The organism is Streptomyces sp. NPDC046915, from assembly GCF_040644935.1.
Lineage (GTDB): Bacteria > Actinomycetota > Actinomycetes > Streptomycetales > Streptomycetaceae > Streptomyces.
In genome coordinates this window covers 55,754-111,253 of sequence record NZ_JBEYXB010000011.1, presented here as the reverse complement: position 1 = coordinate 111,253, position 55,500 = coordinate 55,754, and the positions used below count along the sequence as shown (strand labels likewise).

General features: G+C 72.0%; 56 protein-coding genes, 1 pseudogene and 1 riboswitch (2 of these 58 only partly in view). Of the genes and pseudogenes, 28 read left to right on the top strand and 29 right to left on the bottom strand.

Annotation, left to right across the window (positions count from 1 at the left end; genetic code table 11):
• Positions 1-1,909, top strand: partial view of an ABC transporter permease subunit gene (locus ABZ915_RS27585; protein ID WP_361808622.1) — the 3' portion only. Its footprint begins 44 nt before the window's first position; only the last 1,909 of its 1,953 coding nucleotides appear in the window; its start codon lies beyond the left edge, outside the window; its stop codon occupies positions 1,907-1,909.
• Position 1,910: 1 nt separating this feature from the next.
• On the top strand, positions 1,911-2,873 hold the full coding sequence (locus ABZ915_RS27580) for an ABC transporter substrate-binding protein (protein WP_361808619.1): 963 nt from the start codon (positions 1,911-1,913) through the stop codon (positions 2,871-2,873).
• Positions 2,874-2,917: 44 nt separating this feature from the next.
• On the opposite strand, the gene ABZ915_RS27575 is transcribed toward ABZ915_RS27580, so the two are convergent.
• The 4 genes from ABZ915_RS27575 to ABZ915_RS27560 are packed head-to-tail and all read right to left on the bottom strand — an operon-like array spanning position 2,918 to position 4,345.
• Positions 2,918-3,151, bottom strand: a complete 234-nt coding sequence (locus tag ABZ915_RS27575; protein ID WP_361808616.1) for a type II toxin-antitoxin system PemK/MazF family toxin — start codon at positions 3,149-3,151, stop codon at positions 2,918-2,920.
• A gap of 17 nt (positions 3,152-3,168) precedes the next feature.
• Positions 3,169-3,369 carry a hypothetical protein gene (locus tag ABZ915_RS27570; RefSeq protein ID WP_361808613.1) on the bottom strand — a complete coding sequence of 67 codons (201 nt, stop codon included), beginning with the start codon at positions 3,367-3,369 and terminating at the stop codon, positions 3,169-3,171.
• A 38-nt stretch (positions 3,370-3,407) separates the two neighbouring features.
• Positions 3,408-3,851, bottom strand: coding sequence for a carboxymuconolactone decarboxylase family protein (locus ABZ915_RS27565; protein WP_361808610.1), 444 nt, complete (start codon positions 3,849-3,851; stop codon positions 3,408-3,410).
• Positions 3,848-4,345: a carboxymuconolactone decarboxylase family protein gene (locus ABZ915_RS27560; protein ID WP_361808607.1), complete on the bottom strand. Its 498-nt coding sequence runs from the start codon at positions 4,343-4,345 to the stop codon at positions 3,848-3,850. The genes ABZ915_RS27565 and ABZ915_RS27560 overlap by 4 nt, the downstream gene beginning before the upstream one ends.
• Before the next feature lie 47 nt (positions 4,346-4,392).
• Here ABZ915_RS27560 and ABZ915_RS27555 point away from each other — a divergent pair, with 47 nt between their 5' ends.
• Positions 4,393-5,784, top strand: coding sequence for a PLP-dependent aminotransferase family protein (locus tag ABZ915_RS27555; protein WP_361808604.1), 1,392 nt, complete (start codon positions 4,393-4,395; stop codon positions 5,782-5,784).
• A 59-nt stretch (positions 5,785-5,843) separates the two neighbouring features.
• A complete protein-coding gene (locus ABZ915_RS27550) occupies positions 5,844-6,329 on the top strand; it encodes a carboxymuconolactone decarboxylase family protein (RefSeq protein ID WP_361808602.1) in 486 nt (161 codons plus the stop codon).
• Positions 6,330-6,383: 54 nt separating this feature from the next.
• Here ABZ915_RS27550 and ABZ915_RS27545 read toward each other — a convergent pair whose 3' ends face one another.
• The 7 genes from ABZ915_RS27545 to ABZ915_RS27515 form a co-directional block, all read right to left on the bottom strand.
• Positions 6,384-7,178: an aminotransferase class IV gene (locus tag ABZ915_RS27545; RefSeq protein WP_361808599.1), complete on the bottom strand. Its 795-nt coding sequence runs from the start codon at positions 7,176-7,178 to the stop codon at positions 6,384-6,386.
• A 13-nt stretch (positions 7,179-7,191) separates the two neighbouring features.
• Positions 7,192-8,367, bottom strand: coding sequence for an FAD-dependent monooxygenase (locus tag ABZ915_RS27540; protein WP_361808596.1), 1,176 nt, complete (start codon positions 8,365-8,367; stop codon positions 7,192-7,194).
• A complete protein-coding gene (locus ABZ915_RS27535; RefSeq protein WP_361808593.1) occupies positions 8,364-9,932 on the bottom strand; it encodes an AMP-binding protein in 1,569 nt (522 codons plus the stop codon). Before ABZ915_RS27535 ends, ABZ915_RS27540 begins: the two co-directional genes overlap by 4 nt.
• A gap of 23 nt (positions 9,933-9,955) precedes the next feature.
• A complete protein-coding gene (locus ABZ915_RS27530; RefSeq protein ID WP_361808590.1) occupies positions 9,956-11,521 on the bottom strand; it encodes an AMP-binding protein in 1,566 nt (521 codons plus the stop codon).
• Positions 11,522-11,648: 127 nt separating this feature from the next.
• Positions 11,649-13,970, bottom strand: coding sequence for an aminodeoxychorismate synthase component I (gene pabB, locus ABZ915_RS27525; protein ID WP_361808587.1), 2,322 nt, complete (start codon positions 13,968-13,970; stop codon positions 11,649-11,651).
• A 30-nt stretch (positions 13,971-14,000) separates the two neighbouring features.
• Positions 14,001-14,597: a hypothetical protein gene (locus ABZ915_RS27520; RefSeq protein ID WP_361808585.1), complete on the bottom strand. Its 597-nt coding sequence runs from the start codon at positions 14,595-14,597 to the stop codon at positions 14,001-14,003.
• A 144-nt stretch (positions 14,598-14,741) separates the two neighbouring features.
• Positions 14,742-15,566 (bottom strand): DMT family transporter, encoded by an 825-nt coding sequence (locus ABZ915_RS27515; protein ID WP_361809091.1) that lies wholly within the window; start codon positions 15,564-15,566, stop codon positions 14,742-14,744.
• A 164-nt stretch (positions 15,567-15,730) separates the two neighbouring features.
• Here ABZ915_RS27515 and ABZ915_RS27510 point away from each other — a divergent pair, with 164 nt between their 5' ends.
• From ABZ915_RS27510 to ABZ915_RS27485, 6 genes and pseudogenes are all read left to right on the top strand, one after another.
• Positions 15,731-16,090 carry a hypothetical protein gene (locus tag ABZ915_RS27510; RefSeq protein WP_361808582.1) on the top strand — a complete coding sequence of 120 codons (360 nt, stop codon included), beginning with the start codon at positions 15,731-15,733 and terminating at the stop codon, positions 16,088-16,090.
• A 20-nt stretch (positions 16,091-16,110) separates the two neighbouring features.
• Positions 16,111-17,304: a glutathionylspermidine synthase family protein gene (locus ABZ915_RS27505; protein ID WP_361808579.1), complete on the top strand. Its 1,194-nt coding sequence runs from the start codon at positions 16,111-16,113 to the stop codon at positions 17,302-17,304.
• 79 nt (positions 17,305-17,383) lie between these two features.
• Positions 17,384-17,557 (top strand): annotated as a pseudogene (locus ABZ915_RS27500) (alpha/beta hydrolase); the annotation flags it as partial.
• A gap of 127 nt (positions 17,558-17,684) precedes the next feature.
• Positions 17,685-17,774: riboswitch (ZMP/ZTP riboswitch) on the top strand.
• 41 nt (positions 17,775-17,815) lie between these two features.
• Positions 17,816-19,261 (top strand): glycine hydroxymethyltransferase, encoded by a 1,446-nt coding sequence (locus ABZ915_RS27495; protein WP_361808576.1) that lies wholly within the window; start codon positions 17,816-17,818, stop codon positions 19,259-19,261.
• Positions 19,262-19,337: 76 nt separating this feature from the next.
• On the top strand, positions 19,338-20,351 hold the full coding sequence (trpS, locus tag ABZ915_RS27490) for a tryptophan--tRNA ligase (protein WP_361808573.1): 1,014 nt from the start codon (positions 19,338-19,340) through the stop codon (positions 20,349-20,351).
• Between the two features lie 173 nt (positions 20,352-20,524).
• Positions 20,525-21,112: a 2'-5' RNA ligase family protein gene (locus ABZ915_RS27485; protein WP_361808570.1), complete on the top strand. Its 588-nt coding sequence runs from the start codon at positions 20,525-20,527 to the stop codon at positions 21,110-21,112.
• Positions 21,113-21,133: 21 nt separating this feature from the next.
• Here the strand turns inward: ABZ915_RS27485 and ABZ915_RS27480 are convergent, their stop codons facing one another.
• On the bottom strand, positions 21,134-21,889 hold the full coding sequence (locus ABZ915_RS27480; protein WP_361808567.1) for a decaprenylphospho-beta-D-erythro-pentofuranosid-2-ulose 2-reductase: 756 nt from the start codon (positions 21,887-21,889) through the stop codon (positions 21,134-21,136).
• Between the two features lie 10 nt (positions 21,890-21,899).
• Positions 21,900-23,255: an FAD-binding oxidoreductase gene (locus ABZ915_RS27475; protein ID WP_361808564.1), complete on the bottom strand. Its 1,356-nt coding sequence runs from the start codon at positions 23,253-23,255 to the stop codon at positions 21,900-21,902.
• 133 nt (positions 23,256-23,388) lie between these two features.
• On the opposite strand from ABZ915_RS27475, the gene ABZ915_RS27470 reads away from it, so the two are divergent.
• The 3 genes from ABZ915_RS27470 (at position 23,389) to ABZ915_RS27460 (ending at position 25,932) form a co-directional block, all read left to right on the top strand.
• The gene (locus ABZ915_RS27470; protein WP_361808561.1) at positions 23,389-23,937 is read left to right on the top strand and encodes a phosphatase PAP2 family protein; all 549 of its coding nucleotides are present in this window, start codon (positions 23,389-23,391) and stop codon (positions 23,935-23,937) included.
• 10 nt (positions 23,938-23,947) lie between these two features.
• Positions 23,948-24,880, top strand: a complete 933-nt coding sequence (locus ABZ915_RS27465) for a decaprenyl-phosphate phosphoribosyltransferase (protein ID WP_361809088.1) — start codon at positions 23,948-23,950, stop codon at positions 24,878-24,880.
• Between the two features lie 143 nt (positions 24,881-25,023).
• Positions 25,024-25,932: a YihY/virulence factor BrkB family protein gene (locus ABZ915_RS27460; protein ID WP_361808558.1), complete on the top strand. Its 909-nt coding sequence runs from the start codon at positions 25,024-25,026 to the stop codon at positions 25,930-25,932.
• On the opposite strand, the gene ABZ915_RS27455 is transcribed toward ABZ915_RS27460, so the two are convergent.
• Entirely contained in the window at positions 25,880-27,112 is a 1,233-nt protein-coding gene (locus tag ABZ915_RS27455) for a D-alanyl-D-alanine carboxypeptidase (RefSeq protein ID WP_361808555.1), read from the bottom strand. The two genes, ABZ915_RS27460 and ABZ915_RS27455, sit on opposite strands and share 53 nt — an antisense overlap.
• Before the next feature lie 49 nt (positions 27,113-27,161).
• On the opposite strand from ABZ915_RS27455, the gene ABZ915_RS27450 reads away from it, so the two are divergent.
• From ABZ915_RS27450 to ABZ915_RS27440, 3 genes are all read left to right on the top strand, one after another.
• Positions 27,162-27,401, top strand: coding sequence for an SCO4848 family membrane protein (locus ABZ915_RS27450; RefSeq protein ID WP_132856212.1), 240 nt, complete (start codon positions 27,162-27,164; stop codon positions 27,399-27,401).
• A gap of 43 nt (positions 27,402-27,444) precedes the next feature.
• Positions 27,445-28,722, top strand: a complete 1,278-nt coding sequence (locus ABZ915_RS27445; protein ID WP_361808552.1) for a metallophosphoesterase — start codon at positions 27,445-27,447, stop codon at positions 28,720-28,722.
• A 183-nt stretch (positions 28,723-28,905) separates the two neighbouring features.
• Positions 28,906-30,462, top strand: a complete 1,557-nt coding sequence (locus ABZ915_RS27440; protein ID WP_361808549.1) for an ABC transporter substrate-binding protein — start codon at positions 28,906-28,908, stop codon at positions 30,460-30,462.
• Positions 30,463-30,472: 10 nt separating this feature from the next.
• Here the strand turns inward: ABZ915_RS27440 and ABZ915_RS27435 are convergent, their stop codons facing one another.
• Positions 30,473-31,951 carry a HAMP domain-containing sensor histidine kinase gene (locus tag ABZ915_RS27435; RefSeq protein WP_361808546.1) on the bottom strand — a complete coding sequence of 493 codons (1,479 nt, stop codon included), beginning with the start codon at positions 31,949-31,951 and terminating at the stop codon, positions 30,473-30,475.
• Entirely contained in the window at positions 31,948-32,634 is a 687-nt protein-coding gene (locus ABZ915_RS27430; protein ID WP_361808544.1) for a response regulator transcription factor, read from the bottom strand. The genes ABZ915_RS27435 and ABZ915_RS27430 overlap by 4 nt, the downstream gene beginning before the upstream one ends.
• Positions 32,635-32,799: 165 nt before the next feature.
• On the opposite strand from ABZ915_RS27430, the gene ABZ915_RS27425 reads away from it, so the two are divergent.
• Positions 32,800-35,232 (top strand): MMPL family transporter, encoded by a 2,433-nt coding sequence (locus ABZ915_RS27425; protein WP_361808541.1) that lies wholly within the window; start codon positions 32,800-32,802, stop codon positions 35,230-35,232.
• Here the strand turns inward: ABZ915_RS27425 and ABZ915_RS27420 are convergent.
• From ABZ915_RS27420 to ABZ915_RS27375, 10 genes are all read right to left on the bottom strand, one after another.
• Positions 35,229-35,852: a Uma2 family endonuclease gene (locus ABZ915_RS27420; protein ID WP_361808538.1), complete on the bottom strand. Its 624-nt coding sequence runs from the start codon at positions 35,850-35,852 to the stop codon at positions 35,229-35,231. The two genes, ABZ915_RS27425 and ABZ915_RS27420, sit on opposite strands and share 4 nt — an antisense overlap.
• A 90-nt stretch (positions 35,853-35,942) precedes the next feature.
• Positions 35,943-36,665 (bottom strand): TetR family transcriptional regulator, encoded by a 723-nt coding sequence (locus ABZ915_RS27415; protein ID WP_361808535.1) that lies wholly within the window; start codon positions 36,663-36,665, stop codon positions 35,943-35,945.
• Between the two features lie 10 nt (positions 36,666-36,675).
• Positions 36,676-37,170 carry a DCC1-like thiol-disulfide oxidoreductase family protein gene (locus tag ABZ915_RS27410; protein WP_361808532.1) on the bottom strand — a complete coding sequence of 165 codons (495 nt, stop codon included), beginning with the start codon at positions 37,168-37,170 and terminating at the stop codon, positions 36,676-36,678.
• Complete coding sequence (locus tag ABZ915_RS27405; RefSeq protein ID WP_361808529.1) at positions 37,167-37,574, bottom strand: hypothetical protein; 408 nt, start codon at positions 37,572-37,574, stop codon at positions 37,167-37,169. Before ABZ915_RS27405 ends, ABZ915_RS27410 begins: the two co-directional genes overlap by 4 nt.
• A 115-nt stretch (positions 37,575-37,689) precedes the next feature.
• Complete coding sequence (locus ABZ915_RS27400) at positions 37,690-38,100, bottom strand: VOC family protein (protein ID WP_361808526.1); 411 nt, start codon at positions 38,098-38,100, stop codon at positions 37,690-37,692.
• A 160-nt stretch (positions 38,101-38,260) separates the two neighbouring features.
• The gene (locus ABZ915_RS27395; protein ID WP_361808523.1) at positions 38,261-39,022 is read right to left on the bottom strand and encodes a succinate dehydrogenase iron-sulfur subunit; all 762 of its coding nucleotides are present in this window, start codon (positions 39,020-39,022) and stop codon (positions 38,261-38,263) included.
• On the bottom strand, positions 39,022-40,776 hold the full coding sequence (gene sdhA / locus ABZ915_RS27390; RefSeq protein ID WP_361808521.1) for a succinate dehydrogenase flavoprotein subunit: 1,755 nt from the start codon (positions 40,774-40,776) through the stop codon (positions 39,022-39,024). The genes ABZ915_RS27395 and sdhA overlap by 1 nt, the downstream gene beginning before the upstream one ends.
• A 19-nt stretch (positions 40,777-40,795) precedes the next feature.
• On the bottom strand, positions 40,796-41,278 hold the full coding sequence (locus ABZ915_RS27385) for a succinate dehydrogenase hydrophobic membrane anchor subunit (RefSeq protein WP_361808518.1): 483 nt from the start codon (positions 41,276-41,278) through the stop codon (positions 40,796-40,798).
• A 6-nt stretch (positions 41,279-41,284) separates the two neighbouring features.
• Complete coding sequence (gene sdhC, locus ABZ915_RS27380) at positions 41,285-41,665, bottom strand: succinate dehydrogenase, cytochrome b556 subunit (RefSeq protein ID WP_043406142.1); 381 nt, start codon at positions 41,663-41,665, stop codon at positions 41,285-41,287.
• A gap of 168 nt (positions 41,666-41,833) precedes the next feature.
• On the bottom strand, positions 41,834-42,361 hold the full coding sequence (locus ABZ915_RS27375) for a 2-oxo-4-hydroxy-4-carboxy-5-ureidoimidazoline decarboxylase (RefSeq protein WP_361808515.1): 528 nt from the start codon (positions 42,359-42,361) through the stop codon (positions 41,834-41,836).
• 203 nt (positions 42,362-42,564) lie between these two features.
• On the opposite strand from ABZ915_RS27375, the gene ABZ915_RS27370 reads away from it, so the two are divergent.
• From ABZ915_RS27370 to ABZ915_RS27360, 3 genes are all read left to right on the top strand, one after another.
• Entirely contained in the window at positions 42,565-44,208 is a 1,644-nt protein-coding gene (locus ABZ915_RS27370) for a glycoside hydrolase family 20 protein (protein WP_361808512.1), read from the top strand.
• A gap of 117 nt (positions 44,209-44,325) precedes the next feature.
• Positions 44,326-45,102: a DUF4328 domain-containing protein gene (locus ABZ915_RS27365; RefSeq protein ID WP_361808509.1), complete on the top strand. Its 777-nt coding sequence runs from the start codon at positions 44,326-44,328 to the stop codon at positions 45,100-45,102.
• Between the two features lie 76 nt (positions 45,103-45,178).
• Positions 45,179-45,733 (top strand): hypothetical protein, encoded by a 555-nt coding sequence (locus tag ABZ915_RS27360; protein WP_361808506.1) that lies wholly within the window; start codon positions 45,179-45,181, stop codon positions 45,731-45,733.
• A 33-nt stretch (positions 45,734-45,766) separates the two neighbouring features.
• On the opposite strand, the gene ABZ915_RS27355 is transcribed toward ABZ915_RS27360, so the two are convergent.
• Positions 45,767-46,255, bottom strand: coding sequence for a DUF1877 family protein (locus ABZ915_RS27355; RefSeq protein ID WP_361808503.1), 489 nt, complete (start codon positions 46,253-46,255; stop codon positions 45,767-45,769).
• A 189-nt stretch (positions 46,256-46,444) separates the two neighbouring features.
• Between ABZ915_RS27355 and ABZ915_RS27350 the strand changes: the two genes are divergently transcribed.
• The 5 genes from ABZ915_RS27350 to ABZ915_RS27330 all read left to right on the top strand — a co-directional run bounded on the left by ABZ915_RS27350 (position 46,445) and on the right by ABZ915_RS27330 (position 50,339).
• On the top strand, positions 46,445-46,846 hold the full coding sequence (locus ABZ915_RS27350; protein WP_361808501.1) for a hypothetical protein: 402 nt from the start codon (positions 46,445-46,447) through the stop codon (positions 46,844-46,846).
• A gap of 122 nt (positions 46,847-46,968) precedes the next feature.
• A complete protein-coding gene (locus ABZ915_RS27345; protein ID WP_361809085.1) occupies positions 46,969-47,571 on the top strand; it encodes an RNA polymerase sigma factor in 603 nt (200 codons plus the stop codon).
• Positions 47,568-48,305 (top strand): hypothetical protein, encoded by a 738-nt coding sequence (locus tag ABZ915_RS27340; protein ID WP_361808498.1) that lies wholly within the window; start codon positions 47,568-47,570, stop codon positions 48,303-48,305. Before ABZ915_RS27345 ends, ABZ915_RS27340 begins: the two co-directional genes overlap by 4 nt.
• 298 nt (positions 48,306-48,603) lie before the next feature.
• Positions 48,604-49,266, top strand: coding sequence for an RNA polymerase sigma factor (locus tag ABZ915_RS27335; RefSeq protein ID WP_361808495.1), 663 nt, complete (start codon positions 48,604-48,606; stop codon positions 49,264-49,266).
• Positions 49,266-50,339, top strand: coding sequence for a hypothetical protein (locus tag ABZ915_RS27330; RefSeq protein ID WP_361808492.1), 1,074 nt, complete (start codon positions 49,266-49,268; stop codon positions 50,337-50,339). Before ABZ915_RS27335 ends, ABZ915_RS27330 begins: the two co-directional genes overlap by 1 nt.
• 227 nt (positions 50,340-50,566) lie before the next feature.
• Here ABZ915_RS27330 and ABZ915_RS27325 read toward each other — a convergent pair whose 3' ends face one another.
• Positions 50,567-51,388, bottom strand: coding sequence for a L,D-transpeptidase family protein (locus ABZ915_RS27325; protein ID WP_361808489.1), 822 nt, complete (start codon positions 51,386-51,388; stop codon positions 50,567-50,569).
• A gap of 82 nt (positions 51,389-51,470) precedes the next feature.
• On the opposite strand from ABZ915_RS27325, the gene ABZ915_RS27320 reads away from it, so the two are divergent.
• Together ABZ915_RS27320 and ABZ915_RS27315 are read left to right on the top strand one after the other, a co-directional pair.
• Positions 51,471-53,051, top strand: a complete 1,581-nt coding sequence (locus tag ABZ915_RS27320) for a methylmalonyl-CoA mutase family protein (protein WP_361809082.1) — start codon at positions 51,471-51,473, stop codon at positions 53,049-53,051.
• A gap of 93 nt (positions 53,052-53,144) precedes the next feature.
• Positions 53,145-53,720, top strand: coding sequence for a Uma2 family endonuclease (locus tag ABZ915_RS27315; protein WP_361808486.1), 576 nt, complete (start codon positions 53,145-53,147; stop codon positions 53,718-53,720).
• An 18-nt stretch (positions 53,721-53,738) separates the two neighbouring features.
• Here ABZ915_RS27315 and ABZ915_RS27310 read toward each other — a convergent pair whose 3' ends face one another.
• Positions 53,739-55,112, bottom strand: coding sequence for an FAD-dependent monooxygenase (locus tag ABZ915_RS27310; protein WP_361808483.1), 1,374 nt, complete (start codon positions 55,110-55,112; stop codon positions 53,739-53,741).
• Positions 55,113-55,183: 71 nt separating this feature from the next.
• On the opposite strand from ABZ915_RS27310, the gene ABZ915_RS27305 reads away from it, so the two are divergent.
• Positions 55,184-55,500: the beginning of a TetR/AcrR family transcriptional regulator C-terminal domain-containing protein gene (locus ABZ915_RS27305; protein ID WP_361808481.1), read on the top strand. The gene runs 334 nt beyond the window's last position; 317 of the gene's 651 nt are visible here — the first part of the coding sequence; the start codon lies at positions 55,184-55,186; its stop codon lies beyond the right edge, outside the window.

The window sequence follows — 55,500 nt, the reverse complement described above, 5'->3', positions numbered from 1 at the left end:
TCCCCTCAAACACCGCGCGGCCCAGAAACTCCTCCTGCTCGCCCTCGCCGCCGCGGTCCTCGTGCCCCTCGCCGCCGTCCGCTGGCCGAGCGCCGCATGGCCCCACACGCTGACCGTCGACCTGGCCAAGCCGCTCTCCAGTGCCAGCGACTGGATCATCAACAACCGGGACAGCCACCCGCTGTTCCTGTACTTCTTCGGCTACATCAGCAACGCGGTCGTGCTCTCCGTACGCGCCGTGTACCTCGCCCTGCTCGCCGCGGGCTGGGCCGGCGTCACCGCGTTCGGCGCGCTCGTCGCCTGGCGGGCCGCCGGGCTCCGGCTCGCGCTGGGCACGGCCGCCGCGTTCCTCGCCTGCGGGGTGCTCGGCATGTGGGTGCCGACCATGCAGACCCTCGCGCTGATGGTGATCGCCGTACTGGTCTCCGTGGGCGTCGGCTTCCTGCTCGGCCTGGGCGCCGGGCTCTCCGACCGCCTGGACCGCGCCCTGCGCCCGGTCCTGGACACCATGCAGGTGCTCCCCGCCTTCGCCTACCTGCTCCCGGTCGTCCTGGTCTTCGGCATCGGCGTCCCGGCGGCGGTCCTCGCCACCGTCGTCTACGCCGCCCCGCCCATGGCCCGCCTCACCGCGCTCGGCCTGCGCGGCGCCGACCCCGAGGTGCTGGAGGCGGTGGACTCGCTCGGCGCGACGGCCCGGCAGCGCCTGCTGACCGCGCGCATCCCGCTCGCCCGCAAGGAACTCCTCCTCGGCCTCAACCAGACGATCATGATGGCGCTGTCCATGGCGGTCATCGCCTCGGTCATCGGCGCCGGCGGCCTCGGTGACCGCGTCTACCAGGCGCTGGCCTCCGTCGACGTGGGCGCGGCCCTGGCAGCGGGCATCCCGATCGTGCTGCTCGCCGTGGTCCTGGACCGGGTCACCTGCGCGGCCGGGGACGGCACGGCGGGGGGCGGCACCTCCCGCTCCCGGTCCATGGGGTGGCTGTACGCGGCCGTCGGCACCGTCGGTGTCGCCGTGGCCGCCCGCCTCCTGGGCCGTGTCGACTGGCCCGACGCCTGGACCCTGAACATCGCCGAACCCGTCAACCGGGCCGTCGACTGGATGACCGCGCACCTGTACACCGGCGTTCCGGTCGTCGGCGGCACCGCGGACTGGGCCGGGCACTTCACCATCTGGGTCCTCGACCCGCTGCGCTCCGGTCTCCAGTGGCTGCCCTGGTGGTCGGTGCTGCTGATCGTGGCCGCGCTGGCCTGGGTGATCGGCACCTGGCGCACCGCGCTGACCGCCGTGCTCGCGATGGCCGCGATCGGTGTGCTCGGCGTGTGGGAGCCCTCCCTGGACACCCTCTCGCAGGTCCTCGCGGCCGTCGCCGTCACCCTCGTCCTGGGCTTCGCCACCGGTATCGCCGCCGCCCGCAGCGACCGCTTCGAACGGGCGCTGCGCCCGGTCCTGGACGTCTTCCAGACGATGCCGCAGTTCGTGTACCTGATCCCGGTCGTCGCCCTGTTCGGCGTCGGCCGCGCCCCCGCCGTCGCCGCGGCCGTGGTCTACGCCCTCCCGGCCGTCGTCCGGATCACCGCGCAGGGCCTGCGCCAGGTCGACCCGGCCGCGCTGGAGTCGGCCCGCTCGCTCGGCGCCACCGGCCGCCAGCAGCTGTGGCAGGTGCAGCTTCCGCTCGCCCGCCGGTCGCTGCTGCTGGCCCTCAACCAGGGCGTGGTCCTGGTCCTGGCCGTGGTCATCATCGGCGGCCTGGTCGGCGGCGGTGCCCTCGGCTACAACGTGGCCTTCGGCCTCGCCCAGGGCGACCTCGCGACCGGTCTGGTGGCCGGCGCGGCGATCGTCTGCCTCGGCCTGGTCCTGGACCGGGTGACCCAGCCCGTCGAACGCCGCGCGACGAAGGGAGCGTGACATGAGCCTCAACCGCAAGGCGGCCCTGATCGCCTCGGGCGCGGCGGCCCTGTCGCTGGTCACCGGGTGCGGTGCCGCCGACATGACCAAGCAGGCCTCGCCGTTCGCCAACGCGCAGGGGTCGAAGACGGTCACCCTGTCCGTGCAGTCCTGGGTCGGCGCCCAGTCCAACGTGGCCGTCGCCCAGTACCTGCTGGAGCACAAGCTCGGCTACCGCGTGGACACCGTCCAGGTCGACGAGGTCCCCGCCTGGGACGCGCTCAGCCAGGGCCGGGTCGACGCCATCCTGGAGGACTGGGGCCACCCCGACCAGGAGAAGCGGTACGTCGACGACAAGAAGACGATCGCGCGCGGCGGCGGCCTCGGGGTGACCGGGCACATCGGCTGGTTCATCCCCACCTACCTCGCCAAGCAGCACCCGGACATCACCAACTGGAAGAACCTCAACAAGTACTCCTCCCTCTTCCGCACCCCGGAGAGCGGCGGCAAGGGCCAGCTCATGGACGGCTCACCGTCGTACGTCACCAACGACAAGGCGCTGGTGGACAACCTCAAGCTGGACTACCAGGTCGTCTTCGCCGGCTCCGAGGCCGCCCAGATCACCCAGATGCGGCAGTTCGCCAAGGAGAAGAAGCCCTTCCTGACGTACTGGTACTCACCCCAGTGGCTGTTCAAGAAGGTCCCGATGACCGAGGTGAAGCTCCCGCCGTACAAGGAGGGCTGCGACGCGGACGCGGCGAAGGTCGCCTGCGCCTACCCGCACACCCCGCTCCAGAAGTACCTCAACGCCGACTTCGCCAAGTCCGGCGGCAAGGCGGCCGCCTTCCTGAAGAAGTTCAACTGGACCACCGAGGACCAGAACCAGGTCTCCCTCCTGATCGCCGACCAGAAGCTGACCCCGGACCAGGCGGCGGAGAAGTGGGTGAACAGCCACCCGTCCACGTGGAAGGCGTGGCTGTCCTGACGGCCGGTGCGGCCGCCGGGCGCTCCTCGTGAGCGCCCGGCGGATCAGAGTCCGAGGTAGCGACTGAGCGCGTGCTCCACTTCGGCCATTTCGTCGCGGTCGAGATAGTGGACGGGGTCGCCGTGGATGTAGCTGACGTCGACCGTGCGGATCTGATCGATGAGCAGCCGCGTCCGCGTGCCGGCGATCTCCAGCTCCGGACGGAACACCGTGGGCTGCGCCCCCGTGGACGTCGGGATGATGGTCGCGACGTTCCACGGCATCGAGGACGGGCTCATGACCAGGCCGTACGGCCTCACCAAACACCTGCTTCTCCAGAGAGGTCCTCGTCCGCGAGCCGCTTTGCTGCTGTACGGGCTTCGGCCGGCCACACCTCGCGTTCCAGCAGTCGCAGCGCGCGCCGGATCACATCACTCGGGCTGTCGCCGCTTTGCATGGCGGCCCGGATGATCCGCTCGTCCTCTTCGGTGGGCCTGAATTCGATCGTGCTCGCCATGCGTCCAGGCTAGAGCGTCGTCGAGTATCCGACCTTCCTCAGGGCCGGTGACCCCCCGGCGCGACGCGGCGGCTGACCATCAGGCGGTTCCAGCTGTTGATGGCGGTGATCAAGGCGATGAGGTGGGCGAGTCCGGGCTCGTCGAACTGCTTGGCGGCCCGCTCGTACACGTCGTCCGGGACGAAGCCGTCCGTCAGTACGGTCACCGCCTCGGTCAGGGCCAGCGCCGCCCGCTCCCGCTCGCTGTAGAGGGACTCGGTCTCCTCCCAGGCGTTCAGCAGTTGGATGCGGTCCTCCGACTCCCCGTTGCCCCGGGCCACTTGGAGGTGCATGTCGAGGCAGAACGCGCAGTGGTTGAGCTGGGAGGCGCGGATCATGACCAGTTCGGCGAGGACCGGGTCGCCGAGCCCCTTCTTCGCGGCCGCGCTGAGCGCCGACATGGCCGTGCCGGCCTCGCGGTCCAGCAACCGTGTACGGCTCACTGGTGCTGCCCCGGCTGGTAGTGGCCCGGGGTCATCCGGGTGCTCACGCCGAACCGGTTCCACGCGTTGATCACCGTGATCGCGGCGATCAGCTGCGCCAGCTCGGCCTCCTCGAACCGCTTGGCGGCCCGCTCGTACACCTCGTCCGGCACGAACCCGTCCGTCAGTACGGTGATCGCCTCGGTCAGCTCGATCGCCGCGAGCTCCTTCTCCGTGTAGAAGTGCCGCGACTCCTCCCATGCGCTGAGCTGCACGATCCGCTCGACGCTCTCGCCGGCCGCGAGGGCGTCCTTGGTGTGCATGTCGATGCAGAAGGCGCAGTGGTTGATCTGCGAGGCGCGGATCTTCACCAGCTCGTACAGCTTGGGGTCCAGGCCCTTCTTGGCGGCCGTGTCCAGCCGGACCATCGCCTTGTAGACCTCGGGGGCGTGCTGGGCCCAGCGGAGGCGGGGCGGGTGTTCAGGGGCGTACTCGTTGGCTTGCCGTGTGCTCATGCTCTCGACCCTAGAAGCGAGGCAGCCCAGGAGTATGGTCCATTTCCATGGCGGAAAACTGGGCCACTTTGGGTATCGACCTGCACCTGGAACCGGCCCGCTCGGGCGGCCTGCGCCGGGGCCTGACCGACGCCCTGCGGGACGCCGTCCGCACCGGCCGCCTCGCCCCCGGCACCCGGCTGCCGTCCTCCCGCACCCTCGCCGCCGACCTGGGCATCGCCCGCAACACGGTCGCCGACGCCTACGCCGACCTGGTCGCCGAGGGCTGGCTCACCGCCCGGCAGGGCTCGGGCACCCGGGTCGCCGACCGGGCGGTGGTCCCGCCGGCCGGCACCGCGCCCCGCCGCCACGAACCCCACCGGCCGGCCTACAACCTCGTCCCCGGCACCCCCGACCTCGCCTCCTTCCCCCGCGCCGAGTGGCTCAAGGCCGCCCGCCGCGCCCTGACCGCCGCCCCCAGCCACGCCCTCGACTACGGCGACCCGAGGGGCCGCCCCGAACTGCGTACCGCCCTCGCCGCCTACCTCTCCCGCGCCCGGGGCGTACGCGCCGACCCGGACGCCATCGTCGTCTGCGCCGGGTTCTCGCACGGCCTGCGGATCCTCGCCAGGGTGCTGCGGGCGCGCGGCGTGCGGACGGTGGCGGTGGAGGCGTACGGCCTCGACATCCACTGGAGGCTGCTGGCCGACACGGGACTGGCCACGCGCCCGCTGCCGTACGACGAACTCGGCACCGACCCCCACGGACTGGGCTCCGCCGAGGCCGTACTGCTCACCCCCGCCCACCAGTTCCCGATGGGCGTGGCACTGCACCGCGACCGGCGCGCGGCCGTCGTGGACTGGGCCCGGCGCACCGGCGGACTGGTCCTGGAGGACGACTACGACGGGGAGTTCCGCTACGACCGCCAGCCGGTCGGCGCCCTCCAGGGACTCGACCCCGACCACGTCGTCCACCTGGGCACCGCCAGCAAGTCCCTCGCCCCCGGGCTCCGGCTGGCCTGGATGGTGCTGCCGTCGGCGCTGGCGGCGGAGGTCACGGCCGCCAAGGGCGAGGTCGACACCTGCGGGGTGATGGACCAGCTGACCCTCGCCGAGTTCCTCACCTCCGGCGCCTACGACCGCCACGTCCGCTCCTCCCGCCTGCGCTACCGGCGGCGCCGGGACGCCCTGGTGGCCGAACTCGCCGCCAGGGCCCCCGCGGTCCGCGCCACCGGCATCGCGGCCGGCCTGCACGTGGTGCTGCGGCTCCCGCCGGGCACCGAACAGGCGACGCTGCGCGCGGCGGCCTGGCACGGTGTCGCGGTGCACGGCCTGAGCCGCTACCGGCATCCGGAGTCGGCCACCGAGGCGCCGGACGCGCTCGTCGTGGGGTACGGGACACCCCCGGACCACGCGTGGTCCGGGGCGCTGGACGCGCTGTGCGCGGCGCTGCCCGAATAATCGGGCGTGTTTTCCGGTCCGGAATTCATTTCGGCGGATAGAGGTACTACAGTCTCCCCATGAGCACTAGCGATTCCATATCCCGCGTGGCCCTGAAGAAAATCACCCCCGACGTGTCCGCCGCCATGGGCGCACTGCACGGCGCCGCCGTTTCCGCCGCCCAGGAAGCGAAGGTGGAACCGGAAATCCTGGAACTGATCCGGATTCGCGCCTCCCAGATCAACGGCTGCGCCTTCTGCCTCGACATGCACACCAAGGACGCCCGCGCCCAGGGCGAGACCGAGCAGCGGATCTACGCCCTGAACGCCTGGCGGGAGACGCCCTTCTTCACCGAACGCGAGCGTGCCGCACTGGCGTTGACCGAGGCCGTGACCCTGGTGCACGACGGCCGTGTGCCGGACGCGGTCTACGCCGAGGCCGCCGGGGTCTTCGACGAGAACCAGATCGCGGCACTGATCTGGGCGGCCACCGTCATCAACGCCTACAACCGGATCGCGATCGCGACCCGGATGGTGCCGGGGGGTTATCAGCCGGCGCAGAAATAAACGCGAAGTACGGGCATCGGCATCAATCGCCGATGCCCGTATTTTTTATTTCGCCTATTTCTCCGGCAGCGGCTCCAAGATGCCGTCCAGCCATTCCCGCCATTCCGGCGCGCGCACCGGAACGGCCGCCCGTACCGGTCCGCCCGTCCAGCCCGTCACCGGCCGGATGCCGTGCAGCGCGTTGACCAGCCACACCTCACGGCCGTCCAGGTCCGCCACCGTCCGCTCGCGGTGGGCGACACGGACGCCGAGGCGCAGGGCCCGTTCCTGGACGAGGCCCACGGTCACCCCGGGCAGCACGGGCAGCCGCGGCTCGGGCAGGCACAGGGTGTCGCCCTCCCACCACAGCACGCTCGCGGTGGCCGCCTCCAGCACCACACCGGACGGCGTCACCAGCACCGCTTCCTCGGCACCCTCGCCGGTCGCCCGCCGCCGCACCCGGGCCAGGACGTCCAGGTCCGGGCCCTTGCGGCGGGGGAGGGCCCGCGGATCGGACTGCCCCGCCGCCCACACCCGTATCTCGCTGCCGAGCGGCGGGGCGTGCCGCAGCAGCAGCCGCAACTCACCGGAGTCCGCCGCGAGTTCCACCCGGGGAAACCACTCACCCGTGCGCGGCAGCGCGGCCGTCATGTCCTGCCAGAACTCCAGGAGCCGGCGCAGCGGCGGCCCGTCGCACTCGCCGCAGGCCCGCAGGAAACGCTCCCGGTGCCGGCCGAGGCCGCGCACCCGGCCGTCGCGCACCAGCCAGGAGTCCGCGACGAGCAGCCGCCCGCCGTCCGCCGGACCGGCCGTCAGCCCACCACGGGGCGTCCACGTCAACAGACCTTCCATGGTCGCCGGTTGTGTCACGGCGCTCGCCTCCTCAGTACTTGCCGGCGGTCGCCGGTGCCCCGTGCCGTGGACCGTACGGAGCGTGCTCCAGCCACGACCCGCACCACGGCAGCACCGGCGCGAGGGTCGCCGCGGCACGCTGCTTGACCCGTACGATCCGCCGCTGCGGCCGCAGATGGTCCAGCGCGGCCCCGGCGGCGGCACTGTTGAACAGGCCCGCGGCCCGCCGCACCTCGTCGAAACCGGCCACCGCGTCCGCGGTCCCGGCAGCGACCGCCTCGGCCGCCGCCGCCGCGTCGGCGATCCCGCTGTTCATGCCGCGCGCCCCGAACGGCGGGAAGAGGTGCGCCGCCTCACCGACGAGCAGCACCCGCCCGTGCGGGTCGGTGAAGGAGGCCGCGACCTTGCGCAGGAAGCGGTACGTCGACACCCACAGGATGCGTTCGTCGTACCCCTCCCCGACGACCGCGGGCAGCCAGCGCCGTACCGCCTCCTCGGTGCCGAACTCCTCCCGCTCGTCGTCGTCCCGGCACTGGAGGTCGACCTGGAAGCCGCCGGTGAACGGCACGCGCATCACGCTGCGCCCGCCGAGCCCGGGATGCTCGTAGTGGAAGACCCGCTCCAGCGGCAGCTCGGCACCCGGCACGTCGGACACGTCCACCACGACGTGGAAACCGTCCCCGTGGGTGCCCTCCATGTGGATGCCCAGCGCCGCCCGGACCGCCGACCGGGCCCCGTCCGCGGCGATGACGTACCGGGTGCTGAAGGCCCGCCCGTCCGCGGTCGTCAGCACGGCCTCCTCGGGGCCGGTCCGTACGTTCGTCACCTCCGCGTCCCAGACGAACTCCACCCCGGCCTCCGCGCAGGCGGCGAGCAGGAACCGCTCGGTGTCCACCTGGCGCAGGCTGGTGAAGGGCACAAGCCCGGACGGCGGCGGGAACGTGCGGGAGTACACCTCACGTCCCCGGTACAGGGTGCGGCGGGTGTGCCAGGTCTGCCCGTACCCGGTGATCTCGGCGGCCAGCCCCGGACGCATCCCGTCGAGCAGCCGCAGCGTCTCCCGGTGCACGAACAGCGCGCGGCTGCCGGGGCGCCGACGGCCCTCCGGGTCGGCTTCCAGCAGGAGCACCGGCAGGCCGTGGGCGCGCAGGGCCAGTGCCGCCGACAGGCCCACGGGGCCGGCGCCCACCACGACGACCGGGATCACGCGCGGGCACCCTCGGCCAGCATGCGGGTGATCTCCACCCGTTTCACCTTCCACGTCGCCGTCATCGGCAGCTCCTCGAACCGCCACTGCCTCGGCTCGGCCATCGCGGGCAGGTCGGCCGTGGCCTCCCGCCAGCGCTCCGGGTCCAGCGGCCGTTCGTTCCGGACGCACACCACCGGTACCGGCTCGCGGTCCACGCCGGGCACGATGACGACCTCACGCAGCTCCTCCAGACGGTCCATCAGCGTGTCCTCGACCTCCAGATTGCTGTGCACGGCGTCGATCCGGTCGACCTCCCGGTCGATCAGGTACAGGGCGCCCAGCCGGCTCCGGTAGCCCATGTCGCCCATCTGCCACCACTCGCCGTCCAGCTGGCGCTCGTAGTGCTCCCGGGCGCCGAGGTAGGTGAGGATGCGGCCCCGGGTGCGGGCCTCGATCCGGCCGGGCTCGCCGGGCCTGGCCCGGCTGCCGTCGGCGGCGGTGACCCGGACCCGGGTGAAGCCCGGTATCCCGGTCCCGACCCGGCGGCCGTCCGCGCGGGACGCGCTGCGCCGGGTGAACCACTGGAAGGCGACCGGGCCCGTCTCGCTCTGCCCGTACAGCTGGATCAGCCAGGGCGCACGGCGCCTGGACGCGTTCAGCAGCCGTTTCACGGTCCGCGGGTGGATGGCGTCGAACGTCGAGCCGTACGAGCGGACCCGGGACAGCGGTGCCCCCGGCGCGTCGGCCAGCTCCTCCCACAGTACGAACGTGTTGGGGTGGGTCTCGACGATCCCGGGCCGGTGCCGGGCCAGCAGCGGTCCCACCGTGGCCGGGTCCGGGTCGGTGATCAGCACCAGCGGGCTGCCGAAGCGCAGCAGGACGCCGAGCAGATGGTAGAAGCGCGAGTGCACGAAGGACATGTGCAGCGCCGCGGTCTCGCCGCGCGTGGGCCAGCCCATCGCCTTCTGCGGGACCAGCCGGTTCCACATGGCGCCCGCGCAGTGCACGGCGAGCTTGGGGACGCCGGTGGTGCCCGAGCTGTGGGTGATGAGGGCGGGTTCGCGGGGGTGGAGCCGTACCGGCGTGGGAGGCTCGGCGCCGGCGTACTTCTCCAGCGGCTCCGCGCCGGGCGCGTCGTCCACGGACAGCGTCCGCCGTACCAGCATGGACAGGTCGTCGATCTCCCGCAGCGGGCCCTCGAGCTTCGCCCGGTCGGTGATCAGCCAGGGCCGGCGCAGCCGCTGGAGCAGCTGTCCGGCGACGGGACCCGCCAGAGTCGGCGAGAGCAGCACCGGGACGGCGCCGATGCGGGAGACGGCGCAGGTCAGCAGCACGATGTCGACGTTGTCCGTCTTGTGGACGACCACCTGCTCCGAGGGCCGTACCCCGGCCTCCCACAGCCGGCCGGACAGCTCGTCGACGACGTCGGCCAGCACCCGGTAGCTGAGGTCGACGCCGAGGCCGGGGCTGACGTCCAGCGGCCGGTCCAGGGTGACGAAGACGGCTCCGTGGCGGTCGGCGGCGTCCCGGAAGACGGGGCCCAGATAGAACGCGCGGTCGGCCAGGAGGGGCTGTCGGGCCATGAGGCCGTTCCTTTCTGCCATGTTCACCACGCGCCCTGGCGGACCAGATGGCGGCGGAGTTTGCCGGTGGACGTGCGCGGGAGCGAGGGGACGAAGCTGACGCTTCTGGGGACCTTGAAGGCGGCCAGGCGCTCCCGGGCCAGCCGGATCAGGTCGTCCTGGAGGCCCGGCGGCGGCGTGGCGGCGGGCACCACGAAGGCGCGCAGCCGGCTGGCGCCGGGCCCGTCGGTGACGGCCACCACCGCGACCTCCCGCACTCCCGGATGGGTCCGCAGCGTGGCCTCCACCTCCAGCGGGGAGACGGTGATGCCGCCGACCATCTCCATGTCGTCGGTGCGGCCCAGATGCCGGAAGGTGCCGTCCGGTTCGCGGCGCGCCCGGTCGTGGGTGGCCAGCCAGCCGCCGGACAGGGCGCGCTCGGTCTCCTCGGGCCGGTTCAGGTAGCCGGGCGTGACCGTCGGCCCGCGCACCCACATCTCGCCCTCCGCGCCGTCCGGCACCGGATCCCCGGCATGGTCGCGCAGCTCCACCTCGAAGCCGGGTACGGCACGGCCGACGGTGCCCGGGTGGTTGTGGTCGAAGCCGTTGGCGCAGAAGGCGTGCCCGGCCTCGGTGGAGCCGATCTGCTCCAGCACGGGCGCGCCGAGAAGTTCGGTCACCTGCCGTCCGAGCCCGTCGGGCATGCCCTCGCCGGCCGACACCGCGGCCCGTACCGAGGCGAAGCAGGCCGCGTGCCCGTTGCCCCGGTCGGCGACCAGCGTGGCGTACGCGGACGGCACGGAGTAGAGCAGGGTCACCCGGTGCCGGGCGACGAGTCCGTCCACGGCGGCCGGGGTCGGGCGCCCGTCCACCAGCACGGCGGACGAGCCGGAGAACAGCGGGAAGACGAAGGCGTTGCCGAAGCCGTAGGCGAAGTACAGCTTCGACACCGACAGGGTGACGTCGTCCTCGGTGATCCGCAGCAGCCGCCGTCCGATGAGGTCGTGGTACGTCTTCGGGTCGCCGTGCACGTGCACCACCCCCTTGGGGCGGCCCGTCGTGCCGGAGGTGTACTGCACGTACAGCGGGGTGTGCGCGTCGACCGGGTGGGCGGCGGCCGGCTCGGCGGCCGGGGTGAACGCGACCAGCTGGTCGGCGCCGATCCGGGCCCGGCCCGGGAACCGGTCCTCCAGGCCCGGTCCGGTCACGCACAGCACGGCGTCGGTGTCCTCGGCCATGAACGCGTGCTCGGCCGCCGGGAGTTCGGGGTTGACCAGCACGGCCACGGCTCCGAGGCGGGCGGTGGCCAGGAACGCCGTCACCCAGGCGATGCCGTCGGGCAGCGCCAGCAGCACCCGGTCGCCGGGCCGCACCCCCTCACCGGCGAGCACGCTCGCCGCGCGGGCCGCGAGCTCGTGCACCTCACCGTGGGTCCAGATCCGGTGCCCCTGGTGGAAGGCGACCCGCCCGCCCCAGCCGCGCCGCTCGGCCAGCGCGGCGAGGTGCGCCGCGAGGTTGCCGGGGGCGTCGGCGTCGGGCGGGGCCGCGACGAGGCGCGTGACGGGGGCGGTGCGGGCGGGCGGAGCCGCCGGGGGATGCGGGGCGGTCATCGGGTGGGCTCCTCTGTCACGACCGGGAGGGCGGCGGCCTGGTGGCGGCTGCCGGGTGCCGCGGGGGTGGCCGCGGGCTCGCGTCGGCCGGGGGTGTCCGCCGGGGCCGCGGTGGGTTGCGGGGCGGTCACCGGGCGGGCTCTTCCACCACGGCCGGGAGCGCGGCCGGCTCGCGGCGGGGGCGGGGGCGCGCCGGGGCCGGAGGGGGAGTGCGGAGGCCGGACTTCACCGTCCCGGACGCCACCGGGGGCGCTCCCGCCGGTGCGGTGGTCGCTCCCATGTCCTGGAGGGTCCTGACCCGTACCGCCTCCCGGGGTGCCCCCGCCGACGTCTGCTCCCGATGGACGTGCACGGCCCGCATCTGGGCCGCCGTCTTCAGCAGCATCTCCTCGTACTCGGCGACCGGGTCGGAGTCGAGGACGATCGCCCCGCCGGCGCCGAGGTGCAGCAGCCCGTCGGTGAGGACGGCCGTGCGGATGACGATGCTCAGGTCCGCGCCGCCGCTGCACCCGAGGTAGCCGAGGGCTCCGGAGTAGACGCCGCGGGCCTCGGTCTCCAGGGAGTCGATGATCTCCAGGGTGCGGAGTTTCGGCGCGCCGGTCATCGAGCCGCCGGGGAAGCAGGCGCGTACGCAGTCCACGGCGTGGGTGTCCTCGCGCAGCCGTCCCTCGACGGTGGAGACGAGCTGGTGGACGGTGGCGTAGGTCTCGGTGGCCATGAGCCGGGAGACCCGTACCGTCCCGGTCCGGCAGACCTGGCCCAGGTCGTTGCGGAGCAGGTCGACGATCATCAGGTTCTCGGCGCGGGTCTTGGCGTCCGCCGCGAGCGCGTCCCGCAGCCGGGCGTCCTCCGCCGGGGTGTCGCCCCGGGGCGCCGTGCCCTTGATCGGCCTGGCCTCGGCGATCCCGTCCCGGGTGATCCGCAGGAACCGCTCGGGGGAGGAGCCGGCCACATCGAGGTCGCCGAACCTCAGGAAGGCCCCGTACGGCGCCGGGTTGACGCGGCGCAGGACCCGGTAGAGGCCGTACGCGTCGGCCGGCGCGGGCAGCCGGGCGGCGTTGGTCAGGCAGACCTCGTAACTGGTGCCCGCCCGCAGCTCGTCCTGGCAGGCCTCGATGTCCGCGAGGTACGTCTCCCGGTCGCGGACCAGCCACGGCTCGGCGGCGCCGAGATCCGGCGCGGCGGGACCGGGCAGCGGCTGCGGGTCCGCGTCCGGGGCCACGAAGGTGAGCTGGGCGACCGCGCTCTCCAGCCAGTCCGCGGCCTCCCGCGCGGCCTGCGGGGTGTCCTCCGCCAGGCAGACCGCGTAGGTGAACCCTTCCTCGTGGTCCACCGCGATCAGCCGGTCGGCGAACAGCCAGCAGGCGTCCGGGGTCTGGGCCGTGTGCCGGTTGGGCGATCCGCAGTCGGCCTTCGTCTCGTAGCCGAAGTAGCCGACGTAGCCGCCGGTGAAGTCGAAGGGCAGCCCGGTGGCGTCCACCTGGCGGTTCGTCAACTGCCGCCTGAGGTAGTCGAAGACGGTCGCCGTGACCTTGCGCGGGGGTCGTCCGGCCCGCTCGATCTCGCAGCGGCCGGCGGCGACGTCGTACCGCACGAACTCGGCGAGCGGGCCGCTGTCGTCACCGAAGAACGAGAAGCGGGAGAGCCCCGGCTCGACCAGGGAGCTGTCCAGCCAGAACGACCGCGCGGAGTCGGCGTACATCCGGGTGAAGGCGGCCTCGGCGTCCACCGCGCCGGCGATGCGCCGGGTGTGCAGGCGGTAGGCGGGGCGGTCGGCGCGCCGCGGGCGGGGGATGACCGCGACCGGCGGGGCCGGCGAGGGGCGGCTGATCGAAGTGACCGCGGTGTTCTTCGCACGGGGCTTGCGGGCGAGCTCGGCCGTGAGGTTGCGGAAGTTCACCAGCATCCGGTGGCCGTACTCGGTCAGGACGGACTCCGGGTGGAACTGCACACCCCACAGGGGCCGGCTGCGGTGCCGCAGCCCCATCAGCACGCCGTCCTCGGACCAGGCGGTGGCCTCGAGGGTCTCGGGCAGCGGCTCGTGCACGGACAGCGAGTGGTAGCGGACCGCGGTGAAGTTCTGCGGCAGCCCCCGGAACAGGTCCTGTCCGTCGTGCCGGACCGTGGACAGATGCCCGTGCCGGGGCTCCGGGGCGGCCAGCACCCGGGCGCTCTCACCGAAGGCGATGCCCTGGTGGCCCAGGCAGACGCCGAGCACCGGAAGCTGCGACTCCGCGATCACCCGTGCGCTGATGCCGAAGTCGCGGGACTCGGCCGGGTGTCCCGGGCCGGGTGACACCACGACGTTGTCGAACTCCGTGAGATCCGGAACCGAGTCGGCGGGGGTGTCGTTGCGGATCACCACCGGCTCCTCGCCGTTGACCTCGGCGATCAGCTGGAACAGGTTGTACGTGTACGAGTCGTAATTGTCGATGAGCAGGGTCTTCACCCGCCCACCTCCCTTGGGTCGTTCCCTGGTCTACGCGGTCCGTCGTTTGTGCCGTCCACGCAGCGCCTGAAGCGGTGGGTACAGCCATTTCTTGAAGAAACGCTGAAGGCGCGGCATGAGAATCCACGTGACAAGTGCGGTCACGCACAAGCACAACAACAACGTACGAACGATCGGATTGAGTCCGCCGAGATAGGGGATCACGATGAGATTGAACAGAAGCACCGGCGGAAACACCGCGCTCATGTTTATGAACCACAGCTTCCATTTCGCCGGCGGAGTCGGAGCCGCCGACGGGGCGGGCGTGGCGGGCCGGGCGTCCTGGGCGTCGAACCACGCCTTCGCGCCATGCACGCTGCGGCGGCCCGTCTCCTGCCCGAACCCCGCCACCCGGGTGTCCCACTGCCACCGGTCCGGCGAGTTCTCCCAGGCCCGGGCCGTGCTCTCGCTGGCGAAGCGGTAGACGACATGCCACTCCGACCCTTGGTCGACAAGAACACCACCCCCCATGAAGCCCGGCCGGCGCGCGCTGGCGCCCAGCATGGCCCACCCCCAGGAATGGAAGTCGGCCTCGTGGCCCGGCACCACGTGATACGCCACGGTGATGGTGACGGGATTACTGGTCACGTCATCGAGTACGCACAGGGAAGCCGGGGCGTTCAAGATTCAACAGACTTTTTATGGTGTCCGGATGGTGACCTTATGTAAGCGCTTGCCGGAAAGGCTGGAAAAGGTGAGGGATAAAAAAACAGCGGGAAAGAAATGATCCCCTCAGGCCGGCTCGGCCGGCGCCTCCCCGAACCGCGCCAGCGCCAGCGCGCCCGCCACCGCCACCAGGAATCCCAGCACGGCCAGCCACGCCAGCCCCTCCCGCGTACGGTCGCCGAGCCACACCACACCCACGGCCGCCGGGCCCAGCGTCTCCCCGATGACCATCCCGGCGGTGGCCGCCGTCACCGAGCCCCGCTGGAGGGCCGAGGTCAGCAGCAGGAACGCGGCACCGCCGCCGAGCAGCAGGGCGTACGTCGCCGGGTTGGCGATCAGGTCCAGTGGCCGCAGCGAGTCGATCAGCCGCACCGCCACCTCCACCACCCCGAAGCCGAACCCGGCCCCCAGCCCGAGCAGCAGCGCCCGCCCCCGCTCCGGCAGCCGCCCGCCGACCCCGCCCAGCAGCAGCACCCCCACCGCGGTCGCGAGCATCACCCACCTCAGCGCCGCCGGTCCGCCCCGGTCGCCCTCCGTCCCCGACGCCAGCCCCAGCATCGCCAGCCCCGCGCACACCACGCCCACGGCCGCCCACTCCACACCGCTCAGCCGCACCCGCAGCAGCCGGGCCGCGACCACGGCCGTGACCGCCAGGCTGGCGGCGAGCGCGGCGCCCACCGCGTAGATGGGCACCGACCGCAGCGCCGCGACCTGCAACAGGAACCCCAGCCCGTCCAGCGCCAGCCCGGCCAGGTACCGCCACTGCCGCAGGGCCCGCAGCAGCAGCGCCGCGTCCCCGCCGTCCCCGTCCGTGCTCGCCGCCCGCGCGGCCATCGCCTGCCACACCGTCGCCGTACCGAAGCAGACCGCCGCGCCGAGCGCGCACACCATTCCAATGAACACAAAGTGACTGTAGGGGAGCGGCAAAGCTCGGACCCCCGTTCGAGCGAGATCTCACCGATCTCTAGGCTGACGGCGATATCGGGCAACAGCTCGGACGAGAACGCGCCAACAGCGCGGGCAGGAACGCGCTATCCACGGGGGCAATGCGAAACATGGCGAACACACGCGGACAACTCCGCTCCACCACGGTCGTCCTCGGCGGCATGGGCGTCCTCGCCGCCGCCCTCACCGCCTGCTCCTCCGCCCCCGACAAGCGCTGCGTCGACCGCGACAGCTACAACCTCGCCAAGGGCTACAAGGTCGTCTCCGACAAGAACTGCAAGGCCGGCAGCACCAAGACCTCCGTCAACGGAGCCTGGTACTACGGCGGCAAGAAGAAGCGCCACTGGGTCGACGGCGGCTCCTTCAACAAACCCGGCAAGGGTTCGGGCGGCTCCTCGGACGACGACAACCACCGCTCCGGAGTCCACCGCGGCGGCTTCGGCGGCGGCAAGGGCAGCTCCGGCGGCTGAACCAGGACCCGGACGCCACCATGGAACGCCACAGCATCGTCCCCCGCCCCGGCTGGCAGCGGACCGTCGAGGAACAGGGCCTGATCTACCCGCTCACCCGCCACCCCGACGGCTCCCTGCGCCCCTACTGGGACGAAAGCGCCTACTACGCCTTCACGCTCGACGAGGTCGAGGCCCTGGAGGAGGTCGTCGAGGAACTGCACCGCATGTGCCTGGCGGCGGCCGACCACATCGTCACCGCGGGCCGCTTCGCCGACCTCGGCATCACCGACCCCCGCGTCGCGGAGGCGGTCGCCGAGTCCTGGCACCGGCGCGCCGAACTCCCCTCCGTCTACGGCCGCTTCGACCTCCGCCACGACGGCACCGGCCCGGCCAAGCTCCTGGAGTACAACGCCGACACCCCCACCTCCCTGGTCGAGGCCGCCTCCGCGCAGTGGTTCTGGATGGAGGACCGCTTCCCCGGTGCCGACCAGTGGAACTCCCTCCACGAACGCCTGGTCGCCGCCTGGAAGAAGCAGGCCCCCCTCCTCCCGCCCGGCGCCCCTCTGTACTTCGCGCACTCCTCGGCCGACGAACTCGGCGAGGACCTGATGACGGTCGCCTACCTCAAGGAGACCGCCGAACAGGCCGGCCTGGACACCGACTGGATCTCCATGGAGGAGATCGGCTGGGACACCCTCTCCGGCCGCTTCGTGGACAACAACCTCCGGTTCATCCGCGGCATCTTCAAGCTCTACCCCTGGGAGTGGCTCACCACGGACGGCTTCGCCGGCCACGTCCTCGACACCCTCGACAACGGCGGCGGCACCGGCAGCACCCTGTGGATCGAGCCGGCCTGGAAGATGCTCCTGAGCAACAAGGCGCTCCTGGCCGTCCTCTGGGAGCTGTACCCCGGCCACCCCAACCTCCTCCCCGCCTACCTGGACGGCCCCCGCGAACTGACGGCCACGACCGGCTACGTCGCCAAGCCGCTCCTGGGCCGTGAGGGCGAGGGCGTCACGATCCACGAGCCGGGCACCGCCCCCGTCCCCCGCGAGGACCCCTGCTGCTACCAGCAACTGGCCCCCCTCCCCGCCTTCGCCGGCAACCACACCGTCCTCGGCGCCTGGGTCGTCGACGGCGAGCCGGCGGGCCTCGGCATCCGCGAGTCCTCCGGCCTGATCACGGACGAGTACGCCCGCTTCGTGCCCCACGCGATCCTTGGAACGATCTGAACAACACCGTTTTCGTCCTCGTCCGGCCGCGAGTGCGGCCGTCGACCTGCCAGGGCACGGCTTCGACGTCCCCCTGCCCAGCGGCCTGCGCTGCGCGGAGGACCGGGCGCTGCCGACGGCCGCACAGGACCTGGTGATCGCGGAGGCCGGCCGGGCCATGCCGGACGAGCCGTTCACCGTCCACAGCCTGCCGGGCAGCCACAGCCCGTTCGCCGCCCGGCCGCAGGAACTCGCCGAGGCCCTGGTCCGGTGAACGGCGGCCGCGGCTGTCTCCCACGACGCCCAGGTGGATCGCCGCACGCGGTGCTGCGCGCGGCGACATGCACAGGCCCGCATGGTGGACGCGGGAACGGCCCCGCCGGAGCCGCCCGGTAGGCTGATCAGCGGGCCGTGACTGGCGCGCTGGGATGGGACCGACCATCAGGGAGCGGCCCGGTCGGGAACGAGTGCCGTGCGCCTGGGCCGAGCCGTGAACGCGAACGTTGTACGAACACGCCGTCCGGAGGCCGACATGCCAGAGCAGCAGTCCACCGAGTCCACCGCCTTCCGCGCCGCCCTCGACGTGATCCGCGCCGTCGAGCCGCGGGTCGCCGACGCCATCGGCCAGGAGGTCCACGACCAGCGCGAGATGCTCAAGCTGATCGCCTCCGAGAACTACGCCTCCCCGGCCACGCTCCTGGCCATGGGCAACTGGTTCAGCGACAAGTACGCCGAGGGCACCGTCGGCCGCCGCTTCTACGCCGGCTGCCGCAACGTCGACACGGTGGAGGCGCTGGCCGCCGAGCACGCCCGTGAACTCTTCGGCGCCCGCCACGCCTACGTCCAGCCGCACTCCGGCATCGACGCCAACCTCGTCGCCTTCTGGGCCGTCCTCGCGGACCGCGTCGAGGTCCCGTTCCTGGAGAAGACCGGCGCCCGCCAGGTCAACGACCTCTCCGAGGCGGACTGGGCCGAGCTGCGCCAGGCCTTCGGCAACCAGCGCATGCTCGGCATGTCCCTGGACGCCGGCGGCCACCTCACCCACGGCTTCCGCCCGAACATCTCCGGCAAGATGTTCGACCAGCGCTCCTACGGCACGGACCCCGCGACCGGCCTGATCGACTACGACGCCCTGCGCGCCCAGGCCCGCGAGTTCAAGCCGCTGATCATCGTGGCCGGCTACTCGGCCTACCCCCGCCTGGTGAACTTCCGGATCATGCGCGAGATCGCCGACGAGGTCGGCGCCACCCTCATGGTCGACATGGCCCACTTCGCCGGCCTGGTCGCGGGCAAGGTCCTCACCGGCGACTTCGACCCGGTGCCGCACGCCCAGATCGTCACCACGACCACCCACAAGTCCCTGCGCGGCCCGCGCGGCGGCATGGTCCTGTGCGACGACTCCCTCAAGGACCAGGTCGACCGCGGCTGCCCGATGGTCCTCGGCGGCCCGCTCCCGCACGTCATGGCCGCCAAGGCGGTGGCCCTGGCGGAGGCCCGGCAGCCCTCCTTCCAGGACTACGCCCAGCGGATCGTGGACAACTCCCGCGCGCTGGCCGAGGGCCTGACGCGCCGCGGCGCCACCCTCGTCACCGGCGGCACGGACAACCACCTCAACCTGATCGACGTCGCCGGCTCCTACGGCCTCACCGGCCGCCAGGCCGAGGCGGCCCTCCTCGACTCGGGCATCGTCACCAACCGCAACGCCATCCCCGCCGACCCCAACGGCGCCTGGTACACCTCCGGCATCCGCATCGGCACCCCCGCGCTGACCACGCGCGGCCTCGGCACGGCGGAGATGGACGAGGTGGCGGGCCTGATCGACCGCGTCCTGACCACCACCGAGCCGGGCACCACCAAGTCGGGCGCCCCCTCCAAGGCCGCCCACGTCCTGGACCCGAAGGTGGCGGAGGAGATCTCCCAGCGCGCGACGGACCTGGTGGCGGGCTTCCCGCTGTACCCGGAGATCGACCTCGGCTGACGGGCGGACCCGACGGGAGCGTCCTTTCGCGGCGCTCCCGTCATGGCGGTCCCCAACACCTGAGAGAATGGTGAGCATGGCTTCTGACCGACCCCGCGTGCTCTCCGGAATCCAGCCCACCGCAGGCTCGTTCCACCTCGGCAACTACCTGGGCGCCGTCCGCCAGTGGGTGGCCCTTCAGGAGACCCACGACGCGTTCTACATGGTCGTCGACCTGCACGCGATCACGGTCCCGCAGGATCCCGCCGACCTGCGCGCGAACACCCGGCTCGCCGCCGCCCAGCTGCTGGCGGCCGGGCTCGACCCGGACCGCTGCACGCTCTTCGTGCAGAGCCACGTCCCCGAGCACGCCCAGCTCGCCTGGGTCATGAACTGCCTGACCGGCTTCGGCGAGGCCTCCCGCATGACCCAGTTCAAGGACAAGGCGGCCAGGCAGGGCGCCGACCGCGCCTCCGTCGGCCTGTTCACGTACCCGGTCCTCCAGGTCGCCGACATCCTGCTGTACCAGGCGAACGAGGTCCCGGTCGGCGAGGACCAGCGCCAGCACGTCGAGCTCACCCGTGACCTCGCCGAGCGCTTCAACGGCCGGTTCGGCCAGACCTTCGTCGTCCCGAAGCCGTACATCCTCCGGGAGACGGCGAAGATCTACGACCTCCAGGAACCGTCCGTCAAGATGAGCAAGTCGGCGGCCACGCCGAAGGGCGTCGTCAGCCTCCTGGACGAGCCGAAGGCCTCCGCGAAGAAGGTCAAGAGCGCCGTCACCGACACGGACACCGTGATCCGCTACGACGTCGAGAACAAGCCCGGCGTGAGCAACCTGCTCACCATCTATTCGACGCTCACCGGTGCGGGTATCGCCGAACTGGAGGAGAAGTACGAGGGCAAGGGCTACGGTGCGCTCAAGACGGACCTCGCCGAGGTGATGGTCGAGTTCGTGACGCCGTTCCGGGAGCGCACCCAGCAGTACCTGGACGACCCGGAGACGCTGGACTCGATCCTGGCCAAGGGCGCGGAGAAGGCGCGTGCCGTGGCCGCGGAGACCCTCGCCCAGGCGTACGACCGGGTGGGCTTCCTGCCCGCGAAGCACTGAGGCGCACGACCGCACACGTACCCGTGGCAGAGCGCTGCACATCACTTCGCTCGCGCCTGCCCACGGGACACCCGTGGCCGTACAGTCGATAGCCGGACGGCTGGGTACGTACCGGACGGGAAGCCGGACGTGAAGCCGGACGAGAACGAAACAGAGCGACGACAGGAGACGACGTGGGGACCGTAACGATCGGCGTGTCGATCGCGGTCCCGGAGCCTCACGGCAGCCTGCTCCAGGAGCGGCGCGCGGGCTTCGGCGACGCCGCTGCTCACGGCATTCCCACCCACGTCACACTGCTGCCGCCGACGGAGATCGAGGACATCGAGCTGCCGGCCGTCGAGGCGCATCTGACGGAGGTGGCCACGGCCGGCCGGTCGTTCCCGATGGGGCTGTCCGGCACCGGCACCTTCCGGCCCCTGTCCCCGGTGGTCTACGTGCGGATCGTGGCGGGCGCCGAGTCCTGCGCCCGGTTGCAGTGGCAGATCCGCGACGCCTCCGGTCCCGTCGCCCGTGAGCTCCAGTTCCCGTACCACCCGCACGTCACGGTGGCGCACGGCATCGACGAAGCGGCGATGGACCGCGCCTTCGAGGAACTCGCCGACTTCCAGGCCGAGTGGGCCTGCACCGGCTTCGCGCTCTACGAGCAGGGCACCGACGGGATCTGGCGCAAGCTGCGGGAGTTCATCTTCGGCGGCGGCGCCGTGGTGCCCCAGCAGGCGACGCCCGTGGACCTGGGCACCATCCCCACCAGCAGCCGGTAGCCCTCCGGCGGGCGACCCGCCCTAGATCGGCAGCCGCCGGAACACCGCGCGCGGTACGTGCCGCAGCGCCGACATCACCAGCCGGAGCGCCCCCGGCACCCACACCGTCTCCGAGCGCCGCCTGAGCCCCAGTTCGATGGCCGTGGCGACGGCCTCGGGCGTGGTGGCGAGGGGGGTCTCCGCGAGGCCGGCGGTCATCCTCGTCCGGACGAATCCGGGGCGGACGACCATGACGTGCACGCCGGTGCCGTGCAGCGCGTCGCCCAGGCCCTGGGCGAAGATGTCGAGGCCGGCCTTGCTGGAGCCGTAGATGAAGTTCGAGCGGCGGGCCCGCTCGCCGGCCACCGAGGAGAGCACCACCAGGGAGCCGTGCCCCTGATCCTGGAGGGCGCGGGCGCTGACCAGGCCCGCCGAGACGGCGCCCGTGTAGTTGGTCTGCGCGACGCGGACCGCGTTGACCGGCTCGCGCTCGTCGATCGCCTGGTCGCCGAGGATGCCGAAGGCGAGCAGGACCATGTCGATGTCGCCCTCGGCGAAGATCTTGCCGAGCACGTCCTCGTGCGATGCGGGGTCGAGGGCGTCGAAGGCGACGGTGCGCACGTCGGCCCTGAGGGCGCGCAGCCGATCGGCCGCCTGCTCCAGGGCGGGGGAGGGGCGGCCGGCCAGCCAGACGGTGCGGGTGCGGCGGGTGATCAGCCGGCGCGCGGTGGCCAGCGCGATCTCGGACGTACCGCCGAGGACGAGCAGGGACTGGGGGATTCCGAAAGCGTCCTTCACGACAACACTCCTAGAGGTTGAGCCGACGGGAGAGGTCCGACGTGAAGACCCCGTTCGGGTCCAGTTCCGCGCGCAGTGCCCGGAACTCGTCGAGCCGTGGGTACATCGCGGCGAGCAGTTCCGGACGCAGCCGGGAGTCCTTGGCCAGGTAGACGCGCCCGCCGGCGTCGGCCACCTCCTCGTCCAGCTCGTCCAGGAGGGTCCCGAGGCCCGGCAGCCCGGCCGGGACGTCGAGGGCGAGCGTCCAGCCGGGCACGGGGAAGGACAGCCAGCCCGGGTCGGCGTCCCCGAAGCGCTTGAGGACGGCGAGGAAGGACGGGCAACGGTGCTCGGACACGCGCCGCACGATGCGGCGCAGGGTCTCCTCCTGGCCGTGTCCGACGACGAACTGGTACTGGACGAGGCCGGCCCGGCCGTAGATCCGGTTCCAGTGGGGCACGCCGTCCAGGGGGTGGAAGAAGGCGGAGAGGGGCTGGAGCTCGCCGGTCCGCGCGCGGGGCGCCTTGCGGTACCAGAGTTCGTTGAACAATCCGACGGTGGTGCGGCCGAGGAGGCCCTCCGGTACGAGGGCGGGCGCGGCCGGGAGCCGCCGGGGGCGGAAGGACAGCGGGCGCCGCCACGCGCGCGTGCCCTCGCCGAGTGCCTCCGGGGTCGCGTGGTCGCCGCGGGTGAGAACGGCGCGGCCGGTCGCGGCGCCGCGGGCGAGCAGGTCGATCCAGGCGACCGAGTAGCGGTGGCGGTGGTCGCCGGCGGTGAGCCGGGCCATGAGGTCGTCGAGGTCGGCGGCCCGCTCGGTGTCGACGGACATGTACGACGTCCCGACCGGCAGCAGCCGCAGGGTGGCCGTCAGGATCACCCCGGTCAGGCCCATGCCGCCGGTGGTCGCGTCGAACAGGGGGCTGCCCGGGTGCACCGTGCGGATCCCGCCGTCCGCGGTGAGCAGTTCCAGAGACAGCACATGGCGGGAGAAGGAGCCGGAGACGTGGTGGTTCTTGCCGTGGATGTCGGCGCCGATCGCCCCGCCGACGGTCACCTGGCGGGTGCCGGGGGTCACCGGCACGAACCAGCCGAGCGGCAGCAGCACCTCCATCAGCCGGTGCAGGGAGACGCCCGCGTCGCACAGTACGGTCCCGCCGTCGGCGTCGATCGTGTGGACGCGGTCCAGGCCGGTCATGTCGAGCACGGCGCCGCCCGCGTTCTGCGCCGCGTCCCCGTACGCCCGCCCGAGGCCCCGCGCGATGCCGCCACGGGCCCCGCAGTCGCGGACGGCGGCCGCGGCCTCCTCGTAGGTCCGCGGGCGGACCAGCCGGGCGGCGGTGGGCGCGGTGCGGCCCCAACCCGTGACGCAGACGGTGTCTCCAGGCATGTCGGCGACCGTATCGCCCCTGTGTGAGCCACTAGTTGTGGAACATTCCGCCTCTCCCCGAAATGGGTGATTAATGGGATGTCGCTCAATATTGCCGTAATCAAAGCGGTCCGGGCGTGAACAGTGGGTCCACATGGACGACATGGATCGCGACCAGGCCCACCGGATCGACCCCGACCACCGGATCGGCCTGGACCACCGGATCCTTTCCGCACTCCACGCCCGCGGTGCCGACCCGCGGGTGGCGTCCGCCGCCCGCGGACTGTCCCTGGCCGGTGAGCACGGCGCGCTGTGGCTCACGGCGGGTCTGGCCGGAGCCGCCGTGGACGCCGCTCGGCGCGGCCCCTGGTTGCGCGGCACGGCGCTCGTCGCGGGCGCGCACCTGACCAGCATGGCCGTGAAGCAGATCGTGCGCCGCGCGCGTCCCACGCACGTCGAACCCCTGGTGCGGACCGCCGGCCGGTACTCCTTCCCCAGCTCGCACGCCGCCTCCGCCGGGGCCGCCGCGGTCGCCTTCGGAACACTCGGGGCGTACGCGGTGCCGCCGCTCGCCGCCGCCGTGTGCCTGTCCCGCCTGGTCCTGGGCGTGCACCACCCCTCCGACGTGGTGGCGGGCGCGGCCCTGGGGATGCTGACCGCGCGGGCGGGAGCGCGCTGGATGAGGGAGAGCGCCCGTGGCTGATGTCGCGCTCCTGGAACACCGCCCGGCCGGCGAGCCGCCGCCCTCGCCCCCGCGCCGCCCGGGCGGCCTCCTGGGCGGTCTGCTGAAGGCCACCCGCCCGAAACAGTGGGTCAAGAACATCCTGGTCCTCGCCGCCCCGGCCGCCGCCGGGCGGCTCTTCTCCCGTCACGCCCTCACCCAGGTCTGTCTGGTCTTCGCCCTCTTCACCGCCTGCGCCGCCGCCGTCTACCTGATCAACGACGCCCGCGACGCCGAGGCCGACCGTGCCCACCCCACCAAGTGCCGCCGCCCCGTCGCCGCCGGCCGCGTCCCCGTGCCCGTCGCCTACGCCACCGGGGGCACGCTGGCCGTGCTCGCGCCGGCGGGCGCGTTCTGGCTGGCCTCGCCGGCCGTCGCCGCCGTACTGACGGCCTACCTCGGCATGCAGCTGGCGTACTGCCTCACCCTCAAGCACGTGCTGGTCGTCGACCTCGCCGTGGTCGCCACCGGCTTCCTGATGCGGGCGGTGATCGGCGGGGTCGCGCTCGGCATCCCGCCGTCCCGCTGGTTCCTGATCACCACCGGCTTCGGGGCGCTGTTCATGGTGTCGGCCAAGCGCTACTCCGAAGCCGTGCAGATGGCCGCGCGGCCGGGCGCCACGCGCGCGCTGCTCACCGAGTACACCACCGGCTACCTGCGCTTCGTCTGGCAACTGGCGGCCGGGGTCGCCGTCCTCGCCTACTGCATGTGGGCCCTGGAGGAGGGCGGTGTGCCGCACGCGAGCACGCTGCCGTGGCGGCAGCTGTCCATGGTCGCCTTCGTCCTCGCGATCCTCAGATACGCCGTCTTCGCCGACCGCGGCATCGCGGGCGAGCCCGAGGAGGTGGTCCTGCACGACCGCGCCCTGACCCTGATCGGCGCGGCCTGGCTGGCCATGTACGGCCTCGCGGTGGCCCATTGGTGACCCCGGTGCGGCGGGGCGAACTGCTCGGCCCCTACCGCGACGCCCGGCCCGGCGGCCTGCGCCCGTTCGCCGGCCCGGGCCACAGTTCCGCGCTTCCGGGGTATCCGGACATTGGTCTTCCGAGACGAGGGCAGAAGCGGATCATGGACTGGCTGAAAAAGCTCCCCGGCGTCGGGCCGCTGGTCGCCCGCCTGATGACCACGCACGCGTGGCGCTCGTACGAGCGTCTGGACCGGGTGAAGTGGACACGGCTGGCCGCCGCGATGACCTTCGTCAGCTTCATCGCGCTGTTCCCGCTGCTGACCGTGTCCGCCGCGGTCGCCGCCGCCACGCTCAGCCCGGCCCAGCAGCACAACGTCGAGAAGAAGATCGCCGAGCAGTTCCCCGGCATCTCCGACCAGCTCGACATCAGCTCGCTGGTCCAGAACGCCGGCACCGTCGGCGTCATCGCGGGCGCCTTGCTGCTGCTGACCGGCATCGGCTGGGTCGGGCAGGTGCGCGACTGCCTGCGCGCGGTGTGGGAGCTGCCCGACACCGAGGAGAACCCCCTCCTGCGCAAGGCCAAGGACGCCGGGATCCTGATCGGGCTCGGCGGCGCCCTGCTGGTCACGCTCGCCGCCTCCATCGTGGCCTCAGCGGCGGTCGGCTGGGTGGCCGGCGGTCTCGGCGTCGCCGAGCACGGCTGGGGCAGCGTGCTGCTGCGCGTCGTCGCGTTCGCCGTCGCCGTCCTCGCCGACTTCCTGGTCCTGCTGTACGTCCTGACCCTGCTGCCCGGTGTCGAGCCGCACCGCCACCGCCTGTTCGTCGCGGCGCTGATCGGAGCGGTCGGCTTCGAACTGCTGAAGCTGCTGATCAGCGGCTACATCCAGGGAGTCGCCTCGAAGAGCATGTACGGCGCGTTCGGCGTCCCCGTCGCCCTGCTGCTGTGGATCGACTTCACCGCGAAACTGGTCCTGTTCTGCGCCGCCTGGACGGCGACGCCGAGCAAGGAGACCGAGTTCAGGGACGAGTCCGCCGGCGTACGAGATCCGGCAGCGGCCACCGGCGGTTGACCAGGAACGCCCCGCCGCCGAGCAGCACCAGCAGCCCCCCGGCGACAGCCGCGGCGATGCCGACGCCGCGCATGCCGCCGGAGGGGCCGGAGGCCACCGGCTTCGACGACGACCCGCCGGTGCCCGTGCCGCCCGCCTGCCCGGGTGACGCGGTGGCGCCGGGCCGCGCGGTCGCCAGGGCGGCGCTCTTCGGCGGTACCAGCTCGCCCACCGGCCGCACCTTGCCGACCGCCTGGAAGCCCCAGTCGAAGAGCCGGGCGGCCTCCTTGTAGACCTCGTTGTGCTCGCTCTTCTCCGGGTTCATGACGGTGACCAGCAGTACGTGCCCGTCGCGTTCGGCGACGCCGGTGAAGGTGGCGCCCGCGTTGGTGGTGTTGCCGTTCTTCACGCCCGCGATGCCCCGGTAGACGGGGACGTCGGTGTCGCCGCTGAGCAGCCGGTTGGTGTTCCGGATGTCGCCGGAGCCGAATTTCGCGGTCACGGTCGAGCAGTAGTCCCGGAAGTCCTTCTTCTGGAGCCCCGAGCGGGCGAACAGCGTCAGGTCGTAGGCCGAGGAGACCTGCCCCGGCTCGTCGTAGCCGTCGGGACTGATCACGTGGGTGTCGAGGGCCTGGAGGTCGTCGGCGTGGGCCTGCATGTCCTTGACGGTCCGCCCGATGCCGCCGTTCATCCGGGACAGCACGTGCACCGCGTCGTTGCCGGAGCGCAGGAAGACGCCGAGCCACAGGTCGTGGACGGTGTAGGTGTGGTTCGCCTTGATCCCGACCACGCTCGAGCCGGCGCCCATGCCCGCCAGGTCGGCCGGCACCACCTTGTGCTCGGTGGTCTTCGGGAAGCGCGGCAGGACGGTGTCGGCGAAGAGCATCTTCAGCGTGCTCGCGGGAGGCAGCCGCCAGTGCGCGTTGTGCGAGGCCAGCACCTCCCCGGACTCTGCGTCGGCGACGATCCAGGAGCGCGCGGTGACGTCCTTGGGCAGCACCTGGACACCGGCGGCGAGGTCGACCTGCGTGCCGGGCCGGCCCAGGCGGGTGCCGCCGACCGTGGACATGCCCGCCGGGGGAGTGGCCGATGGGCTCGACGGGCTCGACGGGCTCGACGGGCTCGTTGAAGGGGCCGGCGCGGCGACGGCGACGGGCGTGGTGAGGGCGGCGGACAGCAGGGCGGCGGACGTGACCAGCAAGCTCCCACCCCGGGCGCGGCGCCCGAGGGACCCCGGCGATACTGAACGTATGAAGCTCAGCCGCCCGGTGTCCTGGTTCCTGCTCGCCTTCGGGGTGTGGAGCTGGGTCATCTGGGTCACTTTCGTCAAGAATCTCGTCAAGGACAGCAGTGGTCTCGCCTTCGACGACGGTCACCCGACGGCGTACTTCTGGGTGCACCTGACGCTGGCGGTCGTCTCCTTCGTATTGGGGACGGTCATCGGGGTCATCGGGTTGCGCGGACTGCGCGCACTGCGCCGGACGTCATAACGGAAAGCACGGGAAGCACAGAAAGCACGGGGGACTCCGCCAAGTGGTCATCGTCTTCGCGCTCGTCGCCCTGGCGGTCCTGGCCGTCGTGGCGGCCCTGCACTGGTACGTCTGGCGCCGCCTGGTCCGTGACACGACGGCGGGCCCCGGCCCGGCACGCCGCGCGGGCACGGCCGTCTTCGTCGTCGGCCCGGTGCTGATGATCGCCGCCCCGGTCGCCGAACGCGCCGGCGCCCCGTTCTGGCTCCAGCGCACCCTCGCCTGGCCCGGCTTCCTGTGGATGGCCCTGGCGCTCTACCTGCTGCTGGCGGTGGTGGCCGGGGAGGCGGTACGGCCCGTGCTGCGACGGCTGTCGACGAGGCGGGGGCGAACCGTCCCGTCGCCGGTGGCCGTACAAGCCCCCGCGGTCGTACCGGTGGTGGAGCGGCCGGAGGCTCCCGGGGAAGCCACCGCACAGGAGCCGGGAGAACCCGGCGAGTCCGCCGCGGCGTCCCCGCTCGCGCCCTCCCGTCGACTCTTCGTCTCCCGGGTCGTCGGCGGCGCCGCCGCCACCGCGGCCGTGGCGACCGTCGGCTACGGCACCTACGGCGTGCTGCGCGGTCCGAGGGTGAAGCGGGTCACCGTCCCGCTGGCCAAACTCCCGCGCGCCGCAAGCGGGTTCCGGATCGCCGTCGTCAGCGACATCCACCTCGGCCCGGTCCTCGGCCGGGACTTCGCGCAGAAGGTCGTCGACACCGTCAACGGCACCCAGCCCGACCTCATCGCGGTCGTCGGGGACCTGGTCGACGGCAGCGTCAAGGACCTGGGCCCGGCGGCGGCGCCGCTCGCGGGGCTGCGGGCCCGGCACGGCGCGTACTTCGTCACCGGCAACCACGAGTACTTCTCCGGCGCCGAGCAGTGGCTCGCGGAGGTACGGGAGCTGGGGATGCGCCCGCTGGAGAACGCCCGCAGCGAACTTCCCCACTTCGACCTCGCCGGCGTCAACGACCTCCAGGGCGAGAGCGAGGGACAGGGCCCCGACTTCCGCAGGGCGCTCGGCGACCGGGACACGGCACGCGCGTGCGTGCTGCTCGCCCACCAGCCGGTGCAGATCCACGAGGCCGTCCGGTACGGCGTCGACCTCCAGCTCTCCGGCCACACCCACGGCGGCCAGCTCTGGCCGGGCAACTTCGTCGCGGCGGCCGCCAACCCGACCGTGGCGGGGCTGGAGCGCTACGGCGACACCCAGTTGTACGTCAGCAGGGGCGCGGGCGCCTGGGGCCCGCCCACACGCGTGGGCGCTCCCTCGGACATCACGGTGATCGAACTGGCGACCCTTTGAACAACCCATGAAGGAACTGAGGAATCCGGTCGAAACAACACCGGGGTAAGTTCTTGCCCATCCCGGCAGATTGCTCTTCCCCCGCGTCAAACACGTGTGGTTAGGTGAGCCGCGCCACTAGGGGGTGGCGCTTTTGTGCAGGGCCTGGGTAGGGCTCGGGCAGGGCCTGGGGAGGGCACCACCATGCGATCTGTTCGCATGCGGATTCTTACGACTTTTCTCGTTCTGGCAGCCGTGGGAGTCGGTGGCTGGCAGTTACTTCCGTCACGGGAGGACACGGACAAGACCATCACGGTCGGCACGACGGACGCCGTCACCTCGCTCGACCCGGCCGGCGCCTACGACGCGGGCTCCTGGGCACTGTACGGAAACGTCTTCCAGTCACTGCTGACCTTCGAGCCGGACGGCGTCACACCCGTCCCGGACGCGGCGAAGAGCTGCACGTTCGTCGGCAGCGGGCTGACGACCTACACGTGCGAGCTCCGTGCCGGGATCACCTTCCCGAGCGGCCGGGCGATGACCGCGGAGGACGTGAAGTACTCCTTCGACCGGGTCAAGAAGATCAAGTCCGAGGTCGGCCCGGAGTCCCTGTTCTCCACCCTCGGCTCGGTGACCACCGAGGGCGACACCGTCACCTTCCACCTCTCGTCACCGGACGCCACGTTCCCGTTCAAGGTGGCCACCGGGGCCGGTTCGATCGTCGACCGGGAGAAGTACCCGGCGAACGGCCTGCGGACCGGCAGCGAGGTCGACGGCACCGGCCCGTACCGGCTCACCGGGTACACCAAGGACGAGCGGGCCACCCTGAAGCCGAACTCCTCCTACAAGGGCGACGTGAGCGGCGCCGGCCGCCCCGTCGAGCTGCGCTACTACGGCGACTCCGGGAAGCTGAACACCGCCTGGAAGGCCAAGCGGATCGACGTGGCCACCCGCACGCTGCCGCCGGGCGTCCTGTCCGGCCTGTCGGCCAGCGACCCGGGCCGGCGCGTCACGGAGTCCGACAGCTCCGAGACCCGCAACCTCTACCTCGCCACCCGCCAGAGCTCCCCGCTGCACGACGTGCGCGTCCGGCGGGCCCTGGCCTGGCTGGTCGACCGGGAGCAGCTGGCCGCGAAGGTGTACGACGGCACCGTCGACCCGCTGTACTCGCTGATCCCGGCCGGCCTCACCGGCCACTCCACGTCGTTCTTCGACGACTACCCCAAGCCGAGCACCGAGAAGGCACGGCAACTGCTCACCGAGGCCGGTGTCACCACCCCGGTGCACTTCACCTTCGGCTACGGCAAGGGCCGCGGCGCCGCCGCCGAGGAGGCCGCGCAGCTGAAGAAGCAGCTGGAGGCCGGCGGCCTGTTCAAGGTGGACGTCAAGGGCTACGAGTGGACCGACTTCCAGAAGCGCTGGGCGGACGGCAAGCTGGACGCCTGGGCGGTCGGCTGGGTCGCCGACTACCCCGACCCGGACACCTTCGGCGCCTCGCTCGTCGGCACCGACTCCACGATGCACACCGGCTACAGCAACAACCTCGTCGACCACCTGATCACGGACAGCCAGCAGTACGCCGACCGCAGCCGGGTCGCCCAGGACTTCCGCACCCTCCAGGAGGACGTGGCCAAGGACGTGCCGCTCATCCCGCTGTGGCAGCGCAAGGAGTACGTCGTCAGCAACGAGGACGTCGGCGGCGGCCAGTACCTCGTCGACGGCACCGGCCTGTTCCGGCTGTGGCGCCTGGAGTGGATCTGACGCGGGCGGTTCACGACCGTACGGGCGTGCGCTCCGGCAGGGTCACCGTCACCGCGAGTCCCTCGCCGGGCGCCGTCCGCACCGCCACCTCGCCCCCGTGCGCGTGCACCACGCCCTGCACGATGGCCAGGCCCAGCCCGCTGCCCGCGCCGCCGCCCGCCCGGAAGAACCGGTCGAAGACGCGGGCCGCGTCCTCCTCGGCCAGCCCGGGACCCTCGTCGGCGACGCACAGCCGCACCACCCCGTCCGCGCGCACCCCGTCCGCGCGCTCCACCCCGTCCACGCGCTCCACGCCGAGCCGCACCGGCACGTCGGCGGGCGTGTGCGTGCGGACGTTGGCCAGCAGGTTGCCCAGCACCTGTCTCAGCCCCGACTCGTCGGCGCGCACCAGCAGCACCCCGTCCGCGGCCACGGTGACCGGCCGGTCCGGCTGCTGCACCCTGAGGTCCTCCGCGGCCTCCCGCACCAGACGGCTGACGTCGACGTTCTTCAGGCGCAGTTCGGGCCGCTGGTCGAGGCGGGCGAGGGTGAGCAACTCGTCGACGAGCCGGCCCATGCGGTCGGCCTCCGCGTTCATCCGGTCCCAGGCGCGCTTCCGCTCACCCGGCTCGCTCAGCATCCCCTTGTCGTACAGCTGGAGGTAGCCGCGTATCGCCGCGAGCGGGGTGCGCAGCTCGTGCGAGGCGTCGGCGACGAAGCGGCGCAGCTGGGCCGCGGAGCGCTCGCGCGTGCGGTACGCCGACTCCACCTGGTGGAGCATGGAGTTGAGGGCCAGCCGCAGCTGCTCGACCTCCTGCGTCGGATGGTGGCTGGAGGGCACGCGCCGGGTGAGGTCGCCCTCGGCGATGGCGGACGAGGTCTCCACCATGTCCTCCAGCGGCCTGAGCCGGCGCCGCACGCTGAACATGGTCAGGCAGCACAGCATCGAGAGCAGCAGCGTGCCGACGGTCAGGTCGAGCTTGAGGGCCTTGGCTATGCCGTTGTGCAGGGCCTCGGTGGAGGTGGCCAGCAGGACGTACGGGCCGTCGGCGAGGCGGGTCGCGGTCACGCGGTAGGCGGCGCCGTGCACGGTGACGTCGTGCGGGGCGGGGTCCGCGGCGAGGGCGCGCGGGCTGGTGACGGCGGCGGCGAGGGAGCGCTGGGCTTCGGTGGGCTGGATGTCGAAGAGGGCGAGCGGCTTCCCGCGGCCGTCGACGGCGGTGAAGATCGAGTCCGGTGTGGGCTGCTGGTCCGCGTGCTGGGGCGCGACGCGGTCCCGGACGAAGTCCAGCACGCGCAGCGAGTCGACCTGTTGCAGGGTCAGTCCCGAACTGCCCAGCGAGCCCCGCATCTTGATCAGCTCGGTGTCGATCTGGCCGATCAGGTAGTGCCGCATCCCCATCACGCTGACCGCGGTGGCCAGCACGATGCCGACGGCGAGCAGCCCGACGTTGGCCAGGGTGAGCTTGCCGCGCAGGGAGTGCACCCCGTGCCTGGCGCGTGGCCTCATGCGAGCCCGTATCCGACCCCGCGCCGGGTGGTGATCACCGGCGGGCCCAGGGCGTCGAGCTTGCGCCGCAGATAGCTGATGTACGTCTCCACGACGGTCGACTCCGGCGGGACGTGCTCGTACTGCCAGACGTGGCGCAGCAGTTGCTCCTTCGGCACGATCCGGCCGCCGTTGCGCACCAGGAACCGCAGCAGCGCGTACTCGGTCGGGGTCAGCTCGACCGTGCGGCCCGCGCGGTGCACCGAGTACGTCGTCTCGTCCAGCTCCAGATCGCCGTATCTGAGGGGCGGGCGCTCGGGGATGACGTCGGCCGGGCGGGTGCGGCGCAGCACCGCGCCGATCCGGGCGACGACCACGTCGATGTCGAACGGCTTGGTGATGTAGTCGTCGCCGAAACCGAGCGCGCCGACTATCTCGGCGGGGGAGTCGCGCGCGGTGAGGAACATCAGCGCCAGATCCGGCTGCCGGGCGCGCAGTTCGCGGCCCAGGGCGCGGCCGTCCCCGTCCGGCAGCATGACGTCGAGCAGGGCGGCGTCGGGCCGGGTGCGCTCGGTGAGCGCGAGGGCCTCGCGGACGCCGCCCGCGGTCATCACCTCGAAGCGGTGGTAGCGCAGGGCGATGGCGAGGACGTCCGCGATGCTCTCCTCGTCCTCCACGACCAGCACGGTTCCTGGAGCCGTCATGCCCCCAGTATCGGCGGGGCCACTGACAGCGGGGGCGGATCGAGCTTTGGAGTTCCTTGAGAGTCATGCGTGTCGTCTGCCCACGCGCGCGTGCCGCTGCCGATCCTGGAGCCAGGACCTGGGGGACCGACCGAAGAACTGACGACCTTCTAAGGAGCGTTGAGCGTGACGGCATGGGCACGGTGGTGCTACCGGCACCGGCTGGTGGTCCTGTTGTTGTGGGTGGGGGCGCTGTTCGGCCTGGGCTTCGCGGCCTCGACGGCGGGCACGGACTACGCGAATGTCTTCTCCCTCCCGAACACGGACTCCAAACGGGCGTACGACCTGATGGAGAAGGCCTTCCCGGACAGCGCGGGCGACACCGACACGGTGGTGTGGAAGACCGACGGCGGATCGGTGCGCGACGCGTCCGTGAAGTCCCGCGTCCAGCCCGCGCTGGACGAGATCGCGAAGATGAAGGGCGTCGGCGAGGTCGCCGGCCCCTACACGGGCGCCCGGGGGGCGGCGCAGATCAGCCGGGACGGGCGGATCGCCTACGCCCGGATCACGTTCACCGAGCAGGCCAACGCCGTACCCAAGGAGCTCGTCCAGAACGTCGTCGACACCGCACAGAAGGCCGAACGCGGCGGTCTAGAGGTCGAGTTGGGCGGACAGGCCATCCAGCGGGTGCAGGAGCCGCCCCAGGGGCTGTCGGAGATGGTCGGCATCCTCGCCGCGGCCGTCGTGCTGTTCCTGGCCTTCGGCTCGTTCCTCGCGATGCTGCTGCCGATCGGGATCGCGGTCTTCGGCGTCGGCACGGGCATGTTCTCCGTCCAGCTGCTCAGCCACACCACCGACATCCCCGACCTGGCGCCGCTGCTGTCCTCCCTGATCGGCCTCGGCGTCGGCATCGACTACGCGCTGTTCATCGTCACCCGGCACCGGCGCGGCATCACGCGGGGCATGGACCCCGAGGAGTCGGCGGTCACCGCCCTCAACACCTCGGGCCGGGCGGTGCTGTTCGCGGGCGGCACGGTGTGCATCGCGCTCGCCGGCATGCTGGTGACGAACCTGCGCTTCCTGGACGGCGTGGTCATCGGCACCTCGCTCACGGTCGTGCTCAGCGTCCTCGCGGCCACCACCCTCCTCCCCGCCCTGCTGGGCTTCCTCGGTCCGCGCGTGCTCAGCCGCAGGCAGCGGCGCCGGCTCGCCGCCACGGGCCCGGAGCCGGAGCAGGAGAAGGCCAGCAGCCTGGCCGCCCGCTGGTCGGTGACGGTGCAGAAGCGCCCGCGGACGATCGCCGCCCTCGCCCTCGTCGTCATGGCCGTCCTCGCCCTGCCGGTGCTGTCCCTGCGCCTGGGCGCGACGGACCAGGGCAACGACGACGCGTCCACCACGACCCGCAAGGCCTACGACCTGCTCGCCGAGGGTTTCGGGCCGGGCTTCAACGGCCCGCTCCAGGTGGTCGTCTCCAGCGGTGACACGACCGCCCTGGTGAAGGACATCCAGGCGACCAAGGGGGTCGCCCAGGCCGGCGCGGTGCCCGCGCGCGGGGGCGTGACGGTCGTGCAGGTGGTCCCGACGACGTCACCGCAGTCGAAGGAGACCGACGACCTCATCGACACCCTGCGGGACGAGGTGATCCCGAAGGCGAAGGTGCAGGCCCACGTCGGCGGGGTCACCGCGATCTCCAAGGACTTCGCGTCCGTCACCGGCGACCGCCTCCCCTACTTCATCGCGACGATCATCGGCCTCGGCTTCCTGCTCCTGCTGGTCGCCTTCCGCTCCCTGGTGGTGCCGCTGACGGCCGCCGTGATGAACCTGATCGCGGCGGCGGCCTCCTTCGGCGTCCTCGTCGCGATCTTCCAGTGGGGCTGGGGCCTGAGCCTGCTCGGCCTCGGCAAGGAGGGCCCGATCAACGCCTTCCTGCCGGTCATCATGCTGTCCCTGCTCTTCGGCCTGTCCATGGACTACCAGGTGTTCCTGGTCAGCCGGATGCACGAGGAGTGGGTGCACACGAAGGACAACGCGCGGGCGGTCCGGGTCGGCCTGGCCGAGACCAGCCGCGTGATCAACTCCGCGGCCCTGATCATGGTCTGCGTCTTCATGGCCTTCGTCCTCAGCGGCGACTCGGGCGCGGCGATGGCGGGCGTGGGTCTGGCGGCCGCGGTCGCGCTGGACGCGTTCATCCTGCGTACGGCACTGGTGCCGGCCGCGATGCACCTGATGGGGAAGGCCAACTGGTGGCTCCCGGAGTGGCTGGAGAATCGCCTGCCGCACCTCGCGGTGGAGCCGAAGGAGGAGCCGGCGGAGGCCGTACCACCCGCCGAGGGCACCGGGCGTGCCGCCTCGGTGGTCCACGGCTATGTCCGCACGCCCGACGGCGAGCCGGTCGAGGACGCGGCGGTGACCCTGCTCTCCAAGGGCGGACGCCAACTGGACCGCGTGACGTCCCTGGCGGACGGTTCGTACATCGTCTCGGTACCGGGCCCGGGGTCCTACCTGCTCGCGGTGACGGCGGGGGCGCACGGCTCCAGGGCGCGGCACGTGGTCGTGGGGGACAGGCCGCTGGTGTACGACGTGGAGGTGGCGGAGGGGGAGGTGGACGCGGTCAATTAAGCGTCGGGTTCGCCCACCTTCAAAATCTGCCTGACGTCCAAGCTGACCTTGGCGCCGATGAACTCGGGCAAGGTGACGACCTCGCCGGGGGCGTGGATGCGATGAGTCGCGTACGCGTCCTTGGTGAGGCCGGTGAGAACGTGGAGGCGTTGGTGCTTTCGGTCGACGATGACGTAGACAGGGACCATCGCCTTGGCGTAGGTGGCGACCTTGGTCCGCAGGTCCTGTTGGTAGTTGTTGGAGGTGACCTCCAGGACGAGGCGGAAGCACGCAGGGTCGTAGCAGCCATTCTCGGCGCGGTGCTCACGGTAGTCCGCATCGACCAAGGAGAGGTCTGGGACTGCGTAGTCCTCCGGCCCCTCCGGGAGAGCCAGCCCGATGCCCTGGATCAGCCTGGACTGCTTGCCATGCAAGCCCGCCGCGAGAAACGGAAGCGTGAGGTCGGTGAGGACATCCCCATGGGGGCCGTCGGGCGGTGGGGTCACGAGGAGCTGGCCTCCGATGACCTCGACGAGGTAGCCCGGCATGCGGTCCCTGAGCAGGTCAGCAGCTTCGGTGAGCGTCATCGGCCGACTGTCGCACGCCGGACGTTCGGAGTACTCGACGGATGCTGCGGACATCGCGTGCCTCCCGTGGGCTGGTGTCGAGAGCATCATCGTAGGCAGGCCCGCTGTCAGATGTCCCCTTCGCGCCCGTTCACCCGACAGTGATCACTCCCCCTGCCGCCCCCGTCCCGCCGGATCCGGCAGCGCCTTCGTCATCCCGGGCAGGAAGTCCGTGAACAGCTCGTGCACCTCCCGCACCAGCGGCCGCAGCACCCGGAACCGCGCCAGGTACACGCCCCGCGCGGTGAGCCGCGCCCCCCGCTCGGCCAGCCGGTAGCTCCGCTCCCGCCCCTCCGTCCGGTCGAAGATCCAGTACAGGACCAGCCCCATCTGCGAGAGCCACATCAACTCGGGCAGGATGTCCCGCAGTTCCTCCGGGACCTTGGTCTTCGTGCCCGCCAGCACCTCGCGGTGGACGCTGATGGCCTCCACGCGCGCGTGCTCGGACTCGGGGGAGAAGGGGCTGAGCGGGCTGTCGGGGTCGGCGGCGTTCTTGAAGAACTGCACCGCGAACTCGTGGTACGGCGTCGCGATGTCCAGCCAGACCCGCAGCACGCCCGCGAGCCGTGCCTCCAGGTCGGTCTCCCGGTCCAGGACCTCCCGGACCGCCACCCTGTGTTCGGCGGCGATCCGGTCGTAGAAGCCCTGGATCAGGTGCTCCTTGCCCTCGAAGTAGTAGTACGCGTTGCCGACGGAGACGCCGGCCTCCTTGGCGATGGCCCGCATGGTCGTCTTGTCGTAGCCCCGCTCCTGGAACAGCCGCATAGCCGTCTCCAGGATCAGCGCGCGGGTCTGCTCGGACTTGCTGGCTTCGTTCTTCGCGGACACGGACAAGAGCCTAACGACTGCCGCAGGTCCCGCTGTCACAGCCCGGCGGGGCATAGGCCCAGCCCCGGCTCGGGTGGTACGACCACCCGTCCGCCCGCCGGTACGCCTTACCGCCCCACTGCCCTCCCCGCCACCTCGCCGCCGCCAGCACCGCGCCCTTGGCCAGCGCCGCCCCGGCCGGAGTGCTGAGCCGGTGGGCGAGCGGACGGTGCTCGCGCAGTGCCCACAGGACGACGACCCAGGCGGCCGCGCCCCGGTAGATCTGCCCGGCGTCCCCCACCACGGTGACCTCGTCGAGGGTCCCGCCGTGGTCCAGCCCCGGGAACCGCGCACGTGCCTCGTCGGAGCCCGCCGGGACCAGTTCCAGCGGCACCAGCTGCCGCTGCCGTACGAGCCAGTCCCGTACGTAGGCGCACAGGGCGCAGTCGGCGTCGTACAGCACGGTCAGCCCGCGGACCGGGACGCGCACGGCGCCCCGGTCCCCGGCGGTGGCCACCGCGCTCACGCCCCGGCCGACGGCGCGGCCCAGCCCTGCGGCGCGACGGGCGGGATCTGCTCCCGCTCCATGATCCCGCGCCGGCGGATCCGGTTCAGCACGTACACGTTGCCCAGGTGCATCACCCCGAGCACCAGCAGCACCACGCCCAGCTTGGTCGACAGCGCCTCGAAGATCCCGCGGGTGTCCTCGATGGTCTCGTCGCCGCTCAGGTACAGCGCCACGAAGCCGAGGTTGACCAGGTAGAAGCCGACCACCAGGAGGTGGTTGACGGCGTCGGCGAGCTTCTCGTTCCCCTGTAGCACGTCCGCGAGGAACACCCGCCCGTTCTGGCTGAGCGTCCGGGCCACCCAGATGGTCAGCGCGATGCTGACGACCAGGTAGATGACGTAGGCGATGACCGTGCGGTCCATGCCCCCACCCCTTCTCGACACTTCTTGAACGCGTTCAAAACACTGACAGCAGAGACTGTAGACCTGTTTTTGAACATGTTCAACTCGGTTGGGGGGGGTGGCCGTGGGCCGTGCGTCAGGGGCGCCGGCCGAGCTCCGGCCGCTTGGTGTAGTCCGTGAAGCCGAGGACGTTCCCCCACGGGTCGGCGACCTCCACGGTCCACCCCGTGGCCGTGGAGAAGGGCTCGTCGAGCGGCTCGATCCCGGCGTCGGCGAGCCTGCGGACCGCCGTGCGGGCGTCCGGCACCTCCAGCCACAGCCGGGTCGAGGGCCAGGCCGGCGGCCGGTGCCCCAGCCCGTGCTCCACCCGCAGCAGAATCCCGGGGGTCTCGCCCCCGACCTTCAGCAGTGCGATACCGGCCTCGTCGAACCGGAACCCCACGACGAAACCGGCCCGCTCGTAGAACTCCACGGCCTCACCGAGGTCCCCGACGGGCAGCAGCGCGTTGTCGAAACCGAGCAGTTCGTAGGACTCTTCATCTGACATGCCATCAGATTAAGTTGGCAGGCCCGTGGACCGGGGAGGCCGAACCGTCCGGGTCACTCACCCGGCCCAGACGATTCCACGACGGAAAGCCGAAGGCCCCGTTCCCCGGCGGGCAGCCGGGGAACGGGGCCTTCTGATGTCTACCGCTGACCGGTGAAGGTCAGTACCGGCGGGTGATCAGCGCTCGCTTGACCTCCGCGATCGCCTTCGTGACCTCGATGCCGCGCGGGCAGGCGTCCGTGCAGTTGAAGGTCGTGCGGCAGCGCCAGACGCCGTCGCGGTCGTTGAGGATCTCCAGGCGCTGCTCGGCGGCCTCGTCGCGCGAGTCGAAGATGAAGCGGTGCGCGTTGACGATGGCGGCCGGGCCGAAGTACTGGCCGTCGTTCCAGAAGACCGGGCAGGAGGACGTGCAGGCGGCGCAGAGGATGCACTTCGTCGTGTCGTCGAAGCGCTCGCGGTCCTCGGCCGACTGGAGGCGCTCACGCGTGGGCTCGTTCGTGTCCTTCGTGATGAGGAAGGGCATGACGTCCCGGTACGCCTGGAAGAACGGCTCCATGTCCACGACCAGGTCCTTCAGGACCGTCAGGCCCTTGATGGGCTCGACCGTGATCGGCTTCTCGGGGTTGATGTCCTTGATCAGCGTCTTGCACGCCAGGCGGTTCTTGCCGTTGATCCGCATGGCGTCGGAGCCGCAGATGCCGTGGGCGCAGGAGCGGCGGAAGGTCAGCGTGCCGTCGACGTCCCACTTGATCTTGTGGAGGCCGTCGAGGACGCGCTCCTTCGGGTCGATCTCCAGCTGGAAGTCTTCCCAGGTCGCCTCGGCCGAGACCTCCGGGTTGAAGCGGCGGACCCGGAAGGTGACCGTGATGTACGGGGACGCGGCGGACTCGGCCTCCACCTTGTCCATAACGGGGGTTGCCATCAGTACTTACGCTCCATCGGCTGGTAGCGGGTCTGGACGACCGGCTTGTAGTCCAGGCGCACGGTCTCGGTGCCGTCGTCGCCCACCTCGCGGTACGCCATGGTGTGGCGCATGAAGTTGACGTCGTCGCGGTTGGGGTAGTCCTCGCGGTAGTGACCGCCGCGCGACTCCTTGCGGGCCAGGGCGGAGACCGCCATGACCTCGGCCAGGTCCAGCAGGTTGCCCAGCTCGATGGCCTCCAGCAGGTCGGTGTTGAACCGCTTGCCCTTGTCCTGGATCGCCACGTTCTTGTAGCGCTCGCGCAGCTCGGCGATCTTCTCGACCGCCGTCTTGATCGTCTGCTCGGTGCGGAACACCATGACGTTGGCGTCCATGGTCTCCTGGAGCTCACGGCGCAGGACCGCTACCCGCTCGTTGCCCGTGGAGGTGCGCAGGCGCTCGATCTGCTCGACGACGAGGGTCTCCGGGCTCTCCGGCAGCTCGACGTAGTCGGCCTTCTGGCTGTACTCCGCCGCCGAGATACCGGCCCGCTTGCCGAACACGTTGATGTCCAGCAGGGAGTTCGTGCCGAGACGGTTGGCGCCGTGCACCGAGACGCAGGCGACCTCGCCGGCCGCGTACAGGCCCGGGACGACCGTGGTGTTGTCGATCAGGACCTCACCCTCGACGTTCGTCGGGATGCCGCCCATCGCGTAGTGCGCGGTGGGCTGGATCGGGATCGGGTCCGTGTAGGGCTCGATGCCGAGGTACGTACGCGCGAACTCGGTGATGTCGGGCAGCTTGGCGTCCAGCTGCTCCGGCGGGAGGTGCGTGAGGTCCAGGTAGACGTGGTCGCCCTCGGGACCGCAGCCGCGGCCCTCGCGGATCTCCGTGTAGATGGAGCGGGAGACGACGTCACGGGACGCGAGGTCCTTCATGACCGGCGCGTACTTCTCCATGAAGCGCTCGCCGTCCTTGTTGCGGAGGATGCCGCCCTCACCGCGGGCGCCCTCCGTCAGCAGGATGCCCATGCGCCAGATGCCGGTCGGGTGGAACTGGAAGAACTCCATGTCCTCCAGCGGCAGACCCCGGCGGTAGACGGCCGCCTGGCCGTCACCGGTCAGCGTGTGGGCGTTCGACGTCACCTTGAAGAACTTGCCGCAGCCGCCGGACGCGTAGATCACGGCCTTCGCCTGGAAGACGTGGATCTCGCCCGTCGCGAGCTCGTACGCGACCACACCCGCCGACCTCTTGACGCCGTCGACCTCGGTGATCAGCTGGTCCAGGACGTAGAACTCGTTGAAGAACTCCACGCCCTCCTTGACGCAGTTCTGGTACAGCGTCTGGAGGATCATGTGGCCGGTGCGGTCGGCCGCGTAGCAGGAGCGGCGGACGGGCGCCTCACCGTGGTTGCGCGAGTGACCGCCGAAGCGGCGCTGGTCGATCGTGCCGTTCGGGGTGCGGTTGAACGGCAGGCCCATCTTCTCCAGGTCGAGGACCGAGTCGATGGCCTCCTTCGCCAGGATCTCGGCGGCGTCCTGGTCGACCAGGTAGTCACCGCCCTTGACCGTGTCGAAGGTGTGCCACTCCCAGTTGTCCTCCTCCACGTTGGCCAGCGCGGCGGCCATGCCGCCCTGCGCGGCGCCCGTGTGGGAGCGGGTGGGGTACAGCTTGGTCAGCACGGCGGTGCGGCTGCGCTTCGTCGACTCGATGGCGGCGCGCATACCGGCGCCACCGGCGCCGACGATGACGGTGTCGTACTTGTGGATCTTCATGATTCTCGCAGCCCCGTGCCTAGCGGATGTTCGGGTCGAAGGTGAAGATCACCAGCGTGCCCAGCAGGATGGTGAACACCGTGGCGGTGTAGAGCAGGCCCTTGAGCCACAGCCGGGTGTTCGCGCGCTCCGCGTAGTCGTTGATGACCGTGCGCAGGCCGTTGGCGCCGTGCAGCATGGCGAGCCACAGCATCAGCAGGTCCCAGACCTGCCAGAACGGGGACGCCCAGCGGCCCGCCACGAAGGCGAAGCCGATCTTGGAGACGCCGCCGTCCAGGACGAGCTGGATCAGCAGGTGGCCGATGACCAGGACGACCAGGACGACGCCGGACAGGCGCATGAAGAGCCAGGCGGCCAGTTCGAAGTTGCCCCGAGTGGACTTGGGGGTCTTCTTGGTGCGCTGGCGCGGGGCCTCGATGAGGGGCGCCGGGTTGTCGACGTTGTAGAGCGAGCCGCCTTCGACGGGGCCGATCCCGGACGCGGTGGTTTCAGTCGTGGACATGCGGCGTCAGCTCCCGAAGAGGACTCGAGCGGCGTGGCCGAGGACCGGGTAGATCGCGCCGGCCATCAGGACGACCCAGACGCCGACGACGGTCCACAGCATCTGCTTCTGGTAGCGCGGGCCCTTCGACCAGAAGTCGACGGCGATGACGCGCAGGCCGTTGAGCGCGTGGAAGAGGATGGCGGCGACGAGGCCGTACTCCAGCAGCGCGACGATCGGCGTCTTGTACGTGGCTACGACCTTGTCGTAGTCCTCGGGGGAGACACGCACGAGAGCGGTGTCCAGCACGTGAACGAACAGGAAGAAGAAGATGAGGACGCCGGTGACTCGGTGAGCCACCCAGGACCACATTCCTTCCCGGCCGCGGTACAGCGTTCCAGCCGGCACGGAAGAACCCTCCGGGAGCGGGGACTAGGGCCGCGCCGGCTTCGGTTGTCGGTCGGGCCCGGCCGGGTACGGTCCACCGGCCCTCAGCATCGTATCGAGACGTTGGGGCTGGGCTCCGCGGGGGGTTGGCGGTGTGATCAAACTGGCATCTAAAGGTGCACGGACGGGCTATTTAGGGGCGGCTGGTGGGGTGGGGTTCACCAGAGCGCTGATCAAACGCCCTCTTGCGAGGCGCCGTAGCTCCTCTGCCGCCACTACGCGTTCCTCGTCCGGATCGTTTGCCAATCGTGATCGGATGCCTTCGAGGATGCGGTCGAGGGCTTCCTCCGGTGCGACGTCACCCAGATAGATGACGAACACATGTCCGAAACGGGCCTCGTAGGCCGCGTGGGCCGCGCTCAGGGCGGTGTGGGCCGCCGAGTACGTGTCCTCGGGCAGGGCCGGCAGGGACTCCGCCGCCAGGGCTTCCGCGAGGTCGGTCGGGGACAGGTCGTAGGCCGCCTCGTCCGCCGCGGCCAGGAGGGAGTCCAGGTCCGGGTAGGGGCGGTGGTCCGCGATGCGGTGGGCCCAGCGGAGGCTGTGCAGGCAGGTCAGGAGGGTGGCGTGGGCCTCGTCGGCGGGCGCGGTGTTGAACCCCTCGACTGCGGCGACGGACGGCGGGGTGCGGGTCTGTCCGGGGAGTGCCGGTATGGCCACTCGCCCGGAGGGGTACGGGTGCGCAGGCAGCGTGGGTCCTCGCGTCACATGTGGTGTGGCTGGGGATCTTGTGAAAGGTGTGTCATCAACGTTATCGAGAATGGTCACGGCGTGTCCGAGCGATGCCCGAATTTCACTCGAACGGGAGAGTTTCGGAGTCTGTGGGTGACGGGGAGTCGGCGGCCGGGCCGTAGGTTGGGGACGTGAGCCAGCACAGGCGCCGGGCGCCGGAGCAACAGGTGAGGCGGAGGCGGGCGGTGATCGTCGCCGCCTTCGTCGGCACGGTCGGGCTCGGCGTGGGAGTCGGGTTCTGGGCCTCGGCCGACGGCGGCGGCGAACCCGGCGGGGGCGCGCGGCGGTCCACGGACACCGGGGCCGCCTCCGCGTCGGAGAAGCCGAGCCCCACGCCCAGCCGCTCCTACCCGATGTCCCAGGCGCCCCGCACGATCCCCGCCGTACGCTCCCACACCCCCGCCCGCGGCCCCGGCTGGCGCCCGGCGCACGGCGAGCGCGTGGTGGTGGGCGACGCCGACCTGGCCGACGAGGGCAAACTGATCGCCGGTGAGCTGGGCCTGTCGTACGCGGGCGAGCGGGACGACGTGCGCGCCGGGGACGTACGGCTGGCGCTCAACGACGACGAGGGCGCGAACCCGGAGTCGTACTCCATGACCGTGCGCGGCGGCCGCGTGAACATAAGCGGGCCCGCCGACGCGGGCGTCTTCTACGGCACGCGCACCCTCAAGCAGGAGGTCCACGGCGGCGGTACGGCCCCCGAGGGCGTCGTGCGCGACCAGCCGGCCAAGCCGCGGCGCGGATTCAACCTGGACATCGCCCGCAAGCCGTACTCCGCCTCCTGGATCGAGGACCGCGTCAAGGAGCTCGGCGATCTGAAGTTCAACGAGCTGGGGCTGCACTTCTCCGACGACCAGGGCTTCCGGATCGAGTCCACGAGCCATCCGGAGATCGTCTCCAAGGACCATCTGACCAAGGCACAGGTCAAGCGGATCGTGGACCTCGCGGCCAGCCGGCACATCGAGGTCGTCCCCGAGATCGACTCGCCCGGACACCTCGGCGCCGTCATCGCCGCCCACCCCGATCTACAGCTGCGCAACGCGCAGGGCGTCCCCACGCGCGGGGCGGTCGACATCTCCAAGGACAGTGCCGCGGCGGTCGTGGACGACCTGCTCGACGAGTACGCCGGGCTGTTCCCGGGTTCCGAGTGGCACCTCGGCGGCGACGAGTACCAGGCCCTGACCGTCGCCGACCCGCAGGCCTCCTACCCGCAGCTGGCCACCGCCGCGCGGAAGGCCTACGGCGCCGGCGGAACCGTCTCCGACCTCGCCACCGGCTGGCTGAACGACCGCGCCGGCACCGTCCGCGCCCACGACCGCACGATGCGGGTGTGGAACGACGGGTTCTTCCGGGGGTCGTCCGTGCAGCCCGCGAAGGACCTCCAGGTCGCGTACTGGACCGGCAAGGAGATCGGCGCCCGGCAGCCGGTGGAGTACCTGAGCGCGGGCCGGAAGGTCCTCAACTACAACGACGAGTTCCTGTACTACGTCCTCGGGGAGCCGCAGACCTTCGTCTACCCGACGGGGCAGCGGATCTACGAGCAGTGGAACCCGAGGGTGCTGCGCGGCACCACCGCCGTCCCCTCGCGCTACGACGGCCAGATCCTCGGCGGGTCCTTCGCGGTGTGGAGCGACTTCCCGAACGCCCAGACCGAGGCGCAGGTCGCCGCGGGCATCCGGATGCCGCTGCGGGCGACCGTGCAGAAGCTGTGGGACCCGGGCAAACCGGCGCTTTCCTGGGCGGAGTTCCGGAAGCTGGCGGACCGGCTGGGCTGAGCGCCGCCGTATCCCGGTGGACGCGCGGCGGCGGCCGACCGTATCTTCCGCATGCCGCGCGGGCGCCTCAGGGGAGAGTCGCGCCCGGCGTCTCGACCACACCCCGGGGGACCCGCCGTGATCTGCTCACGCTGCCACCATTTCGCCGCCGCGCCCGGCGGCACCCTGTGCGCCCGCTGCGCCGGTACGCCGGAGCCGCCCGCCCAACTGTTCGCCGGGGTGCCCACCGCCTGGCTGCGCTCGCCGGTCGGGCTGGGCCGCGCCGCGGCGGCGGTGCTCGGGCTCGTCATCGCCACCGACCTGTTCGCGATCCACGCGGACCTCCTCCAGTTCGACGTCTCGGGCGACCTCGTGGACGGCGCCTACGGCACGGCCGTCGCCCGGCGCGCCGACCACGCCGACGCCGTCTACAACGCCGCCGGCATCGCCCAGACGGCCGCGCTGATGACCAGCATCGTCGTCTACCTGTGCTGGTTCTACCGGGTCCGGGTCAACGCCGAGGTCTTCCATCCCTTCGGGCACAGCAAGAAGCGCGGCTGGGCGATCGGCGCCTGGTTCACCCCGGTGGTGAACCTCTGGATGCCGCGCCGGATCACCCTCGACATCTGGGACGCCAGCAGCCCCTGGGGCGCGCCCCGCTCGCACGCGCCGGTCAACGCCTGGTGGACGCTGTGGATCATCTCGCTCCTCGCCGACCGGGCCTCGTTCAGCGCGTACCGCCGGGCCGACGGCGCGCAGGGGCTCCACGACGCCGCCCGGCTGATGCTGTTCTCCGACGCCGTCGACATCGCGGCCGCCGCGCTCGCCGTCTTCGTCGTGCTGCGTCTGACCGGCATGCAGCGGCGGAAGGCGCTCGGCGGGCCCTCTCCGATGGCCGAAACCATGTCCCTGTGACACTCCCGGGCCGTCGCACGCAGTAAGGGGAAGTGCGGGCTCCGTAAAGGTCGGCGCCCTGGCGAGGGAGGCTTCCATGAGCCTGGTGGAACTGATCGCTCAGGCCGACGAACGCGGACTGGCTGCCAGCGGACTGGCTTGTTTGGACCGGTGCGTGCCCCTGTTGGGCGGCGACGACGAGGTCCTGCGGCCGCTGTGGGGGAGCCTCGCGGACACCGGCGACTGGGCGGAGGGCCTCAGCCAGGCACGTGCCGCGCTCGGCTCCGCCGACCCGGGCGGCCCGGTCGAGGACGAGGCCGCGGGCCTGGCCCGCCGGATGCTCGACGCCGCACCCGCCGAGTACACCGGCGCCGGGGCGCGGGCCTGGGCCGACGCCTGCTCCGTGGCCTCCCTCCAGATCCACCGGATCCTCGACCCCGCCGCCGACGCCTCCTCCGTCGACTCCCGCCGCGAGGGCAGCACGGAGGGCATGCCACCCCTGGTCGCCGCCGAGCTGCGCCGCCAGCTCACCGTGCTGGAACTGCTCGCCGCCCACGGACCGGCCGGCCTCCGCGGCGCCCTGGAGACGACCACCGAGGGCCGCCGAGTCCTGCGCGCCGTGGTGTCCCGGCGAGCCAGGGGGCGCGGCTAGGGCCGGACAGGCCCTGGAGGGCCTGACTCCGGCTCACAGCACGATCCACTTCACCACCGCCTCACCGCACGCCGAGGCGTGGGCGTAGAACCTTGCGAGGTCGCGGTGGGCCGCCGCGAAGACGCCGCGGGTCTGCGGCTCGGTGGCGGGGCCGCCGTACCGGGGGAGCAGTTCGTCGCGGGACCCGTGCCACAGGGACGCGAAGTCGGCCGAGGCGAGGAAGGCGGCGACGGCGGCGGTCTCGGCCGCGGTCAGCAGCAGGAACGGGGGCAGTCCGTGCGCCGAGTGGAAGACCGCGCGGCCGCCGAGGACGACCTGGGCGGCCGGGTCGTCCTCCGCGAGGTCCGGGGGCGAGCCGGCGTACAGCAGCTCGTGGTCCAGGTAGCGCTGGTCCAGCACCTCCTCCCGGCACAGGCCGATCCGCTCCCGGACGGTCTCCCAGTCGTCCTCGAACAGCCGCTCCAGCGAGCGCACGTCGTCTCGTAACTCCCCGGGCGGCACCGCGCGGAGATGGAAGCACATAGTCATCATGATCAGGAGCGCACGGGAGGCCCCGAACATCACTCCCGGCCCAAACCCGCGAGGCCGGGCAGGTCCTGTGACAGTCCTGCGGCGGAGGCGGGTCGGTGTTGCGCCGATCGCGGAATCGGCCCGGATCGGCGTGACGGAAGACCCGCCTGACCCGCTCTCTCCTATGTGACTACCCAGTACGTGACTGAACAGCAGCAGCAGACGAGGCCGCATGCCGCGGCGAAGCCCGTGCGGTGGGCGGCCGACGCGGTGGCGACCATGCGCGAGGGCGCGCGGGTGCGGCTCGACTACTCGGCGCAGAGCCTGTGGCGGGTCGACCGGATGATCGAGGAGATACGGCGCGAGGGCGCCCCTCCCGAGGCGGTGCGGGACGTGCTGCGCGGCTTCGGGGCGTACGCCGGTGAGGTGATCGTCCGGCAGACCGGCGCCGAGTGGTGGGCGTCCGGCGGCGAACACTGGCTCCGCACGCCCGACGGGCGCCTGTGGGACCCGGTCGACGAGGCCCAGCGCTGCTACGGCGGAAACGGGTCGCTGCGGCTGCTGTGCCGGGACGCCATCGCGGGGACGGGACAGCAGCACTGAGAGCACCGGCACGGCGTACCGCGACGGCCGGCGCTGTGACACTTCCCTGGGCTCCGACGCTGATGACCTTGAGGCACCGCACTGAGGAAACGGTTCTTGGCCAGGGAGGGGACACCGGCCGCGTGCAGGCGTACGACGGGGAACTGGGCGCGGCCGTCGCGCGGGCCCAGGAGGGCGACGAGGCGGCCTTCGCCGTGGTGTTCCGGCTGGTGCAGCCGGGCCTGCTCGGCTATCTGCGCGGCCTGGTCGGGGACGAGGCCGAGGACGTGGCCTCCGACGCCTGGCTGGAGATCGCCCGTGACCTGGGCCGGTTCAAGGGCGACGGCGCGGGGTTCCGCGGCTGGAGCGCGACCATCGCCCGGCACCGCGCCCTGGACCATCTGCGCCGCCGGCGGGCCCGGCCCCGGGCGACCGAGCTGGAACAGGACGTACTGGAACTCCCCGGCCGGCACAGCACCCATGAGCAGGCCCTGGAGTCCATCTCCACCGCGGACGCGCTGGCCCTGATCCGCCGGCTGCCGCGCGACCAGGCCGAGGCCGTACTGCTGCGCGTGGTCGTCGGGCTCGACGGCCCCGCCGCCGCCCGGGTGCTCGGCAAACGCCCCGGCGCGGTGCGCACGGCCGCGTACCGCGGGCTGAAGCGGCTTTCCGGGCTGCTGGGTGCGGCGGAAGCGGCGGAGGGTGTGACGGGCGGCGGACCCGGCACGCCGGGGGAGCCGAAGTGACCGAGGGCGGCGGCCCCCGCCGCACCGGAATGGACGCGCACATGGGTGAACGCCACGACGGAGGCGGCCCATCCCCCCGGCGGCACGTCGAGGAACTGCTCGGTGCCGCGCTGCGCGAGCACGGCGTCGACGCGGCGGCCGAGCGGCGTGCCGCCGAAGCCTTCCGGAGTGCGCGGGACGCCGGGGCGCCGCGGACCCGGCGCCGGGACGACTGGCGGCCCCGCGAGCGGGCGCATGTGCTGCGTTCGGCGCGGGCGACGGTGCTGATGCTGCTGGCGAGCCTGACCCTGGGCGGGGTGGCGGTCGCCGCCATCGGCGCGGCCGGCTCCTCCGGCGGGGCCTCCGCCGACCGGCCCCGCCCCGACGCGCCGGCCGGGACACCGGACCGCACCGCCGGGCGGACACGGTCCGCCGCGCCCGCCGCCCCCTCGTCCGGACCGGCGTCGACCGAGCACCCGGCCACCGCCAAGGACACCCTGGCCCACTGCCGTGCCTACGAGCAGGTCACGGACCACGGCAAGGCGCTGGACGCGACGGCCTGGCAACGGCTGGTCGCGGCGGCCGGCGGTGAGGCGAACGTCGCCTCCTACTGCGCCGGGCGGATCGCGGCGGCCACGGACGACGGCAAGGACCCCGTGGCCAAGGGCGCGACCAAGGCGGCGAAGAAGCCGGGCACGGGCCGGAGCACGGAGAAGACCGGCCGGACGGGTGGAAAGGCCGGGGCGAAGAAGTGACGGCGCGCCCCGCGCCGTTCGCCGCCAAGGCAACGGCCGGGGCCGCCACCCCCCACAGGAGAGGCCCCGGCCGTCGCGCGGCACGGACCGCGCGGCGGCCCGTACTTGCTACAGCGCCGTGAGTGCGTTTTCTGTCACACCCCGCCACGGTCCACCGCGTCACGAGTTAGTTGCATCTTGGACGGACGTGGACGAGGAGCGGTTTCAGGTCGTAACGTGCCTTTCGCGTCGAGCGCGAATGCATGATCACTGCAACGATCGGCGGCCTCGAGGCCGCGACCATCTATCGAGGAACCAGGTGCTGGGGGACGACGCGGAGCTGACCGCCGCGGTACGTGCGGCACAGGCCGGGGACGAGACCGCGTTCCGTACGGTCTACCGCGCGGTGCAACCGCGGTTGCTCGGGTACGTACGGACGCTGGTCGGCGACCCGGACGCCGAGGACGTCGCGTCCGAGGCCTGGCTACAGATAGCCCGTGACCTGGAGCGTTTCAGCGGGGACGCGGACCGCTTCCGCGGCTGGGCGGCCCGTATCGCCCGCAACCGCGCCCTGGACCACATACGGATGCGCGGCCGCCGCCCCGCGATCGGCGGCGACGAGACCGAGCTGACCGGCCGGCCCGCCGAGTCCGACACCGCGGGCGAGGCGATGGAGGCCCTGGCCACCGACAGCACCCTCTCCCTCATCGCGCGCCTCCCGCAGGACCAGGCCGAGGCGGTCGTGCTGCGCGTGGTCGTCGGCCTCGACGCCAAGAGCGCGGCCGAGACGCTCGGCAAGCGCGCGGGCGCCGTACGCACCGCCGCGCACCGTGGCCTGAAGCGGCTCGCGGAGCTGCTCGGCGAGGATCCGGAATCCGCGGCCAGGCTCGACGCGCTGCCGCCCCAGCGAGAACCACGCCGCCGCGCGGTGACGTCCGCCACTGTGACGCATACGCGTCCGCGGACGCAGAAGGACATGTGATGGCCGACGAGCAGTACAGGTGGCTGAACCGCAAAGCGGCAGAACGTCTACTGCGCGGCGAGTCGCTCGAAGCCGTCGACTCCTCCGCCCGTGAACAGGCCGAACGGCTCGCCAAGACCCTTGGCGCCCTGTCCGCCGACGCCACCGTGGCCGACACCGAACTCCCCGGCGAGGAAGCGGCGCTGGCCGCGTTCCGGAAGGCGCGCGAGGCCCGCGAGGACGCCGCCGCGCAGTCCGGCGCCGGTCACGCGAGCGGCGCGCCCGACGGACCCGCCGACGGCGGACTGATCCGCATCGGCGGCCGGCCCCGCGCCGCACGCCGCCCCGCCTGGGCCCGCCCGGTGCGCCTGGCGCTCACCGCCGCGCTGGCCGTGGGCACGCTCGGCGGGGTCGCGATGGCCGCCGGCAGCGGGGTGCTGCCGACGCCGTTCCGCGACGAGACCCCCGGGCCCGCCGCCTCCGCCTCGGGCACCGGGACCCCTGATCGCCCGCCGGCCTCGCCCTCCCCGGACGGCACCCCGGGCGGCACGTCCGGTCTGCTGCCCCCGAGCGGCGGCGCGAGCGGCCCCCCCGGCGCCGGCACCTCGCCCGGTGCGAGCCGGGACAACCAGGCCAGGGGCGGGGCCACCGGCTCGTCCGACCCCTCCCACGGCGCCGGCGCCTGGTGGAGCGGCGCGCGCTCGGCCTGCCGCGACATCCGGGCCGGCCGGGAACTCGCCCCGGACCGCAAGCGTGTCCTGGAAGGGGTGGCGGGCGGCTCCACGCGCGTGTGGAAGTACTGCAAGGGCGTCCTGGAGTCGTCCGGCAACACGAGCGGTGACGGGGACCGGCAGGGCGACGACGGCCACAGCGGCAAGGGCGGCGAGGACGGTCACGGCGGCAGGGGCGGGCAGAACGGCAACGGCGGCCAGGGCGGCGGTGACGACGACGGCCACATAGGGCCGGGCGGCAACGACCACCACCGCCAGGGAGGCTTCGCCACGCCTTCCCCCACGGCCTTCGCCCCGCTGTCGCCGCAGCGCCCGCGGACCCCCGAACCCCCGTCGCCGAGCCCGACGTACACCGCGCTCTGAACCTCCCGGCGCACGGCTGTGACCTGCGCTTTCTCGGTCCGGGAAACTTTTTTGGGGTAGCGCGTAACGTTTTCGGCCCCCGGTACGCAGTAGAGAGTGAGCCGACTGGTCATCGGCCGTCGCACTGAGCCGGGGTTCCCCCCGTACCTACGGCTCGTGCACCTGGCGCGGGCGGGACACGTTCCCCCGGTCCCGCCCGCGCCCCGCAGTTCCCCACCCCTCGGCGCTCACCAGGAGACGACGACCTTGTCGCCGTCCCTCACCTGCGCGAACAGATCCGCGATCGCCGCCTCGTCCCGCACGTTGACGCAGCCGTGGGAGCCGCCGGCGTATCCGCGCGCGGCGAAGTCGTACGAGTAGTGCACCGCCTGGCCCCCGCTGAAGAACATCGCGTAGGGCATGGGGGAGTCGTAGAGCGTCGACACGTGGTGCCGTGACTTCCAGTAGATGTGGAAGACGCCCTCCCGGGTGGGGGTGTACTGGGAGCCGAAGCGGACGGACATGGTGGACACCGTCCGCCCGTCGATCATCCAGCGCAGCGTCCGGGTGGTCTTGCTGATGCACAGCACCCGGCCGGTCAGGCAGCGCGGGTCAGGCGCGGCGGCCGGCTGACCACCCATCAGGTACAGCTCCCACGTGCCCGGCTGGTGCGTCATGCCGATCAGCCGCCGCCAGGTGACGGTGTCGGTGCGGCCGGTCCGCGGCAGTCCGCGCTTGCGCTGGAAGCCCTTGACGGCCTGCTCGGTCAGATCGTCGTACGTCCCCGTCGGCCCGTCGAAGAGCCAGTCGATCTGCCGCAGCCGGGCCTGTAGCTCGCGTACGTCCGCGCCGCTGTCGCCGCGCGACCACAGCACGTCGGCCGGCGCGGGCGCGGGGGCGGCGCTCGACCCGTGGCCGGCGGGACCGGACGCCCGGCCGCTCGGCAGCCGGATGTGCACCGGTGAGCGCTGCTTGCCGTCGGCGTCCGGGGCCGGCACCGTGCAGCCGCAGAGGACGGCGAGCGCGACGGCGGAGCAGAGTGCGGCGGTCGAGCGTCCGATGCGACTCATGCCCCAGATGCTTCCCCGCGTGACCGCCGCCGAACAACGGGGCATGGTGAGGAGTACCGAACGCAACTCGGAGGCACACACCATGGCGCGTGAGTCGGAGTCCGGACTGCCGATCGAGCCGGTCTACGGACCTGAGGACCTGGCCGGCTGGGACCCGGCCGGGAAGCTGGGCGAGCCGGGCGCATACCCCTTCACCAGGGGCGTGTACCCCAGCATGTACACCGGCCGGCCCTGGACGATGCGCCAGTACGCCGGTTTCGGCACCGCCACCGAGTCCAACGCCCGCTACCGGCAGCTGATCGAGCACGGCACGACGGGCCTGTCCGTCGCCTTCGACCTGCCCACCCAGATGGGCCACGACTCCGACGCGCCCCTCGCGCACGGCGAGGTGGGCAAGGTCGGCGTGGCCATCGACTCGATCGACGACATGCGGGTGCTGTTCGGCGGGATCCCGCTGGGCGAGGTCTCCACGTCGATGACGATCAACGCGCCGGCGGCCCTGCTGCTGCTCCTCTACCAGCTGGTGGCGGAGGAACAGGGCGTTCCGGCGGACCGGCTGACCGGCACGATCCAGAACGACGTCCTGAAGGAGTACATCGCGCGCGGGACCTACATCTTCCCGCCGAAGCCCTCCTTGCGGCTCATCGCCGACATCTTCAAGTACTGCAAGGCCGAGATCCCCAGATGGAACACCATCTCGATCTCCGGCTACCACATGGCCGAGGCGGGCGCCTCGCCCGCGCAGGAGATCGCCTTCACCCTCGCGGACGGCATCGAGTACGTCCGTACGGCGGTCGCGGCCGGCATGGACGTCGACGACTTCGCGCCCCGCCTGTCCTTCTTCTTCGTCGCCCGTACGACGATCCTGGAGGAGGTCGCCAAGTTCCGGGCCGCGCGCCGGATCTGGGCCCGGGTGATGAGGGAGGAGTTCGGCGCGCGGGACCCCAAGTCGCTGATGCTCCGCTTCCACACCCAGACGGCGGGCGTCCAGCTGACGGCCCAGCAGCCCGAGGTGAACCTCGTCCGGGTCGCCGTCCAGGCCCTGGCGGCGGTGCTCGGCGGCACGCAGTCCCTGCACACCAACTCCTTCGACGAGGCGATCGCCCTCCCCACGGACAAGAGCGCCCGGCTCGCCCTGCGCACCCAGCAGGTGCTGGCCCACGAGACCGATGTGACCGCGACCGTCGACCCGTTCGCGGGCTCGTACGCCGTCGAGCGGATGACGGACGACGTGGAGGCGGCGGCCCTGGACCTGATGCGGGGGGTCGAGGACCTGGGCGGCGCGGTCGCGGCGATCGAGCGGGGTTTCCAGAAGGAGGAGATCGAGCGCAACGCGTACCGCATCGCCCAGGAGACGGACGCGGCCGAACGCGTCGTGGTCGGCGTCAACCGCTTCCGGTACGACGAGGCGGAACCGTATGAGCCGCTCCGCGTGGACCCGGCGATCGAGAGCCGGCAGGCGCAGCGGCTCGCCCGGCTGCGGGCGGAACGGGACCAGGGCGCGGTGGACTCGGCCCTCGCCGCCCTGAAGAAGGCGGCCGAGGGCGAGGACAACGTGCTGTACCCGATGCGGGAGGCGCTGCGGGCGCGGGCGACGGTGGGGGAGGTGTGCGGCGCCCTCCGGGAGGTTTGGGGGAGTTATGTGCCGTCGGATGCGTTCTGAACTGGGGTGTTCGTCCGAATGAGTGATCAGGAGCGAAGCCGGCACGGCCCCGGTTACTCTCGTTGCAGAGTGGGCCCCGAAAAGGAGGACGCCATGGCCGTACTGCAGCAGGAGCTAACCCTGGGCGAGGCTGCCGACATGCTCGCCCGCGCACTGCCTGGCCACCGCGTGGAGATTCTCCAGGGGAGGCTCACTGCGACACCGCCGCCGGACGGCTCGCACGCTCTGTCGTTGACGAAGACGTGCCGTGCCCTGGACCGCGCGGGCATCGAGGGAAGCGGGGCGGAGTGGGTCCAGGGCGTCGGCCTCTGGCTGCCGACACTGCCCGAAGACTTCGCGATCCCCGATCTCTCCATCGTGGACGAGGACTTCCGAGACGCCCACGTCACCAAGAACTACTACGCTCCGAATGTCTTCCGCATGGTCGTGGAAGTCACATCGTCGAACTGGTCCGACGATCTCGGCCCCAAGGTCGAGTGCTACGCCCAGGTCGGCATCCCGGCCTACCTCGTCGCGGACCGCAAGCATGGTGAGGTGCTGCTCTACACCGAACCGGTCGACGGCAAGTACCCCGATCCCGAGCGCTTCAAGCGCGGCCAGAGCGTGCCCGTCCCGGAGTCCGTCGGTGTCCACCTGGAACTCCCGGTGGACACTCTCCTGGACGGCTGATCGCCCGCAAGCCGAGCCTCACCCGCAGCCCAAACGCGTGAGGTATTCCCCGAGCCCCGCCGTCGAGTCCCCCGCCCAGCCCACATAGCCGTCCGGGCGGATCAGGAACACGCCGGGGCCGTACGACTTCGGGGCGGTCGAGAGCGCTCGTATCTCCGCGGTGGGGGCCGAGGCGCCGAGGAGTGTCCAGTGCGGGCCACGGTAGGCGTCGAAGAGCCGTACGCCCTCCACCGTGCCGTCGGGTGCCCGGTCGCCCGCCCGTACGCCGGACGGGGCGGTACGCCTGTCCTCGGTCAGCGAGGACTCCGGATAGCCCAGGCCGAGCTGGACCGTCGCCTTCCCTCGCTGTACCTCGCCGCGGTGCACGCCCGTCGACAGGCCCAGCATGGCCGCGGCGTTGGGGCGCCGCTCCTCCTCGTAGGTGTCCAGCAGCGTCCCGGGCGCGCTGTCCCGCAGGACCGCGCCCAGCTTCCAGCCCAGGTTGTACGCGTCCTGGACGCTGGTGTTCAGCCCCTGCCCGCCGGCCGGTGAGTGCACGTGGGCGGCGTCGCCCGCGAGGAACACGCGGCCCACCCGGAAGCGGTCCGCCAGCGCCGCCCGTGGCCGGAAGTCCGAGGCCCAGCGCAGCTCGGTGACGTCCGCGGCGTCGAGGTGCGTGTACGCGGCGACCAGCTCGCGGACGCCGTCCAGGGCCGGCTTCGGCTCGGCGCCCTCCGCCAGCTTCGCGGACAGCTGGAAGTCGTCGGTGCCAGCGAGCGGGCACAGCATGAGGCCGGTGCCGTCGGCGCCGGGGAACGCGTGCCAGTGGTCCCGGTCGAGGCCCCGCACCCGCACGTCCGCCACCAGGAACGGGTTCGGGTCGACCGTCTCGCCGGTCATCCCGACACCCACCGCCCGCCGCACGGCCGAACGCCCGCCGTCGGCGGCGACGACGTACCGCGCGCGGAGGGCCGTACCGTCGGCGAACCGTACGTCCACGCCCTCGGCGTCCTGCTCCAGACCCGTCACCTCGCGGCCGAAGGCCACCTGTCCGCCGAGCTCCACCAGCCGCGCGTACAGGACCTCCTGCGTCCGCCACTGCGGCACCATCAGCGGCTCGGTGTACGGCGCGCCCTCCGTCGCCTCCACGGCCTCGAACATCGGCTGCTCGCCGACCCGTTCGCCGTCCTTCCAGATCATCCGCACCGGATAGGGCCCGCCCGCCGCACGCATCGCGTCGAGGACGCCGAGGTCGTCGAAGACCTCCTGCGTACGCGGCTGGATCCCCTTGCCGCGCGATCCGGGGAACAGCCGGTCCGCGCGCTCCACGACCAGCGCGTCCACGCCGCGCCGGGCGAGGTCGATCCCCAGGGCCAGTCCGGTGGGGCCCGCCCCCACGATCAGGACATCCACGACTCGTCTCCTTAACGTCGTTAAGTGCCGTCGACGACGAGAGTGCCCTTAACGCTGTTAAGCTGTCAAGCGTGAGTACGGAACGCCGAGCGCCCCTCGACCGCACCCGGGTCGCGGACACCGCCCTCAAGCTGCTGAACGAGGTGGGCCTGGAGGGTCTGACCCTGCGCGCCATCGCCAATGAACTGGGCGTCAAGGCGCCCGCCCTGTACTGGCACTTCAAGGACAAACAGGCGCTGCTGGACGAGATGGCGACGGAGATGTACCGCCGGATGGTCGCCGGCACCGCGCTCGATCCCGCCGACACCTGGCAGGAGCGGCTGCTCAAGGTCAACCGCGGGCTGCGCGCCGCGCTGCTCGGCTACCGCGACGGCGCGAAGGTCTTCAG

Coding starts and splice junctions, on each gene's coding strand:
- ABZ915_RS27315 (WP_361808486.1), top strand. CDS start 53,145: ATGGCCGTACTGCAGCAGGAGCTAACCCTGGGCGAGGCTGCCGACATG.
- ABZ915_RS27450 (WP_132856212.1), top strand. CDS start 27,162: ATGAAGCTCAGCCGCCCGGTGTCCTGGTTCCTGCTCGCCTTCGGGGTG.
- ABZ915_RS27560 (WP_361808607.1), bottom strand. CDS start 4,345: ATGAGCACACGGCAAGCCAACGAGTACGCCCCTGAACACCCGCCCCGC.
- ABZ915_RS27405 (WP_361808529.1), bottom strand. CDS start 37,574: ATGGACCGCACGGTCATCGCCTACGTCATCTACCTGGTCGTCAGCATC.
- ABZ915_RS27360 (WP_361808506.1), top strand. CDS start 45,179: ATGAGCCTGGTGGAACTGATCGCTCAGGCCGACGAACGCGGACTGGCT.
- ABZ915_RS27320 (WP_361809082.1), top strand. CDS start 51,471: ATGGCGCGTGAGTCGGAGTCCGGACTGCCGATCGAGCCGGTCTACGGA.
- ABZ915_RS27495 (WP_361808576.1), top strand. CDS start 17,816: ATGCCAGAGCAGCAGTCCACCGAGTCCACCGCCTTCCGCGCCGCCCTC.
- ABZ915_RS27400 (WP_361808526.1), bottom strand. CDS start 38,100: ATGTCAGATGAAGAGTCCTACGAACTGCTCGGTTTCGACAACGCGCTG.
- ABZ915_RS27555 (WP_361808604.1), top strand. CDS start 4,393: ATGGCGGAAAACTGGGCCACTTTGGGTATCGACCTGCACCTGGAACCG.
- ABZ915_RS27505 (WP_361808579.1), top strand. CDS start 16,111: ATGGAACGCCACAGCATCGTCCCCCGCCCCGGCTGGCAGCGGACCGTC.
- ABZ915_RS27430 (WP_361808544.1), bottom strand. CDS start 32,634: ATGACGGCTCCAGGAACCGTGCTGGTCGTGGAGGACGAGGAGAGCATC.
- ABZ915_RS27330 (WP_361808492.1), top strand. CDS start 49,266: ATGGCCGACGAGCAGTACAGGTGGCTGAACCGCAAAGCGGCAGAACGT.
- ABZ915_RS27475 (WP_361808564.1), bottom strand. CDS start 23,255: ATGCCTGGAGACACCGTCTGCGTCACGGGTTGGGGCCGCACCGCGCCC.
- ABZ915_RS27580 (WP_361808619.1), top strand. CDS start 1,911: ATGAGCCTCAACCGCAAGGCGGCCCTGATCGCCTCGGGCGCGGCGGCC.
- ABZ915_RS27470 (WP_361808561.1), top strand. CDS start 23,389: ATGGACGACATGGATCGCGACCAGGCCCACCGGATCGACCCCGACCAC.
- ABZ915_RS27535 (WP_361808593.1), bottom strand. CDS start 9,932: ATGGCCCGACAGCCCCTCCTGGCCGACCGCGCGTTCTATCTGGGCCCC.
- ABZ915_RS27420 (WP_361808538.1), bottom strand. CDS start 35,852: ATGTCCGCAGCATCCGTCGAGTACTCCGAACGTCCGGCGTGCGACAGT.
- ABZ915_RS27385 (WP_361808518.1), bottom strand. CDS start 41,278: ATGTCCACGACTGAAACCACCGCGTCCGGGATCGGCCCCGTCGAAGGC.
- ABZ915_RS27570 (WP_361808613.1), bottom strand. CDS start 3,369: ATGGCGAGCACGATCGAATTCAGGCCCACCGAAGAGGACGAGCGGATC.
- trpS (WP_361808573.1), top strand. CDS start 19,338: ATGGCTTCTGACCGACCCCGCGTGCTCTCCGGAATCCAGCCCACCGCA.
- ABZ915_RS27440 (WP_361808549.1), top strand. CDS start 28,906: ATGCGATCTGTTCGCATGCGGATTCTTACGACTTTTCTCGTTCTGGCA.
- ABZ915_RS27435 (WP_361808546.1), bottom strand. CDS start 31,951: ATGAGGCCACGCGCCAGGCACGGGGTGCACTCCCTGCGCGGCAAGCTC.
- ABZ915_RS27325 (WP_361808489.1), bottom strand. CDS start 51,388: ATGAGTCGCATCGGACGCTCGACCGCCGCACTCTGCTCCGCCGTCGCG.
- ABZ915_RS27530 (WP_361808590.1), bottom strand. CDS start 11,521: ATGACCGCCCCGCATCCCCCGGCGGCTCCGCCCGCCCGCACCGCCCCC.
- sdhA (WP_361808521.1), bottom strand. CDS start 40,776: ATGAAGATCCACAAGTACGACACCGTCATCGTCGGCGCCGGTGGCGCC.
- ABZ915_RS27515 (WP_361809091.1), bottom strand. CDS start 15,566: ATGGTGTGCGCGCTCGGCGCGGCGGTCTGCTTCGGTACGGCGACGGTG.
- ABZ915_RS27510 (WP_361808582.1), top strand. CDS start 15,731: ATGGCGAACACACGCGGACAACTCCGCTCCACCACGGTCGTCCTCGGC.
- ABZ915_RS27575 (WP_361808616.1), bottom strand. CDS start 3,151: ATGAGCCCGTCCTCGATGCCGTGGAACGTCGCGACCATCATCCCGACG.
- ABZ915_RS27395 (WP_361808523.1), bottom strand. CDS start 39,022: ATGGCAACCCCCGTTATGGACAAGGTGGAGGCCGAGTCCGCCGCGTCC.
- ABZ915_RS27460 (WP_361808558.1), top strand. CDS start 25,024: ATGGACTGGCTGAAAAAGCTCCCCGGCGTCGGGCCGCTGGTCGCCCGC.
- ABZ915_RS27355 (WP_361808503.1), bottom strand. CDS start 46,255: ATGTGCTTCCATCTCCGCGCGGTGCCGCCCGGGGAGTTACGAGACGAC.
- ABZ915_RS27550 (WP_361808602.1), top strand. CDS start 5,844: ATGAGCACTAGCGATTCCATATCCCGCGTGGCCCTGAAGAAAATCACC.